Here is a 56,938-nt window from a genome sequence, read left to right on the forward strand (position 1 = left end):
CAGGCCCTCGGCCTTGAGGATGCGGCAGGCCTGGGTACCCGAGTAGTCGAACTCGGCGGCCTGACCGATGACGATCGGGCCGGAGCCGATGACCAGGACGGACTGGATATCGGAGCGCTTAGGCACGCTGGCCCTCCATCAGGGAAACGAAGCGGTCGAACAGGTACGCGGCATCGTGCGGGCCGGCGGCCGCCTCGGGGTGGTACTGGACGCTGAAGGCCGGCTGGTCGAGCAGCTGGAGGCCTTCGACGACCTGGTCGTTCAGACAGACGTGGGAGACCTCGGCACGCCCGTACGGCGTGTCGGAGACCTTGTCGAGCGGGGCGTCGACGGCGAAGCCGTGGTTGTGCGCGGTGACCTCGACCTTGCCGGTCGTACGGTCCTGCACCGGCTGGTTGATACCGCGGTGGCCGTACTTCAGCTTGTACGTGCCGAAGCCGAGCGCGCGGCCCAGGATCTGGTTGCCGAAGCAGATGCCGAAGAGCGGAGTCTTGCGCTCCAGGACCGCCTTCATCACGGCCACCGGGCCGTCGGCGGTGGACGGGTCGCCCGGGCCGTTGGAGAAGAACACGCCGTCCGGGTTGACCGCGTACACGTCCTCGACGGTGGCGGTCGCGGGCAGCACGTGCACCTCGATGCCGCGCTCGGCCATCCGGTGCGGGGTCATGCCCTTGATGCCGAGGTCGACGGCGGCGACGGTGAACTTCTTCTCACCGATCGCGGGGACGACGTACGTCTCCTTGGTGGCGACCTCGGCGAAGAGGTCCGCGCCCTGCATCTCGGGCGCCTGGCGCACCTCGGCGAGCATCGTGCCCTCGTCGGGCAGCGCGTTGCCGGAGAAGATGCCGACGCGCATCGCGCCGCGCTCGCGCAGATGGCGGGTGAGCGCGCGGGTGTCGATGCCGGAGATCCCGACGACGCCCTGGTGGCGCAGCTCCTCGTCGAGCGAGCGCTGGGCGCGCCAGTTGGACGGGACGCGGGCGGGGTCGCGTACGACGTAACCGGCGACCCAGATCCGCTGCGACTCGGGGTCCTCGTCGTTCACGCCGGTGTTGCCGACGTGCGGCGCGGTCATCACGACGACCTGGCGGTGGTACGACGGGTCGGTCAGCGTCTCCTGGTAACCGGTCATACCGGTGGAGAACACGGCCTCGCCGAACGTCACCCCCGTGGCCCCGTAGGCGCGGCCGCGGAACGTGCGGCCGTCCTCCAGGACGAGTACTGCGGGAGCTGCCCTTCTCTGCGAGGCGATTCCCGGCTTGGAGGTCGTCATCGTGCGGCGCCTTCCGTCGTGGTGGTGGGGTGGTTCATGGAGTTGATGGCCTCGATCCAGGCGGCGTGCTCGGACGCCTGGTCGGACCGGAAGCCCGAGTCGATCAGCTTGTCGCCGTGGGCCCAGGTGACGACCAGCAGGCCGCCCTCCGGGAGGACCTTTCCGGCGATCGCCTTCTCGGACCTGGCCTCGCGCAGTGCCTCGGCCGGGATGAAGAAGTCGTCGGCGCCGGGCCGTACGACGTGTACGCCCTCGGCCGACAGGGTGAGCTCGGCCTTGCTGCGGACGCCCAGACCGTGCGCGACGATCCGGTCGAGCCACTGCCCGGCCGTGGTGGAGCCGTGGTAGCGGCCGCTCATGCTCAGTGTCGCCGGGCCGGTCGCCTTGGGCACGGCGGGCAGCTCCGGCAGGTCCGACTGGAGGGTGCCGCGCCACTTCCAGCCCTGGCGCATCAGCCAGTACACGAAGCCCACGAAGATCAGCACGCCGACGACCCAGGCGATCCGGGCCCCCCAGTGCGTCACTTCGGCCGACTTCTGCTCGGCGGCCAGCGTCGCTACGCCGAGATTGAAGAGTGCAGGTGTCATGCCAGCTTCCCGTCCACGACCGTCGCCCTGCCCCGCAGGAAGGTGTGGGTGACGCGCCCCGGCAGCTCACGGCCCTCGTACGGGGTGTTGCGGCTGCGGGAGGCGAAGCCCGCGGGGTTCACGGGACCACGGTATGCCGGATCGACCAGCGTGAGGTTGGCGGGCTCGCCTGCCGAGACGGGGCGGCCGTGGTCCTCGGCGCCGCCGATCCGCGCGGGCTTGACCGACATGCGCTCGGCGACACCCGCCCAGTCGAGGAGACCGGAGTCGACCATGGTGTGCTGCACGACGGAGAGCGCGGTCTCCAGGCCGACCATGCCCATGGCGGCCGCGGCCCACTCGCAGTCCTTGTCCTCGTGCGGGTGCGGGGCGTGGTCGGTGGCGACGATGTCGATCGTGCCGTCGGCCAGCGCCTCGCGCAGCGCCATCACGTCGGCCTCGGTGCGCAGCGGCGGGTTCACCTTGTAGACCGGGTTGTACGAGCGGACCAGCTCGTCGGTGAGGAGCAGGTGGTGCGGGGTGACCTCGGCGGTCACGTCGATGCCGCGCGACTTGGCCCAGCGCACGATCTCGACCGAGCCCGCGGTCGAGAGGTGGCAGATGTGGACGCGGGAGCCGACGTGCTCGGCGAGCAGCACATCGCGCGCGATGATCGACTCCTCGGCGACGGCGGGCCAGCCGCCGAGCCCGAGCTCGGCCGAGACGACGCCCTCGTTCATCTGGGCGCCCTCGGTCAGGCGCGGCTCCTGGGCGTGCTGGGCGACGACGCCGCCGAACGCCTTCACGTACTCCAGGGCGCGGCGCATGATCACCGCGTCGTCGACGCACTTGCCGTCGTCGGAGAAGACGGTGACCCCGGCGGCCGAGTCGTGCATGGCGCCGAGCTCGGCGAGCTGCTTGCCCTCCAGGCCCACGGTGACGGCGCCGATCGGCTGGACGTCGCAGTAGCCGTGCTCGCGTCCGAGCCGCCAGACCTGCTCGACGACACCCGCGGTGTCGGCGACCGGGAAGGTGTTGGCCATGGCGAAGACGGAGGTGAACCCGCCGCGCGCGGCGGCCTGGGTGCCGGTGAGAACCGTCTCGGAGTCCTCGCGGCCCGGCTCGCGCAGGTGGGTGTGCAGGTCTACGAGGCCGGGGAGCAGGATCTGGCCGTCGGCCTCGACGACCGTCGCGTCCCCCGCGTCGATGCCGGTGCCGACCTGGGCGATCGTCTCGCCCTCGATCAGGACGTCCTGGACTTCGCCGCCGAGTACCTTCGCGCCACGGATAAGGATCTTGCTCATGATTACTTGCTCTCCTCGGTACGGGCGTGACTGACGGCGGACTCGTTGCCGCCCAGAAGCAGGTACAGGACGGCCATCCGGGTGTGGACACCGTTGGCGACCTGCTCGATGACGGTGCAGCGGTCGGAGTCGGCGACCTCGGCGGTGATCTCCATGCCGCGGACCATCGGGCCGGGGTGCATCACGATGCCGTGCTCGGGCATCTTGGCCATGCGCTCGCCGTCGAGCCCGTACCGCCGCGAGTACTCGCGCTCGGTCGGGAAGAAGGCGGCGTTCATGCGCTCGCGCTGCACACGAAGCATCATCACCGCGTCGGACTTCGGCAGCACGCTGTCGAGGTCGTAGGAGACGTCGCAGGTCCAGTGGTCGACGCCGACGGGCAGCAGGGTGGGCGGGGCCACCAGGGTGACCTCGGCGCCCAGCGTGTGCAGCAGGTCGACGTTGGAGCGGGCCACCCGGCTGTGCAGCACGTCGCCGACGATCGTGATGCGCTTGCCGGCCAGGTCCTGGCCGAGCCCGGCGTCCCGGCCGACCAGGCGGCGGCGCATGGTGAAGGCGTCCAGCAGGGCCTGGGTGGGGTGCTGGTGGGTGCCGTCGCCCGCGTTGATGACGGCCGCGTCGATCCAGTCGGAGGTGGCGAGCCGGTAGGGCGCGCCGGAGGCTCCGTGGCGGATGACGACGGCGTCCACGCCCATCGCCTCCAGCGTCTGGGCGGTGTCCTTCAGGGACTCGCCCTTGGAGACCGAGGAGCCCTTGGCGGTGAAGTTGATGACGTCCGCGGACAGCCGCTTCTCGGCGGCCTCGAACGAGATCCGGGTGCGGGTCGAGTCCTCGAAGAAGAGGTTGACGACGGTACGGCCGCGCAGGGTGGGGAGCTTCTTTATCGGCCGGTCCGCGACCCGGGCCATCTCTTCGGCGGTGTCGAGGATGAGCACGGCGTCGTCGCGGGTGAGGTCGGCGGCCGAGATGAGGTGACGCTTCATCTGGGTTCTTCTCCAGGTTCGTGGAGGTTTGGGCATGCGGGCGCGCAGAAGTGCCGTACGGGCCGGTGCGACCCGTACTCCGTACGGAAGGTGGCTTACTGCTCGCCGGCCGGAGCGGCCTGCTTGGCACCGAGCAGCACGGCGTCGCGGCCGTCCTCCTCGGCGAGCAGGACCTTGACCGTCTCCCGCAGCGACGTCGGGAGGTTCTTGCCGACGTAGTCGGCGCGGATCGGAAGTTCGCGGTGGCCGCGGTCGACGAGGACCGCGAGCTGCACGGCGCGCGGGCGGCCGATGTCGTTCAGCGCGTCGAGCGCGGCGCGGATGGTGCGGCCGGAGAAGAGCACGTCGTCGACGAGGACGACCAGGCGGCCGTCGACACCGTCACCGGGGATCTCGGTGCGGGCCAGCGCGCGCGGCGGGTGCATGCGCAGGTCGTCCCGGTACATGGTGATGTCGAGGGAGCCCACCGGGATCTTGCCTTCGGTGATCTCTTCGAGCTTGTCGGCCAGCCTGCGGGCCAGGAAGACGCCTCGGGTGGGAATGCCGAGGAGCACCACATCGTCGGCGCCCTTGGCGCGTTCGACGATCTCGTGGGCGATACGGGTCAGTACCCGTGCGATGTCGGGGCCCTCAAGTACGGGGCGCGCCGCATCGGTCTGGTGCGTGTCCATAGGAAACGGACCTCCTTCTCCGCCTCACGGGACGGACCTTAAAGGACGTCGGAATTACTCCGTCCACGGTACCAGGGCATTCCCCGGTCCTCACACGGGGTCGTCACCCGTCTGGGGTGGGGGTATGGACCATTCGGCTTGACGCAGCCAAGTAACGCTGCGTAACCTCACAGTGAGTTACCGCCACGCGGCGGAGCCGAAAAGTGTTCCAGCGTCCGGGGAGCTATATGTCCAGCGAATACGCAAAACAGCTCGGGGCCAAGCTCCGCGCCATCCGCACCCAGCAGGGCCTCTCCCTCCACGGCGTGGAGGAGAAGTCCCAGGGCCGCTGGAAGGCCGTCGTGGTCGGGTCGTACGAGCGCGGCGACCGTGCCGTGACCGTCCAGCGCCTCGCCGAGCTGGCGGACTTCTACGGGGTCCCGGTCCAGGAGCTGCTTCCGGGCACCACGCCCGGCGGCGCGGCCGAGCCGCCGCCGAAGCTCGTCCTCGACCTTGAGCGTCTTGCCCACGTCCCGCCGGAGAAGGCGGGCCCGCTGCAGAGGTACGCGGCGACGATCCAGTCCCAGCGGGGTGACTACAACGGCAAGGTGCTGTCGATCCGTCAGGACGACCTGCGCACCCTGGCGGTCATCTACGACCAGTCGCCCTCGGTTCTCACCGAGCAGCTGATCAGCTGGGGCGTCCTCGACGCGGACGCGCGCCGCGCGGTCGCCCACGAGGACAACTGACACGCTGACGCCTCAGCAGAAACGTGCCGCCGGGCCGGCCCGATCCCCCAGGGAGCGGGCCGGCCCGGCGGCGTTTTCACGCGACCTCACAAGACCCATGCCCGCGCCCGCCTCCGGGTACGGCGAAGGGCCCGCCGTACGCACGTACGGCGGGCCCTTCGCGTGCCGGTCGAGCCGGGGCTCAGGCGTCCCGGCGAAGACTCGGCTTGAGCTCCTTGAAACGGGCCAGCAGCCCGTTCACGAAGGCCGGGGAGTCGTCCGTGGAGAACTCCTTCGCCAGCTGCACCGCCTCGTCGATCACGACGGCGTCCGGCGTCTCGTCCATCCACACCAGCTCGTACGTGCCGAGCCGCAGGATGTTCCGGTCGACGACCGGCATGCGGTCGAGCGTCCAGTCGACGGCGTACGTGGAGATCAGGTCGTCGATCCGCGCCACATGCTGCGCGTACCCCTCGACGAGCTCCATCGTGTACTCGTTGACCGGCGGCTGACGGTCGTCGGACCGCGAGTGGCGCACCCAGTCCGCGAGGACCGTCTGCACGGACTCACCGCGCTGGTCGGCCTCGAAGAGGATCTGGAAGGCGCGCTTGCGCGCCTTGTTCCGGGCAGCCACGGTTAGCTGTTCACCCGGCCGAGGTAGTCGCCGGTGCGGGTGTCGACCTTGATCTTCTCACCGGTGGTGATGAAGAGCGGGACGCCGATCTCGTAACCGGTCTCCAGGGTGGCCGGCTTGGTGCCGCCGGTGGAGCGGTCGCCCTGGACGCCCGGGTCGGTGTGCTGGATGACCAGCTCGACGGCGGCGGGGAGCTCGACGTAGAGCACCTCGCCCTCGTGCTGCGCCACGGAGGCGGTGAAGCCCTCGATCAGGAAGTTGGCGGCGTCACCGACGTTCTTGCGGTCGATGTGCAGCTGGTCGTACGTCTCCATGTCCATGAAGACGAAGTAGTCGCCGTCCATGTAGGAGAACTGCATGTCGCGGCGGTCGATGGTGGCCGTCTCGACCTTCGTACCGGCGTTGAAGGTCTTGTCGACGACCTTGCCGGAGAGCACGTGCTTGAGCTTGGTGCGCACGAAGGCCGGGCCCTTGCCGGGCTTGACGTGCTGGAACTCGACGACGGACCAGAGCTGGCCCCCGTCGAGCTTGAGCACCATGCCGTTCTTGAGGTCGTTCGTGGAAGCCACGGTTGCGGAATCTCCTGGACTGAAGCTGGTGGGACCGAGGGTGCGCGTTCACAGCGGTGCTAGAGCGCGAGCAGTTCCTTGGTCGTAATGGTGAGTAGCTCTGGCCCGCCATCCGCCTCGGGACGGACGACGAGCGTGTCATCGATTCGGACACCACCCCGGCCCGGGAGGTGGACCCCCGGTTCGACGGTGACCGGCACGCAAGCGTCCAGTTTACCCATGGCTCCAGGTGCGAGCTGCGGGTCCTCGTCGATTTCGAGGCCCACGCCGTGTCCGGTGCACGCTCCCAGGCCCTCCGCGTGCCCCGCCGCGTCCAGCACCTGACGTGCCGCGCGGTCCACCGCCCGGTACTCCGCGCCCGGCGCCAGCGCCTCCCGGCCGGCCCGCTGAGCGGCGAAGACGACCTCGTAGAGCTCGATCTGCCAGTCGGCCGGGGTCGTCCCGATGACGAACGTACGGCCGATCTCGCAGCGGTAGCCGCGATAGGTGGCGCCCAGGCACACGGAGAGGAAATCGCCTTCCTCGACGCGGCGGTCCGAGGGGCGGTGGCCGCCCCGGCCGGAGTTCGGGCCGGTGCCGACGGAGGTGGTGAAGGCCGGGCCGTCGGCGCCGTGGTCCACCAAGCGGCGCTCCAGTTCCAGGGCGAGGTGGCGTTCGGTGCGGCCCACCAGGATCGACTCCAGGAGCTCGCCGAGCGCCTGGTCGGTGATCTCGGCGGCGATCCGCAGACAGGCGATCTCCTCCTCGTCCTTGACGAGCCGCCGTTGCTCGACCGCTCCCCCGAGGTCGCCCAGGAGCAGCCGGGGCGCCACCGAGCCGAGCGCGCGGTGGCGGACCACGGTCAGGTCGTGCTCCTCGACGCTCAGCGAGTCCGCGCCGGATGTCTGGGCGAGGTCGGCGGCCGCCACGGCGGGGTCGCCCGAGGGCGTGGGCAGCACGGTGACCCGTAGATGCTCGTCGAGCCGGCCCTCCACGAGGTCGCCGGTGGGCGTGCGGGGGCACAGCAGGACGTCCTCGGCGGGGCCGAGCAGCAGTACGGCGCGGGGTGGGGCGCCGCCCGCGAGATAGCGGACGTTCGCCGAGCGGGAGACCAGCGCGGCGGCGCTCCCGGCGGCCGCGCAGCGGTCGCGTAGCCATGCGCGGCGGGCCGCGTACACCTCTGACATGCGTCGAGCGTATGAGGGGGACGCGTTGTCGGCCGGATCTACGCGTCCGACCGGGGGTCGCCCCGGTGGCCGAGTCGTCCTCAGTGGCCGGACCGGCTTTCGGCTTCGCCGTTGTGTGGTCGCTTTGCTGCGGGCCGTCTTGGGCTGGTCGCGCAGTTCCCCGCGCCCCTGGGTGCGGCCCTTCGGGCCGCGTCCTCACCAGCTCGGCGGGCTCGCAATCGCCCTTGCCAGTACGTCGTCCAGGAGGCGGGCCGTCGTGGGGACGTCGTATTGGGAGTTGTCGATGATGGGGAGGCCCGAGCCGTACCAGCCCGCCATGCGGCCGTGGATGCCGGCGACCTCCTCGTCGCAGAGGCGGCGGTTGCCGGAGCGTTCGGCGTTGCGTTCCAGGACGATGTCCAGGCCCGGCAGGAGGACGACCGGGAGCAGGCCGGGGCCCACGTGGCGTTTCCAGCCGCCGAGGCCGACGACCGGGCGGTCCGGGAAGACCGCGTCGTCGAGGATGCAGGAGATGCCGTTGGCCAGGAAGTTGCGCGCGGCGAAGCCGCAGGTGCGGCGGGCCAGGCGGTACTGCGCCTCGGAGTGGTCGTTCCACCCCGCCTGCGGGTCCGCGAAACCCGAGCAGACCCATTCGCGTACGTCGTCGAGGCTGATGTGCGCGGTGGGGACGCGGCGGTGCTGGGCCCAGTAGCGGGCGACCGTGGTCTTGCCCGCACCCGCCGGGCCTATGAGCAGCACGGCGAGCGTGGTGACCCCGGTGCCGCCGGGCGCCTGCGGCAGCGGGACGGGGCCGCCAGGCGGCAGCGTGACGTGCCCGGTGGTGTCGCGGGAGGGCGGCGCGGGCGCGTGGTGGGGCGCCGGGGCGTGCCAGCCCGGCGCCGGTGGTGGTGCGGACTGCGGTGGGCCCGGGAACGGGGGCGGCGGGGGCGGCTGGGCGCCCTGGACCGGGGGCTGTGGGGCGTCGTGGAGCGTCGGCTGGTGGGCGCCGAGGGCCCAGTCGGCGCCCGGTCCGTGCCCCGGGGCGTGAGGCGGCGGAAGCGGAGCCCCCGCTTCGTGCTGCATCCGGTGCCACTCCGTCTCGTACAGGCGACTGGTGCTGGTCCGGGCGCTCCCCCGCGGCCCGAGGGACCCCCATGGCGTCCCGGTCCAGAACCGTACCTTCCCCGGCCGTCGCAGTGTGAACGGCCGGGGAGCGGCGAAGGTGCCCGCTCAGCCGCCGAGTTCGTCGGCGAGCGCGCGCAGTGCCAGGCGGTACGAGCCGATGCCGAAGCCCGCGACCGTGCCGCTGGCCACGGCCGCCACCACGGAAGTGTGACGGAACTCCTCACGCGTGTACGGGTTCGAGATGTGCACCTCGATGAGCGGGGCGGTGCGCTGGGCGGCCGCGTCCCGCATTCCGTACGAATAGTGGGTGAACGCGCCCGGGTTGAGAACGACCGGAATCTTTCCGTCGGCCGCCTCGTGCAGCCAGCGGATCATGTCGCCCTCGTCGTTGGTCTCGCGGACCTCCACGTCGAAGCCGAGCTCCTTGCCCAGCGACTCGCAGACCTCGACGAGACCGGCGTACGTGGTCGCCCCGTAGACGTCCGGCTCGCGCGAGCCCAGGCGGCCCAGGTTGGGGCCGTTCAGCACGAACACCCGGCGGCTCACGCCGACACCTCCCCGTACGCGGCGAGCAGCACCGCCGGGTCCGGGCCCTCCAGGACCGTCGGCTTGGCGAGACCGTCGAGGACGATGAAGCGCAGCAGGTCGCCCCGCGACTTCTTGTCCAGCTTCATGTTCTCGACCAGCTTGGGCCACTGGTCGCCCCGGTAGGTGAGCGGCAGGCCCACCGACTCCAGGATCGAACGGTGCCGGTCGGCCGTGGCGTCGTCCAGGCGCCCGGCCAGTCGGCCGAGTTCGGCCGCGAAGACCATGCCGACCGAGACGGCCGCGCCGTGGCGCCACTTGTAGCGCTCGTTCTTCTCGATGGCGTGCGCGAGGGTGTGCCCGTAGTTCAGGATCTCGCGCAGCCCCGACTCCTTGAGGTCGCTGGAGACGACGTCGGCCTTCACCTGGATCGCGCGCTCGATGAGCTCGGCCGTGTGCGGGCCCTCGGGAGTGCGGGCGCCCGCCGGGTCGGCCTCGACCAGGTCGAGGATGACCGGGTCGGCGATGAAGCCCGCCTTGATGACCTCGGCCATGCCGGACACGTAGTCGTGGACCGGCAGCGAGTCGAGTGCGGCGAGGTCGCACAGCACGCCGACGGGCGGGTGGAAGGCGCCCACCAGGTTCTTTCCCTCGGCGGTGTTGATGCCGGTCTTGCCGCCGACGGCCGCGTCGACCATGCCGAGCACGGTGGTCGGGACCGAGATCCAGCGCACCCCGCGCAGCCAGGTCGCGGCGACGAAGCCCGCGAGGTCGGTGGTGGCGCCGCCGCCGACGCCGACGACGGCGTCGGTGCGGGTGAACCCGGACTGGCCGAGCGCCTTCCAGCAGTAGGCGGCGACCTCGTAGGTCTTGGCCTCCTCGGCGTTGGGCACCTGGATGGCGATGGCCTCGTAGCCCTGGGCGGCCAGATCCTCGCGGATGGCGTCGCCGGTGCCGGCCAGCGCCTCCGGGTGGATGACGGCGACCTTGCGGGCCTTCGTGCCGATCAGACCGGGGAGTTCGGCGAGGAGGTTGTGGCCGACCAGCACGTCGTACGGGTCCGCCCCGGCGCTGCCGCCGACGTGGATCCGGGTGGGTGCCTGCTCGCTCATGCGGTTTTCAGCTCCAGTGCGTCGAGGACCGCCTGGGCGACCTCTTCGGGGGTGCGGTCGTCGGTCGCGACGACGACCCGGGCGACTTCGGTGTACAGATGGCGCCGTGCGTCCATCAGCTCGCGCCACTGGCGGCGCGGGTTGACCGCGAGGAGCGGGCGGGCGGTGTTGAGACCGACCCGCTTCACCGCCTCCTCGACGTCCATCGACAGATAGACGACCGGCCGTCCGGCGAGCAGCGCGCGCGTGGACGCGTCCAGGATCGCGCCGCCGCCGAGGGCGAGCACGCCCGTGTGCTCGGCGACGGCGGCACGGACCGCCTCCCGCTCCAGCTCACGGAAGTGCGCCTCGCCCTCGTCGACGAAGATGTCGGCGATCTGGCGGCCCTCGGCGGCCACGATGTCGGCGTCGGTGTCCCGGTAGGGCGCGCCGAGCCGCTCGGCGAGCAGCGCGCCCACGGTGGACTTCCCCGAGCCCATCGGGCCGATCAGGACGACCAGCGGACCGGTGCTCACCGGATCTGCAGGTTGTCGAGGTAGGACCGGACGTTGCGACGGGTCTCCGGGACGCTGTCGCCGGCGAACTTCTCCGCGACCGCGTCCGCGAGGACGAGCGCGACCATGGCCTCGGCCACGATGCCCGCGGCCGGGACGGCACACACGTCGGAGCGCTGGTGGTGGGCCTTGGCGGCTTCGCCGGTGGCGACGTCGATGGTGGCCAGCGCGCGCGGCACGGTCGCGATCGGCTTCATCGCGGCCCGTACGCGCAGCAGCTCACCGGTGGTCAGACCGCCCTCGGTGCCACCCGCGCGGCCCGAGGTGCGCTTGACGCCTTCGGCCGTCTGCACGATCTCGTCGTGGGCCTTGGAGCCGGGCACGCGCGCGAGGTCGAAGCCGTCGCCGACCTCGACGCCCTTGATGGCCTGGATGCCCATGAGGGCGGCGGCGAGACGGGCGTCCAGCCTGCGGTCCCAGTGGACGTGCGAGCCGAGGCCGACGGGCACGCCGTAGGCAAGGACCTCGACCACACCGCCGAGGGTGTCGCCGTCCTTGTGGGCCTGGTCGATCTCGGCGACCATCGCCTTCGACGCGTCCGCGTCCAGGCAGCGCACCGGATCGGCGTCCAGCTTCTCCACGTCGGCGGGCGTCGGGTAGACGCCGTACGGCGCCTTCGCGGCGGCCAGCTCGACCACGTGCGAGACGATCTCGATCCCGGCCGTCTCCTTCAGGTAGGAGCGGGCGACCGCGCCGAGCGCCACGCGCGCGGCGGTCTCGCGGGCGCTGGCGCGCTCCAGGATCGGGCGCGCCTCGTCGAAGCCGTACTTCTGCATGCCCGCCAGATCCGCGTGCCCGGGGCGGGGACGCGTCAGCGGGGCGTTGCGGGCGAGGTCCGCGAGGATCTCGGGGTCCACGGGGTCGGCCGACATGACCTGTTCCCACTTGGGCCACTCGGTGTTGCCCACCATGATCGCGATCGGCGAGCCCATGGAGAGGCCGTGGCGGACACCGCCCAGGAACGTGACCTCGTCACGCTCGAACTTCATCCGCGCGCCACGTCCATAGCCCAGGCGCCGCCGGGCCAGGTGGTCGGCCACCATCTCCGTGGTGATCGGCACGCCGGCGGGAAGGCCCTCCAGCGTCGCGACAAGTGCGGGACCGTGGGATTCCCCAGCGGTCAGCCAGCGCAACCTGCTCAACGGTGCTCCTCGTTGCTCGCGCGCGTTCTGGTACTACGGCGCGGCCGGGTGCGCGGCCCTGGCCCGCCACCACTGATCCTCCCACGTCCGCGATGGTGAGCCGGGACCCGGTCCAGCAAGCGGACGGCTTCTTGGTCACGTGCGGGTTGTCTGTGGCTGGTCGCTCCCCCAAGTTCTCGGCTTCGCTCGAACAGGGGGGACCCCCATCGCGGCGGAGCCGCACAACGACACAGTCCCGCGCCCCTAGGGGGTACAGCTCAGCGGGCCTTCAGGGCTCGCTCGCCCGCCTCGCGCATGACGTCCAGCGGGGCCTTCGCCACGCCCGTCATCTGCTCGATCTGGAGGACCGCCTGGTGGACCAGGAGGTCGAGGCCGCCGACGACCGGGGCGCCGCGCTCGGCCCAGGCGGTCGCGAGCGCGGTCGGCCACGGGTCGTACAGGACGTCGAAGAGCGTTCCGGGGCGCTCGGGGACGGCCGCGGCGAGCGCGTCGGTGGTGCCCGCCGGGGTGGTGGCGATCACGAGCGGCGCCTCGAAGGCCCCGGCCGCGTCCGCCCAGTCCGCGATACGGACGTCCGCGCCCAGCCGCTCGCCCCAGCCGCGCATCTCGTCCGCGCGGGCGGCGCTGCGGACGTACGCGGTGACCTCACCCGTACAGATACGGGCGAGGGCGGCGAGCGCCGAGGACGCGGTGGCGCCCGCGCCGAGGACGGCCGCCGAGGGGACCCGCTCGACGCCGCGCTCGCGCAGTGCGGCGAGCATGCCCGGGATGTCGGTGTTGTCGCCGTAGCGGCGCCCGTCGCGGGTGAGGACGACGGTGTTCACCGCCTCCACCGAGGAGGCGGTGTCGCTGATGCCGTCGAGCAGCGGGATGATCGCCCGCTTCAGCGGCATCGTGAGCGAGAGCCCGGCCCAGGAACTGTCGAGCCCGTCGATGAATCCGGGAAGCGCGGCCTCGTCCACCTCGAAACGGTCGTACGACCAGTGGGCGAGGCCGAGTTCCTTGTACGCGGCGCGGTGCAGTACCGGGGAGAGCGAGTGGGCGATGGGCGACCCCAGTACGGCCGCCCGTCGCGCACCGCTCTCCTGGCTCACGGAACTCACTGGCCGGATTTCCCCTGTTCGTACTTCTTGCGGTTCTGGTTCTGCTCTTCGTTGGTGACCGCGAACAGCGTCTCGTCCTCGGTGACCGAGACGAAGTAGTACCACGGGCCCGGCGTCGGGTTGAGCGCCGAGTGCAGCGCGGAATCACCGGGGTTGCCGATGGGACCGGGCGGCAGTCCGTGGATGTAATAGGTGTTGTACGGGTGGTGGAAGTCGCGCAGGTTCTTGACCGCACCCGTGTCCAGGGTCGATTCGGCCTTGGCGTAGTTGACCGTCGAGTCGAAGTCGAGCAGGCCGTAGGTCTCGGTGTTGCCGGGCTTCAGACGGTTGTAGACGACCCGCGCGACCTTGTCGAAGTCGTGCTTGTACTTGCCTTCCGCCTGGACGAGGCTCGCGACCGTGATCACCTGGAGCGGCGACTTCAGGCCGAGCTTGACGGACATGCCCTTCAGATCGACCTTGGAGTACTCGGAGTTGGCCCGCGAGACCATCTTGCGCAGGATGTCCTCGGGCTTGGCGCCCTTGGCGACCGGGTAGCTGGCCGGGTAGAGGAACCCTTCCAGCGGATCCTGGATCTCCTTGTTGTCATTCGCCCAGTCGGGCAGCCCGAGATTCTTCGCCTGCGCCTTCGCGACGTCCTTGGTCGTGCCCGGCTTGAGTTCGAGGCGCTTGTCGATCTGCTCGTAGACCCAGGCGTTCCGCTTGCCTTCGGGAATGATGAAGTTGCTGCGGCTGGTCGGGTTCAGCATGGCCGCGACCGCGTTCGCCGCCGACATTCCCTTGTTGAGCGTGTAGACGCCCGCCTGAATGGTCTTGCCCTTGGGATTGTCGTTCTGTGCGGAGACGAACGCGCCCTGGCTCTTGACCACTCCGGCCTTCGCCAGAATTCCGCCGATTTCGTATCCACCGGCACCCTGGGGGATTTCCACCTGAATCGGGGTGGAACCGGTTCCGACATAGTCGGGGGCCGTGCCGAATTTCTTCTGCCAGAACTGGTAGCCGAAATACCCGGCGCCGCCGACGCCGAGGGAGAAGACGACGACGAGCACCAGACAGGCGCGCCCGCTCTTGCCCTTCTTCTTCCCCTTGCCCTTGCCGCCCTTGCCCCGCCGGGACGAGCGCGGCTCGTCCTCGTCGGCGTCACTGTCGGCGCCGTCGGTGAAGAAAGGATGCGTCTCCTTCTCCGGCTCCGGCTCGGCCTCCGGCTCCTCCGGCGTCCACTCGGGCGCCTGCTCCGGCACCGTCCGGCGCTGGTTCGGCGGCTGCGGCGGCGGATACGCCTCGGGCGTGCCGTAGTAGTCCTGCGTCTCGGCGCCGTAACCGGTGTAGCCGTCCGGCTGCTGCCCGGCGTAGGGCATGGCCGCCTGCTGGCCGGTGTCCCATCCCGCGTTGTACTGAGCCTGCTGTACGTACTGCTCCTGCGGGTAACCCTGCTGGGGCTGCCCGCCGTACTGCTGCTGCGCCTGCTGCTGGTTCTGCTGCGCGTACGGGTCCTGCGGGTGCTGCTGATGCTGGGCCTGCTGCGGGTGTTGCTGCTGGTACTGCGGATGCTGCGGCTGCTGCTGCGCGTACTGCTGATGCGCCTGCTGGTCGCCGTACGGAGCCTGACCGGAGGCAGCCTGCTGCGCTCCCCACCCCTGGTCCCCGTACAGAGGATCCTCGGGATGCCACGGTTCGGAGCCTGCGCCCCGGCCATACTCAGTCATCGGTCCCCTAGAGCCGCGAGGCATCCGGACGGTCCGCCTCTTCCGCTGTGCGGCAGCTGTTCGAATGTCGCCGCATCGCGCGGAACGTTACCGTATCGCGATCAGATAACCACTTCGACGCCCTCGCCGGGCGGTCTGCCTGACACCCGTTCGGCCTCAAGCGCGGTCTGAAGAATGATCACTGCGGCCGCCTGATCGATGACCGACCGGCCCTTCTTCGACTTCACGCCGGAGGCGCGCAGTCCCTGAGTGGCCGTCACCGTCGTCATCCGCTCGTCGACGAGACGGACCGGAATCGGCGCGATGCCCTTCGCCAGTTCCTGGGCGAATTTACGGACCTTGACGGCCGCCGGGCCCTCGCCCCCGCTGAGGGAGCGAGGCAGCCCCACGACCACCTCGATGGGCTCGTACTCCTCGACGAGCAGGCGCAACCGCCGGTGGGCGGCCGGGACGTCACGTCCCGGCACGGTCTCCACCGGCGTGGCGAGCACCCCGTCGGGGTCGCACGAGGCGACCCCGATCCGGGCGTCCCCGACGTCGATCGCGAGACGGCGTCCGCGTCGCATCAGGCCGTCTCGGCGACGAGGCGCTCGACGGCGGCCATGGCGTCGCCCACAGCGTCCGGGTTCTGGCCGCCGCCCTGGGCGACGTCCGGCTTGCCGCCGCCACCGCCACCGAGGGTCTTGGCGGCGGTACGGACCAGGTCACCGGCCTTGAGACCGCGCTCGCGGGCGGCCTCGTTGGTGGCGATGACGGTCAGCGGGCGGCCGTTGGCGGTGGTGAAAAGCGCCACAACCACCGGGCGGTCGCCCTGGATACGGCCGCGCACGTCGAGGACGAGCTTGCGCAGGTCGTCGGCGGAGGTGCCGTCCGGCACCTGACCGATGGCCAGGGCCACGCCCTTCACGTCCTTGGCGCCCTCGGCGAGCCCGCCGGCGGCGGCCAGGACCTTCTCGGCGCGGAACTTCTCGATCTCCTTCTCGGCGTCCTTCAGCTTGCCGAGCATGGTGGAGATCTTCTCGGGCAGCTCCTCGGGGCGGCCCTTGACCAGCTCCTGGAGCTGGGCGACGACCGTGTGCTCCCGGGCGAGGAAGTTGTACGCGTCCACGCCGACCAGGGCCTCGATACGGCGCACACCGGAGCCGATCGAGGACTCGCCGAGCAGCTTCACCAGGCCCAGCTGGGCGGTGTTGTGGACGTGCGTACCGCCGCACAGCTCCTTGGAGAAGTCGCCGATGGTCACGACGCGCACGCGCTCGCCGTACTTCTCGCCGAACTCGGCGATGGCGCCCTGCTTCTTGGCCTCGTCGATCGACATGACCTCGGCCTGGACGTCCAGTTCGCGCGAGAGGACCTCGTTGATCTTCTGCTCGACGTCGGTGAGGACCGTGCCGGGAACGGCGGCGGGCGAGCCGAAGTCGAAGCGGAAGCGGCCCGGCGAGTTCTCCGAACCGGCCTGGGCGGCCGTCGGGCCGAGCGCGTCGCGCAGGGCCTGGTGGGTCAGGTGCGTGGCGGAGTGGGCGCGGGCGATGGCGCGGCGGCGCTTGATGTCGATGACGGCGAGGGCCGAGGCACCGAGCGTCACCTCGCCGACCTGGACGACGCCCTTGTGGACGTGGACGCCCGGGACCGGCTTCTGCACATCGCGGATCTCGATGACCGCGCCCGTGTCGAGCTTGATGCGGCCCTGGTCGGCGAGCTGGCCGCCGCCCTCGGCGTAGAACGGGGTGCGGTCCAGGACGACCTCGACCTCGTCGCCCTCGGAGGCGGCGGGCGAGGGCACACCGTCGACGAGCAGGCCGACGACCGTCGACTCGTTCTCGGTGAGCGTGTAGCCGGTGAAGTCGGTCTCGCCCGAGTTGTCGGCCACCTCGCGGTAGGCGGACAGGTCGGCGTGGCCGGTCTTCTTGGCCTTGGCGTCGGCCTTGGCGCGCTCCCGCTGCTCCTTCATCAGGCGCCGGAAGCCGTCCTCGTCCACGGCGAGGCCCTGCTCGGCGGCCATCTCCAGGGTGAGGTCGATCGGGAAGCCCCAGGTGTCGTGGAGCAGGAACGCCTTCTCGCCGGCCAGGACCGTGCCGCCGGCGGCCTTGGTCTCGGTGACGGCGGTGTCCAGGATGTTGGTGCCGCCCTTGAGGGCCTTGAGGAAGGCGGCCTCTTCGGCGAGCGCGACCGTCTCGATGCGCTTGCGGTCGGTGATGAGCTCCGGGTACTGCTGACCCATCGTGGTGATCACGACGTCGATCAGGTCCTGGACGACCGGGCCGGTGGCGCCCATGAGGCGCATGTTGCGGATGGCGCGGCGCATGATGCGGCGCAGCACATAGCCGCGGCCCTCGTTGCCGGGCGTGACGCCGTCGCCGATGAGCATCGTGGACGTACGGATGTGGTCGGCGACCACACGCAGCGAGACGTCGGTGTGGTGGGCGGCGCCATAGCGGACACCCGTCAGCTCGGTGGCCTTGTCCATGACCACGCGCAGGGTGTCGGTCTCGTACATGTTCTGTACGCCCTGCAGGATCATGGCGAGGCGCTCAAGACCCAGACCGGTGTCGATGTTCTTCGACGGCAGGTCGCCGAGGATCGGGAAGTCCTCCTTGCCGTCGCCCGCACCGCGCTCGTACTGCATGAAGACCAGGTTCCAGATCTCCACGTACCGCTCGTCGTTGACGGCCGGGCCGCCCTCGACGCCGAACTCGGGGCCGCGGTCGTAGTTGATCTCGGAGCAGGGGCCGCACGGTCCCGGGACGCCCATGGACCAGAAGTTGTCCTTCTTGCCCAGGCGCTGGATGCGCTCGGCGGGGACGCCGATCTTGTCGCGCCAGATGGCCTCGGCCTCGTCGTCGTCGAGGTAGACCGTGATCCAGAGCTTCTCCGGCTCCAGGCCGTAACCGCCCTTGTCCTGCGGCGAGGTGAGCAGCTCCCAGGCGTACCGGATGGCACCTTCCTTGAAGTAGTCGCCGAAGGAGAAGTTGCCGCACATCTGGAAGAACGTGCCGTGGCGGGTGGTCTTGCCGACCTCTTCGATGTCCGGGGTACGGACGCACTTCTGCACGCTGGTCAGCGTGGACGCCGGGGGCTTGACCTCACCCAGGAAGTAGGGCTTGAACGGCACCATGCCCGCGGGGACGAGGAGCAGAGTCGGGTCGTCCGCGATGAGCGACGCCGAAGGGACGACGGTGTGCCCGCGCTCCTCGAAGAAGCTCAGCCAGCGGCGGCGGATTTCAGCCGACTCCATCAGTGGTCCTCATTCCGGTTGTACGAGATCGTCTTGTACTGCTGCTTGGGGTGGTCGAGTGCCGCGAGGCGGCGCTGCGCCGGGAGTTCGTGCACGTTGGACGCGTTGAGCCCCAGCGCGTCGTTGAGTTCGGACTCGCGCTGGACCATGCCGGCCTTCACGTCGAGCGCGAAGTCCTTCAGCTTGTGGCCCGCCTCGATCGCCTTGTCGGCGGTGCGCGCGGCCAGGGACTCCGGGGTGAGCTGCTTCAGCTTCCGGTTGACCTTGGTGGTGGCCCACACACCGGCTGCGGCGCCCGCGGTGAACCAGAACGTACGGCGGAACATCGCAGCGTCAGCCCTTTCGCTTGCTCCGCCGCGCGGACGGCAGAGTCCGCCCGACGATCACCGTGCGAGGCGGCTCGGCGGGCCCGGTTTTCCGTCCGATGGCCCGGCGCACCCCGTACCCGAAGGCCGCGACCTTCACCAGCGGGCCGCCGAAGGTCGAGGCGACCGTGGTGGAGAGCGCCGACGCGTTGGAGGTGACCTCCTGGACGTCCGAGGCGATGGCGTCGACCCGGTCCAGCTGGGTCTGCGCCGAGCGCACCGCCGAGGAGGCGTCCGCGAGCAGCGGGACGGCCTGTTCGGTCACGTCCGCCACCAGCTTGGTGGTCGCCTTCAGCGTCTGGGCCAGCCTCACGAGGACTACGGCGAGGAAGGACACCAGGATCGCCCAGAAGACGGCCACCAGGATCCCGGCCACCTCTCCACCGGACACTTCGCACCGCTCCCTGCGCATCGACCGTCGGACAAGAAAAGTTGTCCCCCGACCCTATCGCGCCGAGGGTCTTGCCCCCTACCGCATTAGGGCGTCACGGAAGCGGAGTCTGGCAGGCCGATTGTACGCAGTGCACACCCTTCAGTACTCTGCGTGTCCCATGCGCTCCAATCTGCCGTCGGAGCTGAACGGCTTCGTCGGGCGAGAACGTGAACTGGCCGCCCTGCACGGGCTGCTGGGCGAGGCGCGACTGACCACCGTGGTCGGGGTCGGCGGCGTCGGGAAGACCCGCCTGGCGCTGCGCGCGGCCGCCGCCGTGGCCGCGCAGGAACGCTACTGCGACGGGGTGTGGCTGGCGGACCTGTCCACGGTGACCGACCCGGACCTGCTCGACCACGCGGTCGTCGAGGCCCTGGGACTCACCGACCACACCACCCGCCCGCCGCGCCGCACCCTCCTGGACCACCTCGCCGAGCGCTCGCCGCTGCTCGTCCTGGACGGCTTCGAGCAGCTGGTGGACGCCTGCGCGGAGCTGGTGTGCGAGCTGCTGCGCCGCTCCCCCGGCCTGCGTGTCCTCGCCGCGGGCCGCCTGCCGTTACGCCTCGACGGCGAGCGGCTGCTCGCGCTGGCCCCGATGGACGACGAGGACGCGGTGGCGCTCTTCACCGACCGGGCCCATGGCGTGGCATTCACCGAGGAACGGACGGCCACCGTACGGGAGGTGTGCCGGCGCCTCGACGGGATTCCGCTCGCCCTGGAACTCGCGGCCGGACGGCTCGGCGCGCTCTCCGTCGAGCAGGTGCTGCACCGCCTGGACGACCGCTTCCACCTGCTGACCTGCGGCGGACGTGGAACCGTGGCCCGCCATCAGACGCTGCGCACCACCATCGGCTGGAGCCATGAGCTGTGCACCTCGCCCCAGCGGCTGCTGTGGGCCCGGCTCTCGGTGTTCGCCGGGCAGTTCGACCTGGAGGCCGTCGAGTACATCTGCGTCGGCCCGGACCTGCCGCCCGAGGACGTCCTCGACGTACTCCAGCAGCTCCTCGACCACTCGCTGGTGGTGCGCGAGGACGGCCCGGCGGGCGTGCGCTACCGGATGCTCGACACCGTACGGGAGTACGGCGCCGAGTGGCTGACCGCGACCGGCGACGCCGACCGGCTGCACCGGCGCCACCGCGACTGGTACCTCGGGCTCGCCACCTGGTGCGAGCTCGACTGGTTCAGCCCGCGCCAGGCGGAGGTCGCGGTGCGGGTGGAGGCCGAACTGCCCAATCTGCGGGCCGCGTTGGACTACTCGCTCGACTCGGAGCAGGACATACACCTGGCCCAGTACCTGGCCGGGACGCTCTGGTTCTGCTGGGTCGGCTGCGGGCGGCTCGCCGAGGGGAGGCACTGGCTGGGCCTGGTCCTGGAGGCCGGGGGCGGCGACCACGACGGCGCCCGGCTCAAGGCGCTGTGGGTGCTCGGCTATGTCTCGGTGCTGCGCGGCGACTCGGTGGCGGCGATCGCGGCGCTGCACGAGTGCCGCGAGGACGCCGAGCGCACCGGCGACGCGGTGGCCCGGGCGTACGCGGTGCACCGGACCGGCTGTCTGGCCCTGGTCTGTGACGACATGCCGCGCGCGGAGGAACTGCTGCGCACGGCGCTCGCGCAGTACGAGGAGATCGGCGAGCTCAACAGCAATGTGCTGATGGCGCGGGTGGAGCTCGCGATGGCGGTGGCCTTCCGGGGCCATCTCGACGAGGCCGTCGTGATGTGCGAGCACGTGGTGGAGATCTGCGCGGAGCACGGCGAGCGCTGGGCCCTCGCGTACGCGCTGTACGTCCTCGGGTACGCGGCCTGGCACGCCAAGGATCTCGGCGGGGCGCGGCGGCTGCTGGCGGAGTGCCTGGAGATCGACCACGCCTTCCACGACCTGCTGGGCACGGTCCTGGCGCTCGAACTACTCGCTCTGGTCGCGGTGGACGGGGGTGATCCGGCCCAGGCGGCGGTGATCCAGGGGGCGGCCGAGCGGATCTGGCCGTCGGTGGGGCTGCCGCTGTTCGGCTCGGCGTCCTTCAACGCGGCGCATGTGCTGTGCGAGGAGCGGGCGCGCGAGCGGCTGGGGGACGGCGCGTACGAGACGTTCCGGCAGTGCGGCAGGGGCCTCGATCCGGACGAGGCGGTGGCGCGGGCGCTGACCGGCTCGGGCGGCGAGGAGGCCGTACCGCAGACGCCGGCGCCACCCGAACCGGCTCCGGGAACGCGGAAGCCCGCCGCCTCCCGCTCCGTGCGGAGCGAGGGGACGGCGGGCCGAAGCGCGGAGCGCTGAATACTGCGCCTGGCTCAGCGGGCGTAGTACTCGACGACGAGCTGCTCGTCGCAGATGACCGGGATTTCCTTGCGGTTCGGGTCACGGTCCAGGCGGAAGGCCAGGGCCTTCAGGTTCACCTGGAGGTAGCGCGGGGTCTCGCCCTCGCCGGCGTAGCCACCCTCGCGGGCAACCTGGAAGGGGTGCTTCGCACGGCTGCGCTCGCGGACGGTGATGACGTCGTCCGGACGGACACGGAACGACGGCTTGTCGACCTTGCCACCGTTGACCTCGATGTGGCCGTGGACGACCATCTGGCGGGCCTGGTAGATGGTGCGGGCGATGCCCGAACGCAGGACCAGGGCGTCGAGGCGACGCTCGAGCTCGACGACCAGCGCCTCGCCCGTCTTGCCCTCGGCCTTCTTGGCGCGGTCGTAGGCACGCGCCATCTGACGCTCAGAGATGTCGTACTGGGCGCGCAGACGCTGCTTCTCGAGCAGACGGACCTTGTAGTCCGAGTTCTGCTTGCGGCCACGGCCGTGCTCGCCCGGCGGGTACGGACGGGCCTCGAAGTACTTGACGGCCTTCGGCGTCAGCGCGATGCCGAGCGCACGAGACTTCTTGACCTTGGGACGCGACTGGTTAGGCACGTTCTCCAAACCTCCATGGTTGGGTTAGGTTAGGCTCACCTTACTCAAGGAGATCGTATGTCTCGTCCGGGGAACACCAGTCACATCACGGACAGCACGAAGAAGGCCGAACCCGCAGAAGGGGTCGGCTCCACCGGCCCGCACAAGGGGGCCGGTACCGGTGCGCAGCATGCCACCGGTCACGTGACGGAGGTCCGATCAGATCGTGGTCAGCCGCGTCCCAGCGGACTTGAAATCGCGCGGATGCCGTCAGCAGCCGAGCGCACACGAACTCTCGTACATAGTACCTGCTCGTCGGTGCTGCTCATCACCGGCCTCGACGGCGCCCGCCCGGAGCAGCTGATGCCCAGGCTGCGCAATGTCGGTCCGCACGGCGATCTCTTCCTGCTCTTCCCCGCCGACTCGCCCGCCGTACGGGCCGCCACCCACGCCCACGACGACGAGCTCTCGGCCGTCCTGGCGCTCACCGATGTGGCACCGGTCTCGGTCCCCCACCGCATCCGGGGCCGCGCCTGGATCACCGGCTGGCTCACCCGCGTCCCGGGCCTGGCCCCGCCCGGCAGCATGACGCTCCGCCTGGAGGTCGACGAGGCGTACGTGGACGACCTGTGGGGCGCGATGTCGGTGGCGCCCGAGGCGTTCGCCGCCGCCGAGCCCGATCCGCTGGCCTCCCACGAGACCGAGCTCCTGCAACATCTGCACGCGTCCCACGGGGAACAGGTGCGGTCGCTGTGCGGCCTGGTGGAGCAGGGCCCGGACGGGATGAAGTCGGTCACGCCGCTGGCGCTCGACCGGTTCGGGCTGCGCGTGCGCTTCCAGGACCACGCCGGGCACTGCTTCGACGCGCGCTTCGAGTTCCCGGAGCCGGTGACGGACCTCACGGGGCTGCGGCGCGCGATGCGGCGGCTGTTCGAGGCGGCGGAGGGCTGACGGCGGAGGGGCGGGGCGGGCGGGCGCGGGTCGCCGTCGGCCTTCGCTTACGGCCAGGCGTTGCTCGCGCCCTGGTCGCGGGCCGAGCAGAGCGGCTACTCCGCCCGCCCCAACCGCTCCCTGACCTTCTCTACCACGTCCGCGTACCGCGCCTCCGCCCCGTACCGCGTCGGCTCGTAGTAGCGCTTCTGCGCCACCGCGTCCGGCGCGTACTGCTGGGCCGCGATCGCGCCCGGCACGTCGTGCGGGTACACATACCCCTGGGCGTGGCCGAGCTTGGCCGCGCCCTTGTAGTGGCCGTCGCGCAGATGCGCCGGAACGGGGCCGGCCAGGCCCGCCCGGACGTCCGCCATCGCCGCGAAGATCGCGTTCGTCGCCGCGTTCGACTTCGGCGCGAGAGCCAGCGCGATGGTGGCGTGGCTGAGGGTGAGGGCCGCCTCGGGGAAGCCGATCAGCGCGACCGCCTGGGCGGCGGCGACCGCCGTGGGCAGCGCCGTCGGATCCGCCAGGCCGATGTCCTCGCTGGCCGAGATCATCAGGCGGCGGGCGATGAACCGGGGGTCCTCGCCCGCCTCGATCATCCGCGCCAGATAGTGCAGCGCCGCGTCCACGTCCGAGCCCCGGATGGACTTGATCAGGGCGCTCGCCACGTCGTAGTGCTGGTCGCCGTCCTTGTCGTACTTCACCGCCGCCCGGTCGACCGTCTCCTCGACGGTCTGGAGCGTGACGTCCTTCTCGCCCTTCGCCAGCGCCGAACCGGCCGCCGCCTCCAGGGCGGTGAGCGCGCGGCGGGCGTCGCCGCCCGCGATGCGCAGCAGATGCGCCTCGGCGTCCTCGGGCAGCGTCACCGCGCCGCCGAGCCCGCGCTCCTCGGTGACCGCCCGGCGCAGCAGGCTGCGCAGGTCGTCGTCGGTGAGCGGTTCGAGGGTGAGCAGCAGGGAGCGCGAGAGCAGGGGGGAGATCACCGAGAAGTACGGGTTCTCGGTCGTCGCCGCGATCAAGGTCACCCAGCGGTTCTCCACGGCCGGCAGCAGTGAATCCTGCTGGGCCTTGGAGAAGCGGTGGATCTCGTCGAGGAAGAGGACGGTCTCCTTGCCGAAGCCGCCGATCGCCCGGCGGGCCCCGTCGATGACGGCCCGCACTTCCTTGACGCCTGCGGTGATCGCGGAGAGCTCGACGAAGCGCTTGTTGGTCGCCTTCGACACCACGTACGCGAGTGTCGTCTTGCCGATGCCGGGCGGGCCCCACAGGATCACTGACGAGGGGCCGGCGGGGCCGCCGCTCCCCTCCCCCACCAGGCGCCGCAGCGGCGAGCCGGGCTTGAGCAGATGCTGCTGCCCGACCACCTCGTCGAGGGTGCGCGGGCGCATCCGGACGGCCAGAGGGCTGCCTGCCGGGTCTTTCTCCTGGCGGTCCTCTGCGGCTGCGGTGAACAGGTCGGGCTCCACGTCAAGAACCCTATGCCACGGCACTGACAACGCGGTCAGCGCCGGGAAAACCCCTGGTCATACAGGTTGGCAGGGTCCGACAGAGCCCGTCAGCTCGTCCAGAAGTCCCACCAGCGGGTCAGGATCAGCATCCCGATGATCCCGACGTGCAGCACCGGCAGCACCCAGGTGAACTCGCCGAAGAAGCTCTTCAGCCAGTTCGGCGCGGGCAGGAAGCCGTGGCGGACGTTGAACGACGTGACGTACCAGAACATGAAGATCGTCGCGACCCACGCCAGGCAGCACCACAGGCACAGCGCGTTGATCCGGTACAGCGACTGGAACTGCAGCCAGGAGCAGAATCCGACACCGAAGAGCGTGCCCGCGTTGAAGGTGAGCCAGTACCAGCGCGGGAAGCGGGCCCGGGTGAGCAGGCTGATGCCGACGCAGATCACGATGCCGTACGCCACCAGACCGAGCATCGGGTTGGGGAACCCGAAGGCGGAGGCCTGGTCGCTCTTCATGATGTTGCCGCAGGACACCACCGGGTTGAGGCTGCACCCCGGCGTGAAGTTCGGGTTCTCAAGGAGCTTGAACTTGTCGATCGTGATGACCCAGGCCGCGAGCAGTCCGGCGGCCCCCGTGATCACCAGGAGCCAGGCGAACGCGCGGCTCCCGCCGACGCCACGCTGGCCGTCCGCCCCGTCGGGGCCGGAGGAGACACTGTCCTTGGCTGTCGTCGTCTTGCTCATCACGCCGATCCGTCAGTCGAGTCGTGGGCCTGAAGGGGCCTGGGGGTGGGGCTCATTGTGCCGTACACGCGCACGTGCCCACCGTTCGTTCGACATAAGGGCGTACGCGCAGGAGCGGAGTTGACGGTTCGGGAAACGGGAGACGGGCCGGACAGCCGTAGCCGTCCGGCCCGTCCCTCGCACGGGTCGTTACGCGAGTCGCTCGCGCATCGTGTCCACGACGCCCGCCAGCGGCACGGCCGTCTGGTCGCCGGACTCCATGTCCTTGAGCTGCACGACGCCTTCGGCGAGGTCGCGGTCGCCCGCGACGATCGCGAACCGGGCACCGCTGCGGTTGGCCGACTTCATGGCCGACTTGACGCCCTTGCCGCCGAACGCGAAGTCGGTCGCGATGCCCGCCTTGCGCAGCTCGACCACCACACCGAAGAGGACCCGCCGGGCCTCCTCGCCGAGCGGCACCGCGAACACGCTGGTCGCGGACGGGATGTCGAGCGTGACGCCCTCGGCCTCAAGCGCCAGGACCGTACGGTCGACGCCGAGCGCCCAGCCCACCGACGGCAGCGCGGGGCCGCCGATCATCTCGGAGAGGCCGTCGTAGCGGCCGCCGCCGCCCACCGCGGACTGCGAGCCCAGACCGTCGTGGACGAACTCGAAGGTCGTCCGGGTGTAGTAGTCGAGGCCGCGCACCAGCTTCGGGTCGTCCTCGTACACCACGCCCTGGGCGTTCAGCAGCTCGCGGACCTCCTCGTGGTACGCCTTGCAGCCGTCGCACAGGTAGTCGCGCAGCAGCGGCGCGCCCACCAGCTGCTTCTGGACCGCGTCCCGCTTGTCGTCGAGGACGCGCAGCGGGTTGATCTCGGCGCGGCGCAGGGTGTCCTCGTCGAGGTCGAGGCCGCGCAGGAAGTCCTGGAGCGCGGCCCGGTAGACCGGACGGCACTCCTGGTCGCCCAGCGAGTTCAGCAGGATGCGGAAGTTGCGCAGGCCGAGCGAGCGGTACGCGTCGTTGGCCAGGATGATCAGCTCGGCGTCGAGCGCCGGGTCCTCGGCGCCGATCGCCTCGGCGCCGACCTGCGAGAAGTGCCGGTAGCGGCCCTTCTGCGGGCGCTCGTAGCGGTAGTACGAGCCCGAGTACCAGAGCTTCACCGGCAGGTTGCCCGCCTTGTGCAGATTGGCCTCAAGAGCCGCACGCAGCACGGAAGCGGTGCCCTCGGGGCGCAGGGCGAGCCTGTCGCCGCCCTTGGTCTCGAAGGCGTACATCTCCTTGCTCACGATGTCGGTCGACTCGCCGACACCGCGCGCGAAGAGCTCCACGTTCTCGAAGCCCGGGGTCTCGACATAGCCGTAGCCGGAGTTGCGCAGCGGCGCCGCGATCGCCTCGCGGACCGCCAGGTAGGTCGCGCTGTTCGGCGGCAACAGGTCGTACGTGCCCTTGGGGGCCTGGAAGGTACTCATGGGGAAGCTTCTCGTCACATTCCTCGTCGGGGAGAGGCGATGCCCTCTCCGAGGCCGGCGGCCACCTGCCGCAGATACGGGTTGGTGGCGCGCTCCTGGCCGATGGTGGTCTGGGAGCCGTGGCCGGACAGCACCACGGTCGAGTCGTCGAGCGGCAGGCACACACGGCCCAGCGATTCGAGCAACTCGGCGTGGCTGCCGCCGGGCAGGTCGGTGCGTCCGACGGAGCCGGCGAAGAGCAGGTCGCCCGAGAACAGGATCGGAGGAATGTCCTCCGCCTCGGGCAGCCCGAACGTCACCGACCCCTTGGTATGGCCGGGCGCGTGCGACACGGTGAGCTCCATACCGGCGAGCTGCAGCGTCGCGCCGTCGGACAGCTCCTTGACGTCGTCCGGTTCGCCGATGGTCAGCTCGCCCATGATCTGGGCGCCGAAGGAGCGGCCGAGGGCCTTCTCCGGGTCGCTCATCATGTACCGGTCCGAGGGGTGGATCCACGCGGGCACGTCGTGCGCCCCGCACACCGGGACGACCGAGGCGCAGTGGTCGATGTGGCCATGGGTGAGGACGACGGCGACGGGCTTGAGCCGATGCTTCCGGAGCGCGTCCTCGACTCCCTGGGCCGCCTGGTGGCCCGGGTCGATGATCACGCACTCCTCGCCTGCGGCGGGGGCGACCAGGTAGCAGTTGGTCCCCCAGGCCCCGGCGGGGAACCCGGCAATGAGCACGATCGTCCTCAGTTTCTCGTACGACGGGTGATTGCGGCTGTTCAGAGCCTACCGGCGCTGCTCCCGTCACAGCGAACCCATATACGGTACGGGCACAGTCCGCGCGTACACGCGTCCGTACCCCCTACACCGCACAAGGAGACCACCGGTGGTCAGCAGCGATCAGCGCCGGCGCCAGCTCGCCCGGGAGAAGTTCGAGCGTCAGCAGCAGCGCCGCGAGACGGCCCGCCGCAAGGCCAAGCGCCGCAACACCGTCATCGCGGCCACCCTCGCGGTGGTCGTCGCGGCGGGCGGGGCGGCCTTCGCCACGGGCGCCTTCTCCGGCGACGACAAGAAGTCGGACGCCGCCGCGCCCTCCGACGCCCCGACGCCCTCGGCGAGCAAGGACTCCGCGCCCGAGCCGAAGATGGCGATCGACCAGAAGGCCGCGTACACGATGTCGCTGAAGTCCAGCGCCGGTGACATCGTCTTCACGATGGACGCGGCGAAGACGCCGCACACCGTCAACTCGTTCAAGTCCCTCGCCGACAAGGGCTACTTCACCAACACGAAGTGTCACCGCCTCACCACACAGGGCATTTACGTGCTCCAGTGCGGCGACCCCAAGGGCGACGGCACCGGCGGCCCCGGCTACACGATCCCGGACGAGAACCTGACGGGCCTCGGCAAGGCGGGCGCGGACGGCACGGTCACCTACCCGGCGGGCACGGTCGCCATGGCCAACACCGGCCAGCCGCACACCGGCGGCAGCCAGTTCTTCCTCGTCTACAAGGACAGCAAACTCCCGCCCACCTACACGCCGTTCGGCAAGATCGACGCGGCGGGCCTGAAGGTCGTCGAGGACGTGGCGAAGGCCGGGGTCACGGGCGGCGGCGCGGACGGCGCTCCCAAGACGGCCGTCACCATCGCCAAGGCCACCGTCAACAAGGACTGACCCGCGGAATTCGGCCGCGCTGAGTGCGGACAGCCGGGCGGCGAGTCGCCTAGATTGGCGTTGTGCAGCGCGGTGACAAACGCGTTGTGGAGGGCGGGCGAGGCCCGTCCCGGAAACTGTGGACGATGCCACGAGGGCCGAACCCCTCGCGTCGGCATCATGTGGAGGAGGCGCTGTGAGCAGCGACCCGTGGGGCCGCGTCGACGAGACGGGCACCGTGTATGTGCGTACAGCCGAGGGCGAAGTCGTCGTCGGATCGTGGCAGGCGGGGACTCCCGAGGAGGCCCTGGCCTACTTCGAGCGCAAATACGAGGGCCTGGTTGTCGAGATCGGCCTCCTCGAACGACGGGTGAAGACCACCGACCTGTCGGCGAAGGACGCGCAGACCGCGATCGACCATCTGCGCACGCAGGTGGACGAGCATCACGCGGTCGGTGACCTGGCGGCACTCGGCAAGCGGCTCGACAAGCTCGTCGAGACCGTGGAGTCGCGCCGCGAGGAGCGCAAGGTCCAGAAGGCCAAGCAGACCGACGAGGCCAAGCACGCCAAGGAGGCGCTGGTCGCCGAGGCCGAGGAGCTGGCGCAGAGCGAGCAGTGGCGCTCGGCCGGCGAGCGGCTGCGGGCGCTCGTGGACACCTGGAAGGGCCTGCCCCGGCTCGACCGGAAGTCCGACGACGAGCTGTGGCACCGCTTCTCGCACGCGCGCTCGGCGTTCTCCAAGCGGCGCAAGGCGCACTTCGCGTCGCTGGACGCGCAGCGCGAGGACGCCCGCAAGGTCAAGGAGAAGCTGGTCGTCGAGGCCGAGGCGCTGTCGTCGTCGACGGACTGGGGCACCACGGCCGCCCGCTACCGCGAGCTGATGGCGGACTGGAAGGCGGCGGGCCGCGCCCAGCGCGAGGCCGAGGACGAGCTGTGGAACCGCTTCCGCGGCGCCCAGGACGTCTTCTTCGCCGCGCGCGGCGAGGTCTTCGCGGAGCGTGACGCCGAGCAGACCGAGAACCTGAAGCTCAAGGAGGAGCTGGCCGTCGAGGCCGAGAAGCTCGTCCCGGTGGGCGATCTGAAGGCGGCCCGCGCCACCTTCCGGGGGATCAACGAGCGCTGGGAGGCGATCGGCCACGTACCGCGTGACGCGCGTCCCAAGGTCGAGGGCCGGATGCACGCCGTGGAGCGGGCGCTGCAGGAGGCCGAGGAGTCGGAGTGGCGCCGCACCAACCCGGAGGCACGCGCGCGTGCCGCGGGTCTGACGGGCCAGCTCCAGTCGGCGGTCGACAAGCTGCGCGGCCAGATCGACGCGGCCCGCGCGGCGGGCAACAACGCCAAGGCCGACAAGCTCGCCAAGGAGCTGGAGGGCCGCCAGGCGCTGCTCGACCAGGCGCTGAAGGGCCTGGAGGAGTTCGGCGGCTGACGCCGTCGACTACGACGAGGTGTACGTATGAGGGCCCGGCCGTGATGTCACGGCCGGGCCTTCGGCGTCCGTGAGCTCGTTGACTCATTGACCTCGTTGACCTCGTTACGCGGCCGGGCCCGACCCTCTGCTCCCCCGCTCCAGGGTGTCGAGCGCGTGCCGCAGCACATCGCAGGCCTGGCGGTGGTTTCCGGCCGACTGCAACAGCTCGGCGAGGCGGCGGCAGACCGTGAGGGCCTCGGGGCCGAACCTCTTGTGGGTGAGTTGGAAGGCGCCTTCCAGGACCTCGATCGCCTGGTCGTCGAGGCCCGACTCCGTGAGCAGTTCGGCCAGTTCGAGATGGACGATGACGGCGTCGCCCTCCGCGTCGGGCACCCGGTTCTGCAGGATCATCCGCAGCACCGGCAGCGCGTCCCTGCCGCGCCCCTCCGATCTGAGCAGCCGGGCCAGCTGGAGCCCCGAGGAGACCATCGCGGCCTCGACCTCGGCGTCCATCACGGGCCCCGCAGGGACGCCCGGGTCGGCCTTGGCGCGGTTGCGGACCAGCGGGAGGCGCCCCACGTCGTTCTCCTGGCTGCGCTGCGGGCGCGGCCGGTTCCGGGCGCCGAGCCGGGCGTCGACGGCCCGGTAGAGGGTCTCCAGGTCCAGGGTCTCCGGCGCGTCCGGCAGCCCCTGGCTCAGGACGTGCAGCAGCTCGCCGGTGAACGCGGTGTGCCGCTCCCCGTCGGGGGCGAGCGCCACATGGTCCTTCGGGGAGGCGGTGAGGACGTACGCGCCCTCTATTCCGGCTTGTGCGGCAAGGGCGTTGGGGCTGCTGAGAGTGCGGGCCGCGCGGCCGCTGAAGCAGCAGTCGAGCACGACGACCTTGCGCCGGGCCGGGGAGGCGAGGATCGCGGCGCGCAGATGCCGGTACTCGACGGCGGTGTACCCGGCGCCTTCGCGCGAGCCGGTCAGGGCCACGTACAGGTCGGCGGACTCGGAGTCGCGCAGGCCGTGGCCGCAGTAGTAGACCAGCAGCGTGTCCCGGGCCCGCTCGCCCGCCGCGTACACCGGGTCGAGGAGGGCGGCCGGGGTCTCGGGCTCGGTCACCGTCAGGGTGTGCGCCTCCGGCAGCCCCCAGATCGTGGAGTCCCGCAGGACCGTCGCCAGTTCCGTGAGGTTGGCCTCCACGGCGGGCAGTTGGGGCAGATGCGCATAGCCGGCGGTGCCGATCAGTACGGCGGCCGACGCCGAGGGGTCAGGCAGATCCGCCGTCACCGGACCGCTCCTCATCCGCAAGGAGTGCGGTGATCCGCGCGATGGTGGCCGGGTCGGCCCCGTCGATCTCGATCTCCACCCCGTCCCTGCGGACGACGACGCGCGGGGAGGCGCGGCGGGCGGTGCGCCACTGGTCGACGGCGAGCACCAGTTGGCCCGCCGAGAGCCCGCCGCTGACCACCAGCGAGATGACGTCGAGCAGGGCGCCCATGTGCTCGGGGTCGGCGGGCGCCGAGCCGGCGAGCGTGCCGTGCACGTCTCGGCGCACCTCGTCGTCCGCGTGGAGCCATTTCAGCAGCGAACGCAGCTCCGTCTCGGGGTCGGCGGCGCCGCGCACCCGGATCTCGATCTTCGACACCGGTTCCTCGGTTCCCTTCAGCCATCGGTCGTACGGGTGCGCGGCCCTGCGTTGCGCAGGTGCGGGCCGCGTCATTCGAGCTCGCGTGCTTCGCGTGCGGCGAGCGCGGGGGTCACCACCGCGGACACCTCCGCGAACTTGGCCACCGCCTCGGGGCCCGCGCCGAGCCGGGCCAGGCACACTCCCTGCCAGTACACACAGGCCAGCGTGGTGGGGTGGTCGGGGCCGAAGGAGACGCGGCTGACCTCGGCGACCGTGCTCAGCAGCCCGATGGCCTCCTCCAGCGAGCCGCGCAGCACCAGGTTGACGGCCTCGCGCTGGCGGGCCTCGGCGACGGACGGGGTCATCGCGCGCAGGATCTGGTTCCTGGTGGCGCCGCTGAGGGCCAGCCCCGTGTAGGTGGCGTCGCGCCGCTCGGGGACGGCCGCGGGCTGCGGGGACGCGGGGAGGCCGACCGGCCGGCCGGTGGGCTGATCGGTGGGGTGGTGACCGATCCCGGTGGTCTGGGGCGCGGGTGGCCCGGACAGGCGCTGGGGCCGCTGGAAAGCGACGCTCTGAAGCCGGGGCAGCCCGGCGTTCGGGGCCTGGGCGGCGGCGGGCGGCCCGAAGTCCCGTACGGCCCGTCTGCGCAGGTGTCCGGTGACCGCTTCCTCGACCAGCTCACCGGCGTTGGGCGGGCACCGCAGCCGCTCCAGCGTCTGCGCCGCGGTGGGGCGCTCGGCCGGGTCCTTGGCCATCAGATCGGCGACCAGAACGGCGAGGTCATCCGGTATGCCCGATATGCCCTTCAACGGGGGCGGCGGCTCTTGGAGGACCTTGTAGATGACCTCCACCACTGACTCGCCGCTGTAGGGCTGGACGCCGGAGAGCATCTCGTACACGCAGACGCCGAGGGCGTACAGGTCCGAGTGCGCCCGTGGGGTTTCGCCGACCACGGCCTCGGGCGCCATGTACGACGGCGTGCCCACCATCTCCCCTGTCACGGTCTGCCGGGAGGTGTCGAGCAGGTGGGCGATGCCGAAGTCCTGGAGGACGACCCGGCCGGTCAGGGTCAGATGCACGTTGCCGGGCTTGACGTCCCGGTGCAGGATGCCCGCGTCGTGCACCGCGCCCAGTCCCGCGCACACACCGCCGGCGATGGCCCGTACGAGGGCGTGCGGCAGCCGGGACTCCTCGTTCATGAGGGTGCGCAGGTCCACGCCCTCCAGGAGCTCCATGACGAGGAAGGGCGCCTCGCCGTGGAGGCCCACGTCGTGGACGATGACCGTGTTGGGGTGGGCGATCCGGGCCAGGGCGCGCGCCTCGCGGTCGAAGCGGTCGCGCACCTCGGGACCGGCGAGGTCGGAGCGGATCATCTTCAGGGCCACGCGCCGCCCGAGCGCGGTGTCCATGGCCTCGTACACCTCGCCCATGCCGCCGGAGCCCAGCTGCTTGAGCAGCTCGTACCGCCGGTCGATCACGGTCGGCCCCGCCATGTCACCCCCTGTGCCCGAATCCCCCGATCATCGCTCTCAACTCCCCTGTCGAGCAAGGGAATCCGGCAAGTCGGGGGATCCGGAAGGAAGTTACGGCCTGCGCGCCGAGGTCACCCGGTACACGTCGTACACGCCCTCTACTCCGCGCACGGCCTTCAGGACGTGTCCGAGGTGCTTGGGGTCGCCCATCTCGAAGGTGAAGCGCGAGGTGGCCACCCGGTCGCGGGACGTCTGCACGGCCGCCGACAGGATGTTGACGTGCTGGTCGGACAGGACGCGGGTGACGTCCGACAGGAGCCGGGAGCGGTCGAGCGCCTCGACCTGGATGGCGACCAGGAAGACCGAGGACTGGGTGGGCGCCCACTCGACCTCAAGGATCCGCTCGGGCTGCTGGGAGAGCGAGTCCACGTTGACGCAGTCCGCGCGGTGCACCGAGACGCCGCTGCCGCGTGTCACGAAGCCGATGATCGGGTCGCCGGGGACGGGCGTACAACAGCGGGCCAGCTTGACCCACACGTCCTCGACGCCCTTGACCACCACACCCGGGTCGGCGTTGGCCCGGCGCTTGCTGCGGCCGCGCGAGGGCGGCGCCGACTCGGCGATGTCCTCGTTGGCGGCCTCCTCGCCGCCGAGCGCCTGCACCAGCTTCTGCACGACGCCCTGCGCTGCGACATGGCCCTCGCCGATCGCCGCGTACAGCGACGAGATGTCGGGGTAGCGCATCTCGTGGGCGAGGGTGACCAGGGAGTCGCCGGTGAGGATGCGCTGGATCGGCAGGTTCTGCTTGCGCATGGCGCGCGCGATGGCGTCCTTGCCCTGCTCGATCGCCTCGTCGCGGCGCTCCTTGGAGAACCAGCCGCGGATCTTGTTGCGGGCGCGCGGCGACTTGACGAAGCCCAGCCAGTCCCGCGAGGGCCCGGCGCCGGCCGCCTTGGAGGTGAAGACCTCGACCAGGTCACCGTTGTCCAGGGTGGATTCGAGCGGCACGAGCCGTCCGTTGACCCGTGCGCCTATCGTGCGGTGGCCGACCTCGGTGTGCACCGCGTACGCGAAGTCGACCGGCGTCGCACCCGCCGGGAGCGCTATGACATCGCCCTTGGGGGTGAAGACGAAGACCTCGTTGCGCGACAGGTCGAAGCGCAGGGACTCCAGGAACTCGCTGGGGTCCTCGGTCTCCTTCTGCCAGTCGAGCAACTGGCGCAGCCACGCCATGTCGTTGATGTGGTCGTCCTTGCCGGCCTTCTTCGGTACGTCGGTACGCACCTTGGAGGCACCGGCGACGGCCTCCTGCTTGTACTTCCAGTGCGCGGCGATGCCGTACTCGGCGCGGCGGTGCATGTCGAACGTACGGATCTGGAGCTCGACGGGCTTGCCGTTGGGGCCGATGACCGTCGTGTGCAGCGACTGGTACATGTTGAACTTCGGCATCGCGATGTAGTCCTTGAACCGGCCGGGGACCGGGTTCCATCGCGCGTGCACCGTGCCGAGCGCCGCGTAGCAGTCGCGGACCGTGTCGACCAGGACACGGATGCCCACCAGGTCGTAGATCTCCGCGAAGTCACGGCCTCGGACGATCATCTTCTGGTAGACGCTGTAGTAGTGCTTGGGTCGGCCGGTGACGGTCGCCTTGATGCGGGCGGCGCGCAGGTCGGACTGGACCTCGTCGGTCACTATGGCCAGGTACTCGTCGCGCTTGGGCGCCCGCTCGGCCACCAGCCGTACGATCTCGTCGTACATCTTGGGGTAGAGGATCGCGAAGGCGAGGTCCTCCAGCTCCCACTTGATGGTGTTCATGCCCAGGCGGTGCGCCAGCGGAGCGTAGATCTCCAGCGTCTCGCGGGCCTTCTTCTCCTGCTTCTCCCGCTTGAGGTAGCGCATGGTGCGCATGTTGTGCAGGCGGTCGGCGAGCTTGATGACCAGGACGCGCGGGTCCTTGGCCATGGCGACGACCATCTTGCGCACGGTCTCGGCCTGCGCGGCGTCGCCGAACTGCACCCGGTCCAGCTTGGTGACGCCGTCGACGAGCAGGGCGACCTGGTCGCCGAAGTCACGGCGCAGGGTGTCCAGGCCGTACTCGGTGTCCTCGACGGTGTCGTGCAGCAGCCCCGCCATCAGCGTCGCCGGGTCCATGCCCAGCTCGGCGAGGATCGTGGTGACGGCGAGCGGGTGCGTGATGTACGGGTCGCCGCTCTTGCGCTTCTGGCCGCGGTGCCAGCGCTCGGCGACCTGGTAGGCCTTCTCGACCTGGCGCAGCGTCGCGGTCTCGATCTTCGGGTCGTTGCTGCGCACTATCCGCAGCAGGGGCTCCAGGACCGGGTTGTACGCGGAGGAGCGCTGCCCACCGAGCCGGGCGAGGCGGGCGCGGACCCGGTTGGAGGAGCCGCCCGAGCGCGAGACGGAGCCCGCCGGCGACGTGGGCTTGGGGGCCGGGGCCGGGGCTGCGGCGAGGGGCCGCTGGGCCGACTTCGTGGTGACCGGCTTGGGCTCCACCGCGGGCTGCTGGGGCGCGGCGGGGGCCGCCGTGGCCTGCTCGGCCTGCTGGTCGGGCCGCTCGGCGGAGAGTGGCTGGGCCTCGTCTGGCAAGAGCGCTCCTCGTGCGGATCCGGGTCCCCCGGTCAGGCCCGGAAAGGCCATGGTATCGATCCTGGGCGGCCGGTTCGTGTCGGGCAGCTGTGACTGCCCGTATCTGGGAAACACGAGAGGCGGGTGCCGGATTCCTCCGGCACCCGCCTCTTGGTGTTCGCTGCCCTGGTCAGAGCGTGATGAGAGCCTCCAGCGGGGCCCCGCGCAAGGCGGGTTCCAGCCGGTTCCGCCCGGCCAGGAAGCCCAGCTCCATGAGCACCGCGACGCCGGCCACCTCGGCTCCGGCCCGCCGGATCAGCTCCAGGGAGGCCTCGGCGGTGCCGCCGGTGGCCAGGACGTCGTCGATGACCATGACGCGGTCGCCCGCGGCCAGGTCCTCGGCGTGCACCTCGATCTCCGCGGTGCCGTACTCCAGCTCGTACGCCTGCGAGAGCGTCGCTCCGGGGAGCTTGCCCGCCTTGCGCACGGGGATGAAGCCGATACCGGCGCGGACCGCGACCGGGGCCGCCAGGATGAAGCCGCGCGCCTCCAGGCCGACGATCTTCGTCGCGCCGTGCCGTACGCACAGCTCTGCGAGCGCGTCGGTCAGGGCCGTGAACGCCGCCGGGTCCGCGAGCAGCGGCGTGATGTCCTTGAACAGCACGCCGGGCTTGGGGTAGTCCGGTACGTCACGGATGCGGCTGAGCAGCAGCTCCTGGGTGGAGATCGTCATCGCCGCTTCCCCCGGTTGTTGCGGGAGGGCTGGCGGCGCTGGCCGACGACGGCGCCCGCGGTCTCGGCGTCCTCGGCGTCCTCGTCCGCCTGCTCCACCGCGTCCTGCGGCTCGTCGTCGCTCTCGCCCTTGGCGGCGGCCGCCGCCCGCTTGGCGAGCACCCGCTTCTTGAGGGCCTGCATCTGCGGCTCGCGCTCCTTGAAGTCGGCGACGAGCGGCGTGGCGATGAAGATCGACGAGTACGCACCGGCCGCGAGGCCGACGAACAGCGACAGCGAGATGTCGTTCAGCATGCCGGCGCCCAGGACACCGCCACCGATGAACAGCAGGCCCGCGACCGGCAGCAGCGCGACGACCGTGGTGTTGATGGAACGCACCAGGGTGCCGTTGAGGCTCTTGTTGGCCATCTCGCTGTAGGTGATGCGGGTCTGCTTGGTGATGCCCTTGCCGCCCTCCTTGAGACCGTCGAAGACGACGACGGTGTCGTAGAGGGAGTAGCCGAGGATCGTCAGCAGACCGATCACGGTGCCCGGGGTGACCTCGAAGCCGACCAGCGCGTACACACCGACGGTGATCGTGAGGTCGTGGATCAGCGCGATCAGGGCCGCGAGCGCCATGCGCCACTCGAAGGCGATCGCGAGGTAGATCACCACCAGGACCATGAACACGATCAGACCGGTCCACGCCTTGTTGGCGATCTCGTCGCCCCAGCTGGGGCCGACCAGGTCCGCGTTGATGTCCTCGGCCGGGACCTTGAGGTCCTTGGCGAGCGCGGTCTTGATCTGGTCCGACTTCGCGGTGTCGATGTCGGTGATCTGGATGCGCAGACCCTTGTTGCCGAGCTTCTGGACGATCGCGTCGTGGCCGGAGGCCGACTTCGCGTAGCTCTCCGCCTGGGAGACCGAGACGCTCGTCTTCGGGGTGGTGAAGACGGCACCGCCCTTGAACTCGATGCCCATCACCAGACCCCGCACCGCAAGGCCCAGGATGGCCGTGATGGTGATCAGGATCGAGATTCCGTACCAGATCTTCCGCTTGCCGACGAAGTCGTAGCCGACCTCACCGCGGTAGAGCCGGGCGCCGAGATGACCGAGTCGCGACATCTCACGCCTCCTTCGGGTCGGTGGGGGCGGAGGAGGTGCGGCGCGTGCGGCGCAGCGGCGGCTTGGCGCCGAGCCGCTTGGGGTCCAGACCGGACCACGGGTGGCCGCTCGCGAAGAACTTCTTGCGCGCCAGCAGCGTCATCACCGGCTTGGTGAACAGGAACACCACGACGATGTCGAGCAGGGTCGTCAGACCCAGCGTGAACGCGAAGCCCTGGACCTTGCCGACCGTCACGATGAACAGCACCGCGGCGGCGAGGAACGACACGAAGTCGGAGACCATGATCGTGCGCCGGGCGCGCGGCCAGGCCCGCTCGACGGCCGGACGCAGGGTGCGGCCCTCGCGGATCTCGTCCCTTATGCGTTCGAAGTAGACGATGAACGAGTCGGCGGTGATACCGATGGCGACGATGGCACCACAGACCGCCGGCAGGTTCAGCGCGAAGCCGATGGCCGGGCCGAGCAGCGACATCAGTACGTACGTGAGGATCGCGGAGACCGCGAGGCTCATGATCGCGACGAGCGCGAGGCCGCGGTAGTAGATCACCAGGTAGATGATGACCAGCGCCAGGCCGATGGCACCGGCGATCAGACCGGCGTGCAGCTGGTCGGCGCCGAGCGCGGCGGTCACGGTGGTGACGCTCTGCTCCACGAAGGAGAGCGGGAGCGCGCCGTACGACAGCACGTTGGCCAGGTCGGTCGCCGAGCGCTGGGTGAAGCTGCCGGAGATCTCGGCGCTGCCGCTCAGCGTGGTGCTGACGGAGGGGGCCGAGACGACCTGGCCGTCGAGCGCGATCGCGAACTGGTTCTGCGGCGACTGCTGCTTGGAGAGCTTGCCGGTGATCGTCTGGAACTTCTTCGAGCCCTTGCCCGTGAAGTCCATCTGGACGATCCACATGCCGCGCTGCTGGTCGATGACCGCCTTGGCCTTCTTGACGTCCGTACCGTCGACCTCGGCCGGGCCGAGGATGTACTTGGCGTCACCGGTCTGGCTGCAGGCCACGACCATGTCGGTGGCCTTGGTGCCGAACGCGGCCTTGCTGCGGGACTCCTTGGTGGAGCAGTCCAGGGCCTCGAACTGCTTCTGGATCTTGGCAGCGGCGGCCTGGTCGCTCGCCGACGGGGGCGGCGTAGCGGAGCCCGGAGGCGGGGTCACCGGCGGCGTCGGCGTGGTCTTCGGGTTGGGCTTGGCGTCCGCCTTCAGCGCGTCGGTGACGGCGCGGCCCTGGGGCGTCGACTTCGCGTCCGGGGTGGCCTTCGGCGTCGAGGACGGCTTCTTGTCGCCGTTCTTGTCCGGGCTCTTGCTCCCCGACGGGGTCGGCGAGCCGCTGGGCGCGGGCTGCTTCTGCGCGGTGCCGGCAGCCTCCGTCAGGACGGGCCGGAAGTAGAGCTTGGCGGTGGTGCCGACCTGCTGGCGGGCCTGCTCCGAGTTCGTCCCCTTGGGGATGTTGACGATGATGTTGCTGGAGCCCTGGGTCTGGACCTCGGCCTCGGAGACACCGAGTCCATTGACACGGCGGTTCATGATCGAGACCGCGGTGTCCATGTTGGCCTTGTTGATGGCCTTCTCCTGGCCCGGCTCCGCCTTGGCCTTGAGGGTGATGCTCGTGCCGCCGGCGAGGTCGATGCCGAGGCGCGGAGTGTTGTGGCCGGAGGCGAACATGCCGCCCGCGAGGGCCACCATGGCGATCAGGAACAGGACCAGGGTGCGCCCCGGCCTGCCCTGGGCCCCCGCCGGCCTTCGGCCCTTCTTCGGTGCTGCCACCTTGTCGTTTCTCCCTGTCCAACCGCCCCGCGCTCGGGTGTGCGCCTGGGCGGCCACGAAGTGTTGTGGGGACGTCCCCCGTAGAAGTCGTCAGCTCCGCAGGAGCCGCCCGGCGCGGGTACGCACCGGGCGGTCACCGCGAGTGACTACTTCGCGCCCGACTCGCCGTCCGCCTTGCCGTTCTTGGGCTCGGCGGCGTCGTCCGCCTCGTCCTTCTTGCCCAGGTCGATCTTGGCGTCCTGCGCGGCGTCGGCCGCGTCGGCCGCCTCGTTCGCGCCCTCCGTCAGCGAGGAGGCGTCGTCCGGCACGACGGGGAGATCGGACGACTCGTCCGTGTCGCCGTGCACGATGCGGTTGTACTCCTCGTCGGAGAGCACCGCGCCGATCGCGTTCTTCGCGTAGACGGCGTGGACGCCGGGCGCCACCTCCAGAAGCACCGTGTCGTCGCCGAGCTCCTTCACCGTGGCGTACATGCCGCCGATCGTGCGGACACCGGTGCCGGGCTGCATCTCACTGCGCATGGAGGCTGCCTGCTGCTGCTTCTTCTTCGCCGAGCGGGTCATGAGGAACATGGCCCCGATGAGGACGATGAAGGGGAGAAGGGTCACGAGACTCACGGGACGAACTTCCTTCGCACGACCGCGCAAGGAGTGCGGCCTGATCTGGGGGTGGGTATGCCGCCCGGTAAATGTAAGGGCGGCATCGGCGGAGTCTAAGCGAGTCCGCACAGCTGGAACAACGCCCAGCATCCCACCCGGGTTCCTCCCCGTGCACCCACCCGCGCCGTCACGGCCGGAAGAGCCCCTGTTGTCCGCTTCCCGCGGCCCCGCCCTGCTGCGGCGGTACGAGGCCCAGGTGCTCCCACGCGGCGGGCGTCGCCACCCGCCCGCGCGGGGTCCGGGCGAGCAGCCCCTCCCGTACGAGGAAGGGCTCGGCCACCTCCTCGACGGTCTCGCGCTCCTCCCCCACCGCGACCGCCAGGGTCGACAGGCCCACCGGGCCGCCGCCGAACAGCTTGAGCAGGGCCTGCAGCACCGCCCGGTCGAGGCGGTCCAGGCCCCGGCTGTCCACCTCGTACACCCGAAGGGCTGCCGCCGCGATCTCCTGGGTGATGACGCCGTCGGCCTTGACCTGGGCGTAGTCGCGCACCCGGCGCAGCAGCCGGTTGGCGATACGGGGCGTGCCGCGCGAGCGGCCGGCGATCTCGCCCGCGCCCGCCGGGTCGATCTCGACGTCGAGGAGGCCGGCCGAGCGGTGCACCACCCGCTCCAGCTCGGCGGCCTCGTAGAACTCCATGTGCGCGGTGAAGCCGAAGCGGTCGCGCAGCGGCGGGGGCAGCAGCCCCGCGCGCGTGGTCGCGCCGACCAGCGTGAAGGGGGGCAGCTCCAGCGGGATGGCGGTGGCGCCGGGGCCCTTGCCGACGATCACGTCGACCCGGAAGTCCTCCATCGCCATGTACAGCATTTCCTCGGCCGGGCGCGACATCCGGTGGATCTCGTCGAGGAAGAGGACTTCACCCTCCTGGAGGGAGGAGAGGATCGCGGCGAGGTCGCCCGCGTGCTGGATGGCCGGGCCGCTGGTGATGCGGATGGGGGCGCCCATCTCGGCCGCGATGATCATCGAAAGTGTGGTCTTGCCGAGGCCGGGGGCGCCCGAGAGCAGGACGTGGTCGGCGGTGGCGCCGCGCGCGCGGGCGGCCCGCAGCACCAGGTCCAGCTGTTCGCGGACCTTCTCCTGGCCGATGAACTCGTCGAGGTCCTTGGGGCGCAGGGCGGCCTCGACGGCCTGGTCCTCGCCGTCGGCCACCGGCCCGACCAGCCTCGGGTCGGCGGTCTCGGCTGCGGTCTCGTCCCAGTTCATCAGTGCCGGTCTCTCGTAGGTTCTGTCGTCGGGTCGGTCGGCGCCGGGCCGGTCAGCGGGCCCGGTTGAGGGTCTGCAGCGCGGCCTTCAGGAGCGCTCCGACGTTGGGGCTGGCGGCGGCCTCGGCCTGCGGGGCGACGGCGGCGACCGCCTCGTCGGCCTCGCGGGTCGCGTAGCCGAGGCCGATCAGGGCGGCGTGCAGCTGGTCGCGCCAGCCCTGGGTGACCGGGGCGCCGACGGCCGGGGCGCTGCCGACGGGCGCGCCGAGCCGGTCCTTCAGCTCGATGAGGAGCTTCTGGGCGCCCTTCTTGCCGATGCCGGGCACGGCGGTCAGCGCCTTCTCGTCACCGGAGGCGAACGCCCGGCGCAGCGCGTCCGGGGTGTGCACCGACAGGACCGCCTGGGCGAGCCGGGGGCCCACGCCGTTGGCCGTCTGCAACAGCTCGAAGACCTGCTTCTCGTCGTCGTCCGCGAAGCCGTACAGGGTCAGCGAGTCCTCCCGCACGACCAGGGAGGTGGCCAGCTTGGCGTGCTGGCCGACGCGCAGCGTGGCCAGGGTGTTGGGCGTGCACTGCAGGGCCATGCCGACGCCGCCGACCTCGACCACCGCGGCGTCGGGGGCGAGGGCGGCGACCGGGCCGCTGACGAAGGCGATCATCGGGTGACCTTCTTTACGGAGAGTTGGGCACGGCGGGCCTGCTCGTGCGCCTGTTGCAGGCGGTTGACGGCGGGGGCGCGCCAGATGTGGCAGATGGCGAGGGCGAGCGCGTCGGCCGCGTCGGCCGGTTTCGGCGGGGCGTCCAGCCGCAGCAGCCGGGTGACCATCGCGCCGACCTGTGCCTTGTCGGCGCGGCCGCTGCCGGTGACGGCGGCCTTGACCTCGCTGGGGGTGTGCAGCGCGACGGGGATGCCGCGGCGGGAGGCGCAGAGCATGGCGACGGCGCTCGCCTGCGCGGTGCCCATCACCGTACGTACGTTGTGCTGGCTGAACACCCGCTCCACGGCGACGAATTCGGGGCGGTGCTCATCCAGCCACTGCTCCATGCCCTGCTCGATGGCGACCAGGCGGTGGCCCAACTCGGCATCCGCCGGGGTGCGCACGACGCCGACGCCGAGCATCGTCAGCGGGCGGCCCGCCACGCCCTCGACGACGCCGACACCGCACCGGGTCAGCCCCGGGTCCACGCCAAGTACCCGCACCCCGCCCCCTTCTTCGATTCCTTCGATCCGGTGAATCGCTTGTTTGTGCAGGCTATCGGGTGCCACTGACAACCGGCGCCACCGATAGCGCGACGGGCCGACGGGAGGTGTCCCGTCGGCCCGTCGTGTACCGCTGTCTGACTGCGCGTCAGGCGTCGACCTTCTCCATGACCTCGTCCGAGACGTCGAAGTTGGCGAAGACGTTCTGCACGTCGTCGCTGTCCTCCAGCGCGTCGATCAGCTTGAAGATCTTGCGCGCGCCCTCTTCGTCCAGCTCGACCTGCATGGTCGGGACGAAGTTCGAGTCGGCCGAGTCGTAGTCGATACCGGCCTCCTGGAGCGCGGTGCGGACCGCGACCAGGTCGGTGGCCTCGGAGATGATCTCGAAGGACTCACCGAGGTCGTTGACCTCCTCCGCGCCCGCTTCCAGGACGGCGTCCAGGACGTCGTCCTCGGAGAGCCCGCCCTTGGGCAGGACGATGACGCCCTTGCGGTTGAACAGGTACGAGACCGAACCCGGGTCGGCCATGTTGCCGCCGTTGCGGGTCATCGCGACACGCACGTCCGAGGCGGCACGGTTGCGGTTGTCGGTGAGGCACTCGATGAGCACCGCGACACCGTTGGGACCGTAACCCTCGTACATGATCGTCTCGTAGTCGGCGCCGCCCGCCTCAAGACCGGCACCGCGCTTGAGCGCGGAGTCGATGTTCTTGTTGGGCACCGACTGCTTCTTCGCCTTCTGCACGGCGTCGAAGAGGGTCGGGTTGCCTTCGATGTCGGCGCCGCCGGTGCGGGCCGCGACCTCGATGTTCTTGATCAGCTTCGCGAAGAGTTTGCCGCGCTTGGCGTCGATCACGGCCTTCTTGTGCTTCGTCGTAGCCCATTTAGAGTGGCCGGACATCTGCCTGTCTCCTTCGCGTAACCAATTCTGCGTCGTTCGGCAGAGATCCTACCGGGATCGGCTCAGTGGGCGTCGCGCACCATGTCCACGAACAGACCGTGCATGCGGTGGTCGCCGGTCAGCTCGGGGTGGAACGAGGTCGCGAGCGCGTTGCCCTGGCGCACCGCGACGATGTGGCCGCCGTGCTCGGCAAGAACCTCGGTCTGCGCGCCCACCGACTCGACCCAGGGCGCCCGGATGAAGACACCGTCGACGGGGCCGACACCGGAGACCTCGACGGTCGCCTCGAAGGACTCGTTCTGGCGCCCGAAGGCGTTGCGGCGCACGATCATGTCGATGCCGCCGATCGTCTCCTGGCCCGAGCGCGGGTCGAGGATCTTGTCGGCGAGCATGATCAGGCCGGCGCAGGTGCCGTAGACGGGCATGCCGTCCGCCACGCGCGCGCGAAGCGGCTCCATCAGCCCGAACAGCACCGCGAGCTTGGAGATGGTGGTGGACTCGCCGCCGGGGATGACCAGGCCGTCCACCTCGGCGAGCTCCTCGGGGCGCCGGACCGGCCTGGCCACGGCGTCCGCCGCGGCCAGGGCGATCAGGTGCTCCCGTACGTCGCCCTGGAGGGCCAGGACGCCTATGACGGGTGTGTTGCTCATGTCCTTCGGTACCTGTGCCTTACCAGCCGCGGTTGGCGTAGCGCTCGGCCTCGGGGAGGGTGTCGCAGTTGATGCCGACCATGGCCTCGCCCAGGTTGCGGGACGCGTCCGCGATGATCTTCGGGTCGTCGTAGAAGGTGGTGGCCTTCACGATGGCGGCGGCGCGCTTGGCCGGGTCGCCGGACTTGAAGATGCCGGAGCCGACGAAGACGCCCTCGGCGCCGAGCTGGCGCATCAGCGCGGCGTCGGCCGGGGTGGCCACGCCACCGGCGGAGAACAGGACCACCGGGAGCTTGCCGAGCTCGGCGACCTCCTTGACCAGCTCGTACGGGGCGCGCAGGTCCTTGGCGGCGGCGAACAGCTCGTTGTTGTCGAAGCCGCGCAGCTTGGCGATCTCGTTCTTGATCTGGCGCAGGTGACGGACGGCCTCGACGACGTTGCCGGTGCCGGCCTCGCCCTTGGAGCGGATCATGGCCGCGCCCTCGGCGATACGGCGCAGGGCCTCGCCCAGGTTGGTGGCGCCGCAGACGAAGGGGGTGGTGAACGCCCACTTGTCGGAGTGGTTGACCTCGTCGGCCGGGGTCAGGACCTCGGACTCGTCGATGTAGTCGACACCGAGCGACTGCAGGACCTGGGCCTCGACGAAGTGGCCGATACGGGACTTGGCCATGACGGGGATGGAGACGGCCTCGATGATCTCTTCGATCATGTTGGGGTCGGACATCCGGGCCACGCCGCCGTCCTTGCGGATGTCGGCCGGGACCCGCTCCAGGGCCATGACCGCCACGGCGCCCGCGTCCTCGGCGATCTTCGCCTGCTCGGCGTTGACCACGTCCATGATCACACCGCCCTTGAGCTGCTCGGCCATGCCGCGCTTCACGCGCGCGGTGCCGGTCTCGGGGGTCTGGGCGCTGCTGGAGAGGGTGCTGGACACGGGACCTCGCTGGAGTGAAGGAGGGGGTTCTCTACTGCCCAGAGGGTGTCTTCGCGGACCAGTCCACAGCAAGGGCCAATGTGCAGGCGGTGGATCGTTTTGCCGGGTGTGGGGCTCGTTTCGCTCTTACGGTTACGAGCTTGCGGTTACGAGCCCGGGCGGTCCGCCAGGGCCGTCGGGGGCTCGTCGTCCATCTCGAAGGCCAGCGGGAACGGCGCGTGCCCGGCCAGGCGGAACCAGCGGACCGTGCGGTGCCTGCGCAGGGCGCGGGCCGCGCGTACGGCGTCGTTGTGGAAGCGGCGGGCCATGGGGACGCGGCGTACCGCCTGGGCCAGCTCCTCCGCCGCGTCCACGCCACCGGGGGCCTCGCGGACCGCCTCGACCTGGGCCTGCTCGCCGAACACGGCCCGCAGCGCCTGGCTCAGCTCGCTCTCGGCGACCTCGCGCTGCTCCTCCTCGGCCTGACGGGCCGCGTGCGCAGCCTCGTACAGGACGATCGACGCGGCGGGGTCCAGTACGCCGGAGGTGGCCAGCTCCTGGGTGACCGAGGCGCGGCGCAGCAGCTGTGCGTCCAGGGCGGCGCGGGCGGCGTCGATGCGGGTGTGGAGGCGGTCCAGGCGGCCGGCGGTCCAGCTGAGGTAGAGGCCGATCGCGATGAGGGCGACGGCGGTCCAGATGAGGGTTACGGTCACGGGCGGCAAGGCTAGCCCCCACCCCGCCCCTTCCCTAAACCCTCCGGGGGTGGGTGGGGGTGAGGGTGTGTTTCCCGGGGGCTACGCCCCCGGACCCCTTCGCGGGGCCTGCGGCCCCTGCACCCCGCCACGGGGCTCCGCCACGGACCCCGCGCCCGACTGTTGCCTCCGCTGCGGGCACCCCGAAGTGGCGTCCCGCCCGGACCGCCTCAGTCCCGCGCCAACCCGAACCGCGCCCGCAGCCCCGGGCGCTCGTCCGTCGCCACCGACGCCGCGCCGTCCGTCACCGTCTCGTACACCGCCAGGATGTCCGCGCCCACCGTCGACCAGTCGAAGCGGCGCACGTGGGCGGAGCCGCGCGCGCTGAGTTCGGCCCGGCGGGCCGGGTCGGCCAGCAGGGCCAGGGCCGAGGCGGCCAGCGCGTCCGCGTCCTCGTTGGCGAAGAGTTCGCCCGCGTTGCCCTGGTCCAGGACCTGGGCGAACGCGTCCAGGTCGCTCGCCAGGACCGCCGCCCCCGCCGACAGCGCCTCGACCAGGATGATGCCGAAGCTCTCACCACCGGTGTTGGGCGCCACGTACACGTCGACGCTGCTCAGGAAGCGCGCCTTGTCCTCGTCGCTCACCATGCCGAGGAACTCCACCCGGGAGCGCATCTCCTGCGGGAGGGACGCCACCGCCTCGTGCTCGTCGCCGCGGCCCGCGACCAGCAGACGGGTCCCGGGACGCTCGGCGAGGATCTTGGGCAGCGCCTTCATCAGCACCGGCAGGCCCTTCCTCGGCTCGTCGATGCGGCCGATGAAGCCCAGGGTGTCGCCCTGCCACTCCGGACGCGGCTCGGCCTTGGCGAAGAAGTCGACGTCGACGCCGTTGGGGATCACCACCGCGTCGCCGCCCAGGTGCTCCACCAGCGTGCGCCGCGCGTACTCGCTCACCGCGATCCGCGCGCTGATCTTCTCCAGGGCGGGCTGGAGGATCGGGTAGGCCGCGATCATCGCCCGCGAGCGGGGGTTGGAGGTGTGGAAGGTCGCCACGATCGGGCCCTGGGCCGCCCAGCAGCTCAGCAGGCCCAGCGAGGGCGAGGCCGGCTCATGGATGTGGATGACGTCGAACGTGCCCTCGTGCAGCCACCGCCGCACCCGCGCGGCCGACAGGAAGCCGAAGTTCAGGCGCGCCACCGAGCCGTTGTACGGGACAGGGACCGCCCGGCCCGCCGAGACCACGTACGGCGGCAGCGGCGTCTCGTCGTCGGCGGGGGCGAGCACGGAGACCTCGTGGCCGCGCCGGATCAGATGCTCGGCCAGGTCCCTGATGTGGAACTGGACGCCGCCCGGCACGTCCCAGGAGTACGGGCAGACGATGCCGATCCTCACGACCGGCGCTCCTCAAGGTCGGCGAGCCACAGTCGCTGCAGCATGTGCCAGTCCTCCGGGTGTTCGGCGATACCGGTGGCGAAGGCGTCGGCCAGCGCCTGGGTCATCACGGATGTCTTCTCCGCGCGCGTGCCCGTCTCGGGCACGTCGATCGGCGGGTGCACCCTGCCCTGCATGACGGGCGACTCGTCGTACCAGAGGGTCACCGGCAGCAGCAGCGCACCGGTCTGCTGGGCCAGCAGGGCGGGACCGGCGGGCATCCGCGCGGTGTCCCCGAAGAACTTCACCTCGACGCCGGAGGCCGACAGATCGCGGTCGGCGACCAGGCAGACCAGACCGCCGTCGCGCAGCCGCCTCGCGAGCGTGCCGAAGGCCGAGCCGCCGGTGTGCGGCAGGACCTCCATGCCCAGGCTCTCGCGGTAGGCGACGAACCGGTCGTACAGCGTCTCGGGCTTGAGGCGCTCGGCGACCGTGGTGAACGGCGTCTCCAGCTTGGTGGTCACCCAGGCGCCCGCGAGGTCGTAGTTGCCCATGTGGGGCAGCGCCAGGACCACGCCCTTGTCGGAGGCGAGCGCGTCGGTGAGGTGGTGCAGGCCCTGCGGCTCGAAACCGGTCCTCATCCGGTCCTTGCTCCAGGCCGGCAGCCGGAACGACTCCATCCAGTACCGCATGTAGGAGCGCATACCGGCCTGCGACAGCTCCGCGAGCCGCTCGGGGGTGGCGTCGGGCACCACGCGCGCGAGGTTGGATTCCAGCCGCAGCACGCTCTTGCCGCGCCGCTTCCACACCGTGTCCGCGATCCGCCGGCCCAGGCCCGTGGCCATGGGTTCGGGGAGCTTCTTGACGGAGGTCCAGGCGAGCCCGTAGAGCGAGTCCGTCAGCCGCTCCCTCATGAAGCGGCTCCGCCGGTGCGGGCCGCCTCGGCGTCGGCCTCCGCCGACTCGCGGCGCACCGTCACCACCCGCTGGACCAGCGTGATCAGACTGCCCACGGCCACGATCCACAGCGCGATCGGCAGCAGGATCTGGATGCCCGGGACACCGAACTTGTGCAGCCCGGCCAGACCGGCCGCGACCAGCGAGATCACCAGCCGCTCGGCCCGCTCGATCAGCCCGTTGACGGCGACCGGCAGCCCGATCGACTCACCGCGCGCCTTCGTGTACGAGACCACCTGGCCACTGGCGAGGCAGAAGATCGCGACCGCGCACAGGACGTTGTCGTCGCCGCTGCCCGCGTACCAGAGCGCGAAACCGCCGAAGATCGCACCGTCCGCGACACGGTCCAGCGTCGAGTCGAGGAACGCGCCCCAGCGGCTGGAGATCCCCGCCTGACGGGCCATGTTGCCGTCGACCAGGTCGGAGAAGACGAACAGGGTGATGACGATCGTGCCCCAGAAGAACTCTCCACGGGGGAAGAAGACCAGCGCACCCGCCATCACTCCGGCCGTGCCGAGCAGGGTCACGGCATCCGGGCTCACCCCCCGGCGGAGCAGAAACGCGGCGAACGGCGTGAGGACACGCGTGAAGAATGCACGCGCGTACTTGTTCAGCATGGCCTTCCCGACGGTCGGTGTGGCCGCGCGGCCCTGCTGGCCACCGGCTGGCCCATCGTAGCCAGGCTCACGGAGCTCCACCGCCGCGCACCCTCGCAGGGCCCGCGTTCCCGTACGACGTATGGACGCACAGTGACCGGAGTGGAACGCTGGAAAGACCGCGGGCGACGCGAAGCCGCCCCGGCCGGGGACGTTCGCGGCCGGGGACCGGGGGAGGATCCGCGCGGCCGCGCCCTTTCACCACCTCACCGTGCAAGAAACGGAAGCCATACGGGAGGAACGGCATGGGCGACAAGGCGAGTGCACATCCCGGAGCCGCCGGCAGGGCAGCTACGGCCGACCACCCCTCATCCGTACGGAATGTGGTGCTGGTCGGCCACAGCGGATCCGGGAAGACGACATTGGTGGAAGCGCTCGCGCTGACGGCGGGGGCCGTCAACCGCGCGGGCCGGGTCGAGGACGGCGGGACCGTCTCCGACTACGACGAGATCGAGCACCGCCAGCAGCGGTCGGTCCAGCTCTCGCTGGTCCCCGTCGAATGGGCCGGATGCAAGATCAATATTCTGGACACCCCCGGATACGCCGACTTCGTGGGGGAACTCAGGGCCGGTCTGCGGGCAGCGGACGCGGCCCTCTTCGTCGTCTCCGCCTCCGACGGCGTGGACGGCGCGACCAGAATGGTGTGGGAGGAGTGCGCGGCGGTCGGCATGCCGCGGGCCATCGTGATCACCCATCTGGAGGCGGCTCGCGCGGACTTCTCCGAGATGACCCGGGTGTGCGCCGAGGCGTTCGGCGGCGACGACCCCGACGCCGTACTCCCGCTGTACCTGCCGCTGCACGGACCGGCCGGACCCGACGGACACGCGCCGGTCAGCGGCCTCATCGGGCTCCTCACGCAGCGCGTGTTCGACTACGCCTCCGGTGAACGCAAGGAGGCCGAGCCCGGCCCCGAGCAGCTCCCGCTCGTCGAGGAGGCCCGCAACCGGCTCATCGAGGGCATCATCGCCGAGTCCGAGGACGAGACCCTCATGGACCGCTACCTCGGCGGCGCCGAAATCGACCTGAAAACGCTGATCGACGACCTGGAACGAGCAGTCGCCCGCGGCACCTTCCACCCCGTCCTCGCCGCCGCACCGGCCGCCGAGGGCGCCCGCCAGGGCATCGGCACCGTCGAACTCCTGGAACTGATCACCGGCGGCTTCCCGACCCCGCTGGAGCGCGCCGCACCCGACGTCACCACCCCGCAGGGCGGCGCACGCCCCGCGCCCGTCTGCGCGCCCGAGGGCCCGCTGGTCGCCGAGGTCATCAAGACCTCCTCCGACCCGTACGTGGGCCGCGTCAGCCTCGTACGCGTCTTCTCCGGCACCCTGCGCCCCGACGAGACCGTCCATGTCTCCGGGCACGGAATGACCGACCGGGGCCACGAGGACCACGACGTCGACGAACGCGTCGGCGCGCTCTCCTCCCCCTTCGGCAAACAGCAGCGCACCCTCACACAGTGCGTCGCGGGCGACATCGCGTGCGTGGCCAAACTGGTCCGCGCCGAGACCGGGGACACCCTCTCCGGCAAGGACGACCCTCTGCTCATGGCGCCCTGGGACATGCCCGACCCACTGCTGCCGCTCGCCATCGAGGCCCACAGCAAGGCCGACGAGGACAAGCTCTCCCAAGGGCTCTCCCGGCTCGTCGCCGAGGACCCGACGATGCGCCTGGAACAGAACCCGCACACCCACCAGCTGGTCCTGTGGTGCCTGGGCGAGGCCCACAAGGACGTCGCCCTGGAACGGCTGCGCAGCCGCTACGGCGTCCAGGTCGACGTCGTCGCGCACAAGGTCTCGCTGCGCGAGACGTTCGGCGACACCGCCACCGGACGCGGGCGCCACGTCAAGCAGTCCGGCGGCCACGGCCAGTACGCGATCTGCGAGATCGAGGTGCAGCCGCTGCCGCCCGGCTCCGGCATCGAGTTCGTGGACAAGGTCGTCGGCGGCTCGGTCCCCCGCCAGTTCATCCCCTCCGTCGAGAAGGGCGTACGCGCCCAGGCGGCCAAGGGCGTCGCCGCCGGCTACCCGCTCGTCGACGTACGCATCACCCTGCTCGACGGCAAGGCGCACTCCGTGGACTCCTCGGACGCCGCCTTCCAGACGGCCGGGGCGCTCGCACTGCGCGAAGCGGCCGCCGATGCGCGCATCCACCTCCTGGAGCCGGTCGCCGAGCTCCAGGTGCTGGTCCCCGACGACTACGTCGGGCCGGTCATGAGCGACCTGTCCGGCCGCCGGGGCCGCGTCGTCGGGACCGAGCAGGCCGGGCCCGGACGCACCCTGGTGCGGGCCGAGGTGCCCGAGATCGAGATCGGCCGGTACGCGGTCGACCTGCGCTCCGTCTCGCACGGCACCGGACGCTTCGACCGCACGTACGCCCGGCACGAACCCATGCCGCCACAGCTGGCCGACAAAATCCGCGAAACATCCGAAAAGACAGCATAGAGAAGGCAATTGACGGACCGTCGGAACTGCCGCACCGCCCAACTTCCTTACGGCGGGCGGCATTCCGACGTCCCCTGACGCGCGGGGACCGACCCCGATACGCTGAGGTCCCAGCTCAGCAGGTGTGCGGGGAACGGCAGTCGGGAAGAGGCCGCAGAGCGACAAAGTGCGGCGATGGGGGCGGCAGTGGCGGACGAACCATTCGACTTCTCACCCGGGGCCCAGGTCCCGCTGCAGGGCTCGGCGGGCCAGACGGCCGCGACCCAGGCCCTGGCCTCGGCGGCGTACCGGGACAGCCCCGTCGCCGACATACTCAAAGCCAACAACGAATGGCACGAGTCGGCCGTCACCAAACCCCGGCTCTCGCTCTTCGAACCCAACCTCGGCGAGGCCTTCTCCCGGGCCGTACAGTCCCGCATGCTCGGCGCCACCCGCAAAGCACTCATCCAGTCCTTCGGCACCGAACCCCAGACCGTCGTCGAGCACTGCCTCGCCGCGATCCGCATCCGCAAGGAACGCGACACCAAACTCACCCTCATCACCGGCGCCTTCGGCGTGCTCTTCCTGCCCGGACTGCTGCTCTGGCTCGGCGTGTTCCAACTGCGCCGCACCCTCGCCGGCGCCAAGGACCGCCGCGTCGGCGCGCTCGGCAACCTGCTCCTCATCGCGTTCGCCGTCCTCGGCGTGATCTTCCTGGTCAAACTGCCCTTCGGCGGGATCCTCGCGATCTATCTGCGCGCGATGCTGGTCATGCCCGTGCTCGGCTGGTTCTGGGCCAAGTGGATCTGCGAATCCACCGCCAAGGACCTGCGCGACCGCTGGGGCGGCCTGCTCTCCGGCGGCGGCGTCGGCGCCAAGATCCCCGAAGCCGTGCCCAAGAACCCGCACGAGACCGCCGCCGAACAGCTCCGCCAGAACCTCGCCAAACTCACCGCCGAACAGCAGAGCAACGCCGTCTTCTACGCCGGCCCCAAGGGCATACTCGGCATGGGCACCCGCTGGGGCAGCTGGCAGCTCGCCGAAGAACTCGTCCCCAAGGACCCCGGCAAGGAGATCCACGGCTTCCGCAGCTGGGACGTCATACGGTCCATCCAGGACCGCCTGCGCCTCCTTGAGCGCGGCCCCCTGCACACCGGCGGCTTCCCCAAACCCTCCGTCAACAACTGGATCGTCTCCCCCGTCGGCGAGAACGCCAAGGACGTCTCCCGGCCCACCGGCCAGGACGTCGACAACTTCCAGGTCCGCCAGCACGAAGTCCAGCGGATCTGCAACGAGCAGCAGTTCGGCAGCGGCAACCGCCACTACCTCGGCGTCCAGTTCACCCTCTGGGACGGCCAGCTGGTCATCACCATGATGATCACCGTGACCGTGCTCCACGAGACCCTGCGCATCGAGGTCACCGGACACGCCCTCGGCCCGGTCCACTCCCTCTTCACCACCAAGCCCTCCCCCAAGACCAAGCAGGTCGACAAGACCTTCAAGTTCTGGGAGAAGCGGACCGTCCAGCTCCCGCTGGTCGAGCCGCGCGAAGTCGTCCGCCTCGCCGCCCGCGCCCCGCTGACCTGGTACCCGCCGCTCCTGGACTACCTCGGCGGCAAACTCGTCCTGCCCGAGCCCTTCGGCCTGCGGCACGCCTGGGCCGACAAGCCCTGGCGCCACCGCTTCATGGCCGACGACGCCATGCGCGCGGCCACACCCGTACTGCGCGTGGTGCACGCGGCCGCGATGAAGGTCCTCGAAGAGAACGGCGTGGACACCGCGCGCTTCACCAACCGCGCGGTGATGCTGAGCGGCGCGGTACAGGACCCGGCACCGCGCAAGGCCGACTGGTACGACGCGTAACGGCTACGCCTGGTCCGACGCCTGACCCGTCCGGGGCCAGGCGTCAGCCAGCATCTTGCGGGTGTCGCCCAGGAGTTGGGGCAGGATCTTGGTGTGCCCGACGACGGGCATGAAGTTGGTGTCGCCACCCCAGCGGGGCACGATGTGCTGGTGCAGATGGGCGGCGATACCCGCGCCGGCGACCGTTCCCTGGTTCATGCCGATGTTGAAACCGTGCGCCCCGGAAGCCGTCCGCAGCGCCTTCATGGCGTGCTTGGTGAGCTCCGCCAGCTCGATGGTCTCGGCGGCGTCCAGATCGGTGTAGTCGGCAACGTGCCGGTAGGGCACGACCATCATGTGGCCGCCGTTGTAGGGGTACAAATTCAGCACCGCGTACACGTACTGCCCTCGGGCGACGATGAGCCCGTCCTCGTCGGACTTGGCCGGGATCGAGCAGAAGGGACAGCCGTCGCCGGCGTCCGGGCCGGTCGGCTTGTTCTCACCCTGGATGTACGCCATCCGGTGGGGCGTCCACAGGCGCTGGAACGCGTCCTGGACACCGACCCCGATCTGCTGTTCCGGCTCACTCGTCATGTTGTGCAGCATATGACTTCACGCTGGAGGGACGACAAAGGCCCCCGGGAAACCCGGGGGCCCTGACGCCCCGCTCACGCGGGGAACACCTCACACCTGTACGCGGCGCTCCACCACGTCGACGAGCTTGGCGATCGCCTCGTCGCGCGCGATGCCGTTCTCCTGCGACCCGTCGCGGTAGCGGAAGGAGACGGTGCCCGCAGCCATGTCCTCGTCACCGACGATGATCATGAACGGAACCTTCTGCTTCTGCTGGTTGCGGATTTTCTTCTGCATCCGGTCCGAGGACGCGTCCACCTCGACCCGCAGGCCCTTCTTCTTCGCCTCGGCGGCGAACTCCTGGAGGTACGGGATGTGGGCGTCGCCGATCGGGATGCCGACCGCCTGGACCGGGGCCAGCCACGCCGGGAACGCGCCCGCGTAGTGCTCAAGGAGCACCGCGAAGAACCGCTCGATGCTCCCGAAGAGCGCACGGTGGATCATGACCGGACGCTGCTTGGTGCCGTCGGGGCCGGTGTACTCCAGGTCGAAACGCTCCGGCAGGTTGAAGTCGAGCTGGACGGTCGACATCTGCCAGGTACGGCCGATGGCGTCGCGCGCCTGGACGGAGATCTTCGGGCCGTAGAAGGCCGCGCCACCCGGGTCCGCGACCAGTTCGAGCCCCTGCTTCTCGGCCACCTCGCGCAGCGTCGCGGTGGCCTCCTCCCAGATCTCGTCGGAGCCGACGAACTTCTCCGGGTCTTTGGTGGAGAGCTCCAGGTAGAAGTCGTTCAGACCGTAGTCGCGCAGCAGGTTCAGGACGAAGGTGAGCGTCTTGTCGAGCTCCTCCGCCATCTGCTCCTTGGTGCAGTAGATGTGCGCGTCGTCCTGGGTGAAGCCACGGGCACGGGTCAGACCGTGCACGACGCCCGACTTCTCGTACCGGTACACGGTGCCGAACTCGAACAGCCGCAGGGGCAGCTCACGGTAGGACCGGCCCCGCGCGTCGAAGATCAGGTTGTGCATCGGGCAGTTCATGGGCTTGAGGTAGTAGTCCACGCCCTCGTCGAGCTGCATGGGCGGGTACATACCGTCGGCGTACCAGTCCAGGTGGCCCGACTGCTCGAAAAGCTTCCCCTTGGTCGCGTGCGGGGTGTAGACGAACTCGTAGCCCTCCTCCTCGTGGCGGCGGCGCGAGTAGTCCTCCATGACCCGGCGGATGATGCCGCCCTTGGGGTGGAACACCGCGAGGCCCGAACCGATCTGCTCCGGGATGGAGAACAGGTCAAGCTCGTTGCCCAGCTTGCGGTGGTCCCGCTTCTCCGCCTCGGCGAGGAAGTCCAGGTGCGCCTTCAGCTCGTCCTTCGACGGCCATGCGGTGCCGTAGATGCGCTGGAGCATCGGGTTCCGCTCGCTGCCCCGCCAGTACGCGGCCGCGTTGCGCATCAGCTTGAACGCCGGGATGTTCCGGGTGGTCGGCAGGTGGGGACCGCGGCAGAGGTCCTTCCAGCACAGGTCACCGGTCTTGGCGTCCAGGTTGTCGTAGATGGTCAGCTCGCCGCCTCCCACCTCGACGTCCGCGCCGTCGTCGCTCGAAGCCGAGCCCTTGAGCCCGATGAGCTCCAGCTTGTACGGCTCGTCCGCGAGCTCCACGCGCGCGGCCTCGTCGGTGACCACTCGGCGGGAGAACTTCTGCCCCCGCTTCTGGATCTCCTGCATCTTCTTCTCGATGGCCTTCAGGTCCTCCGGGGTGAAGGGCCGGGCCACGTCGAAGTCGTAGTAGAAGCCGTCCCGCACCGGCGGGCCGATGCCCAGCTTGGCCTCCGGGAAGAGCTCCTGGACGGCCTGGGCCATGACGTGCGCGGTGGAGTGGCGCAGGATGTTGAGGCCGTCCTCGGAGGAGATCTCGACGGGCTCGACCTCCTCGCCGTCCTTCACCTCGTACGCGAGGTCCTTCAGCTCACCGGCCACGCGGGCCGCGACGATGGTGCGCTCACCGGCGAAGAGCTCGGCCGCCGTAGTGCCCGTCGTCACCACGCGCTCTTCCCGCTCGGAATCGCGTTGGATGATCACACGGACGTCTGACACCGGTCTCTCCTACCTGAAGGGGTACGCACGCTCGTACTGCGGACGCGGTACGAATCCTACCGAGCCGCCGGGGTCGCCCGCGAAACGGTTTCCCGGGCCGGGGGAACGGTGGCGTCCCCCTTCAGTCCTCCCCCGCGCACGCCTCCTCGAAGAAGTCCAGGTTCTCCTGGAGCGACTTCATCAGGCGGTCCCGTTCGGCGTCGTCCACCTGGACCGGGACCACACCGGTCGCCCCGGCCAGGCGCCGGAAGCCGCCCCGACTCTCCAGGCGCCCCACCACCCGCACCGGCAGCCCGACGAGGTGGGCGTGGCCCGCGATGCGGTAGGCCTCCTCGTCGAGCTCCACGCGTACGTACGGGATCTCGGCGCCCGCGAGGACCCGCAGCCGGACCGTGCCGGGTCCCCGGGGTCCGGAGCGGCGCAGCCGGACCACGGCGCCGGTGACGCGTACCGGCACGGCGGGCTCGTCGCTGAGGTAGCGCGCTCCGGCCTCGCGCAGGGCGGGCAGGTCGCCGGGGGAGAACTCCACGGGTTCGGGGCGCGGCGGGCAGCCTGCCGGGACGCCTGCCGCCGGTGCCCATTCCAGGGCGACGCGGACTCCTTCCGAGCCCTGGACCAGGGAGATCACCGCTTCGGTGAGTTCGCGGCTGGCTCCGGCGCCGACGGCGGTGTCGAAGGCTTCCATGCCGCCGGTGGTGCGCAGGTAGTCGACGGCTTCGCGGACCGCGTGCAGCGCTTCGTAGAGCCGGACGACGGCCGCGCGGCCGGTCTCCACGGGCACGAACGCGGTGAGCCGCCCGCCGGGTGCGGGGTCGACGAGGACGCCGGTGAGGGTGGCGAGGGCCTGGCTGCGGTGGCGGGCGCCGTAGTACCCGGCGCGGCCGCGTGCGGCGAGGGCGCCCGCGAGGAGCATGCGGTGGGCGGCGCCGCGCAGCTGTTCCTGTTCGGTCCAGGCCAAGGCGCCGGAGGGGCCGAGCGGGGTGTCGCGCCACCAGCGGATCTCGTCGCTGGGGACGGCGAGTGAGACGAGTACTTCGCGGGCGGAGGGCGCGCCGGAGCGGGCGAGGGCGGTGAGCGCTTCGCCGAGCAGGTCTTCGCTGTCGGGGTAGCCGCGGCTCTCGGGCACGAGGAGGCTGGTGCCGGATCCGCCGCCGGGCGGGGTCCAGCGCGCGTACCGTCCGGCCGCGCCGCCGCGCCGCTGCCAGCCGTGCCGGTGGAGCAGTACGCCGAGCACGGCCGGGTCGACTTGGGCCGGCACCGGCTCGACGGCGTCGGGTCCGCCGAACTCCCCGCTGGACAGACGCATCAGGGCCTCCCTCCCACCCCGACCCGGGTCATGATCTCGCAGAGCGCGTGATCGTCGAAGATCCGCGAGGTCGGTATCCGCACGTTGGTCCTGCGCCGGCCGGTCACGGGGTGGCCGGCCAGATTGGTCCAGTAGCAGCAGTGCCGTAGCGCGAGCCGGTCGTGGCCCGCGCGCAGCCACTCGTCCCGGCTTCTCGGGACGAGCATCACGACCAGGATCTTGTGCACCGAGACGGGTGTGCGGGCCAGCTTCACCAGGTGTTCGTTGTCGAGGGTGAAGGAGAAGGCCCCGCCCGGGGGGTGCGGCGGTATCTGGTACGTGCACTTGAGCTGCACCTTGATCGTGACTTCGTCGTCGACCGTGTGGCCGGGAGCGCTGTGGCTCACGTGCCAGTCGATTCCGTTGTCCGGAAAGGGCTGCGAGAGCGAGCAGCCCGCGGCGGCCGCCACCGCGTGGAGATAGCCGACCTGGAGGGTCTCCATGCAGGCCGTGGTGGCGAGTGAGCCGCGCGGCGGCGCGATCCGCTCGGGCAGCAGACTGCCCTCCGGCAGGGCCGGATCGGGCTGCGCGAGCGCCATGG

The 56,938-nt window shown here is 70.7% G+C and carries 53 protein-coding genes; 7 read left to right on the top strand and 46 right to left on the bottom strand.

The window, feature by feature from the left end:
• Positions 1-118 precede the first annotated feature (118 nt).
• The 5 genes from carA to pyrR form a co-directional block, all read right to left on the bottom strand.
• Positions 119-1,273, bottom strand: a complete 1,155-nt coding sequence (gene carA / locus BG418_RS00005) for a glutamine-hydrolyzing carbamoyl-phosphate synthase small subunit (protein ID WP_188271509.1) — start codon at positions 1,271-1,273, stop codon at positions 119-121.
• The gene (locus BG418_RS00010) at positions 1,270-1,860 is read right to left on the bottom strand and encodes a hypothetical protein (RefSeq protein ID WP_188271510.1); all 591 of its coding nucleotides are present in this window, start codon (positions 1,858-1,860) and stop codon (positions 1,270-1,272) included. The genes carA and BG418_RS00010 overlap by 4 nt, the downstream gene beginning before the upstream one ends.
• Positions 1,857-3,143, bottom strand: a complete 1,287-nt coding sequence (locus tag BG418_RS00015; protein ID WP_188271511.1) for a dihydroorotase — start codon at positions 3,141-3,143, stop codon at positions 1,857-1,859. Before BG418_RS00015 ends, BG418_RS00010 begins: the two co-directional genes overlap by 4 nt.
• 2 nt (positions 3,144-3,145) lie before the next feature.
• On the bottom strand, positions 3,146-4,126 hold the full coding sequence (locus BG418_RS00020) for an aspartate carbamoyltransferase catalytic subunit (protein WP_188271512.1): 981 nt from the start codon (positions 4,124-4,126) through the stop codon (positions 3,146-3,148).
• 95 nt (positions 4,127-4,221) lie between these two features.
• Positions 4,222-4,797 (bottom strand): bifunctional pyr operon transcriptional regulator/uracil phosphoribosyltransferase PyrR, encoded by a 576-nt coding sequence (pyrR, locus tag BG418_RS00025; protein WP_188271513.1) that lies wholly within the window; start codon positions 4,795-4,797, stop codon positions 4,222-4,224.
• A 227-nt stretch (positions 4,798-5,024) separates the two neighbouring features.
• Here pyrR and bldD point away from each other — a divergent pair, with 227 nt between their 5' ends.
• On the top strand, positions 5,025-5,525 hold the full coding sequence (gene bldD / locus BG418_RS00030; protein WP_067155757.1) for a transcriptional regulator BldD: 501 nt from the start codon (positions 5,025-5,027) through the stop codon (positions 5,523-5,525).
• Between the two features lie 181 nt (positions 5,526-5,706).
• On the opposite strand, the gene nusB is transcribed toward bldD, so the two are convergent.
• The 14 genes from nusB to BG418_RS00100 all read right to left on the bottom strand — a co-directional run bounded on the left by nusB (position 5,707) and on the right by BG418_RS00100 (position 19,110).
• Positions 5,707-6,138 carry a transcription antitermination factor NusB gene (gene nusB, locus BG418_RS00035; protein WP_188271514.1) on the bottom strand — a complete coding sequence of 144 codons (432 nt, stop codon included), beginning with the start codon at positions 6,136-6,138 and terminating at the stop codon, positions 5,707-5,709.
• Between the two features lie 2 nt (positions 6,139-6,140).
• Positions 6,141-6,707: an elongation factor P gene (gene efp, locus BG418_RS00040; RefSeq protein ID WP_188271515.1), complete on the bottom strand. Its 567-nt coding sequence runs from the start codon at positions 6,705-6,707 to the stop codon at positions 6,141-6,143.
• 59 nt (positions 6,708-6,766) lie between these two features.
• Positions 6,767-7,873: an aminopeptidase P family protein gene (locus BG418_RS00045; RefSeq protein ID WP_188271516.1), complete on the bottom strand. Its 1,107-nt coding sequence runs from the start codon at positions 7,871-7,873 to the stop codon at positions 6,767-6,769.
• A 195-nt stretch (positions 7,874-8,068) separates the two neighbouring features.
• Positions 8,069-8,935: a Pro-rich N-terminal domain-containing protein gene (locus BG418_RS00050; RefSeq protein WP_188271517.1), complete on the bottom strand. Its 867-nt coding sequence runs from the start codon at positions 8,933-8,935 to the stop codon at positions 8,069-8,071.
• 147 nt (positions 8,936-9,082) lie between these two features.
• Positions 9,083-9,523, bottom strand: coding sequence for a type II 3-dehydroquinate dehydratase (gene aroQ, locus BG418_RS00055; RefSeq protein ID WP_188271518.1), 441 nt, complete (start codon positions 9,521-9,523; stop codon positions 9,083-9,085).
• Positions 9,520-10,614, bottom strand: coding sequence for a 3-dehydroquinate synthase (aroB, locus tag BG418_RS00060; protein WP_188271519.1), 1,095 nt, complete (start codon positions 10,612-10,614; stop codon positions 9,520-9,522). The genes aroQ and aroB overlap by 4 nt, the downstream gene beginning before the upstream one ends.
• A complete protein-coding gene (locus BG418_RS00065) occupies positions 10,611-11,129 on the bottom strand; it encodes a shikimate kinase (protein ID WP_188271520.1) in 519 nt (172 codons plus the stop codon). Before BG418_RS00065 ends, aroB begins: the two co-directional genes overlap by 4 nt.
• Positions 11,126-12,310 carry a chorismate synthase gene (gene aroC, locus BG418_RS00070; RefSeq protein WP_188271521.1) on the bottom strand — a complete coding sequence of 395 codons (1,185 nt, stop codon included), beginning with the start codon at positions 12,308-12,310 and terminating at the stop codon, positions 11,126-11,128. The genes BG418_RS00065 and aroC overlap by 4 nt, the downstream gene beginning before the upstream one ends.
• 257 nt (positions 12,311-12,567) lie before the next feature.
• The gene (locus tag BG418_RS00075; protein WP_188271679.1) at positions 12,568-13,404 is read right to left on the bottom strand and encodes a shikimate dehydrogenase; all 837 of its coding nucleotides are present in this window, start codon (positions 13,402-13,404) and stop codon (positions 12,568-12,570) included.
• 5 nt (positions 13,405-13,409) lie between these two features.
• Positions 13,410-15,119 (bottom strand): endolytic transglycosylase MltG, encoded by a 1,710-nt coding sequence (gene mltG, locus BG418_RS00080; protein ID WP_188271522.1) that lies wholly within the window; start codon positions 15,117-15,119, stop codon positions 13,410-13,412.
• 101 nt (positions 15,120-15,220) lie between these two features.
• Positions 15,221-15,685 (bottom strand): Holliday junction resolvase RuvX, encoded by a 465-nt coding sequence (ruvX, locus tag BG418_RS00085; RefSeq protein ID WP_188271523.1) that lies wholly within the window; start codon positions 15,683-15,685, stop codon positions 15,221-15,223.
• The gene (alaS, locus tag BG418_RS00090) at positions 15,685-18,354 is read right to left on the bottom strand and encodes an alanine--tRNA ligase (protein WP_188271524.1); all 2,670 of its coding nucleotides are present in this window, start codon (positions 18,352-18,354) and stop codon (positions 15,685-15,687) included. The genes ruvX and alaS overlap by 1 nt, the downstream gene beginning before the upstream one ends.
• Positions 18,354-18,680, bottom strand: coding sequence for a DUF6167 family protein (locus tag BG418_RS00095; protein ID WP_188271525.1), 327 nt, complete (start codon positions 18,678-18,680; stop codon positions 18,354-18,356). Before BG418_RS00095 ends, alaS begins: the two co-directional genes overlap by 1 nt.
• A 7-nt stretch (positions 18,681-18,687) precedes the next feature.
• Entirely contained in the window at positions 18,688-19,110 is a 423-nt protein-coding gene (locus BG418_RS00100; RefSeq protein ID WP_188271526.1) for a DUF948 domain-containing protein, read from the bottom strand.
• 160 nt (positions 19,111-19,270) lie between these two features.
• Between BG418_RS00100 and BG418_RS00105 the strand changes: the two genes are divergently transcribed.
• A complete protein-coding gene (locus BG418_RS00105; protein ID WP_188271527.1) occupies positions 19,271-21,421 on the top strand; it encodes an AAA family ATPase in 2,151 nt (716 codons plus the stop codon).
• A 14-nt stretch (positions 21,422-21,435) separates the two neighbouring features.
• Here the strand turns inward: BG418_RS00105 and rpsD are convergent, their stop codons facing one another.
• Positions 21,436-22,050, bottom strand: coding sequence for a 30S ribosomal protein S4 (rpsD, locus tag BG418_RS00110; RefSeq protein WP_188271528.1), 615 nt, complete (start codon positions 22,048-22,050; stop codon positions 21,436-21,438).
• A gap of 243 nt (positions 22,051-22,293) precedes the next feature.
• On the opposite strand from rpsD, the gene BG418_RS00115 reads away from it, so the two are divergent.
• Positions 22,294-22,980: a DUF2470 domain-containing protein gene (locus tag BG418_RS00115; protein ID WP_188271680.1), complete on the top strand. Its 687-nt coding sequence runs from the start codon at positions 22,294-22,296 to the stop codon at positions 22,978-22,980.
• A 95-nt stretch (positions 22,981-23,075) separates the two neighbouring features.
• On the opposite strand, the gene BG418_RS00120 is transcribed toward BG418_RS00115, so the two are convergent.
• The 4 genes from BG418_RS00120 to BG418_RS00135 all read right to left on the bottom strand — a co-directional run bounded on the left by BG418_RS00120 (position 23,076) and on the right by BG418_RS00135 (position 27,336).
• Positions 23,076-24,428 carry a replication-associated recombination protein A gene (locus tag BG418_RS00120; RefSeq protein WP_188271529.1) on the bottom strand — a complete coding sequence of 451 codons (1,353 nt, stop codon included), beginning with the start codon at positions 24,426-24,428 and terminating at the stop codon, positions 23,076-23,078.
• An 89-nt stretch (positions 24,429-24,517) separates the two neighbouring features.
• On the bottom strand, positions 24,518-25,159 hold the full coding sequence (locus BG418_RS00125; RefSeq protein WP_188271530.1) for a vitamin K epoxide reductase family protein: 642 nt from the start codon (positions 25,157-25,159) through the stop codon (positions 24,518-24,520).
• 189 nt (positions 25,160-25,348) lie between these two features.
• Positions 25,349-26,611, bottom strand: coding sequence for a histidine--tRNA ligase (gene hisS / locus BG418_RS00130; RefSeq protein ID WP_188271531.1), 1,263 nt, complete (start codon positions 26,609-26,611; stop codon positions 25,349-25,351).
• A 14-nt stretch (positions 26,612-26,625) separates the two neighbouring features.
• On the bottom strand, positions 26,626-27,336 hold the full coding sequence (locus tag BG418_RS00135) for an MBL fold metallo-hydrolase (RefSeq protein WP_188271532.1): 711 nt from the start codon (positions 27,334-27,336) through the stop codon (positions 26,626-26,628).
• 148 nt (positions 27,337-27,484) lie between these two features.
• On the opposite strand from BG418_RS00135, the gene BG418_RS00140 reads away from it, so the two are divergent.
• Positions 27,485-28,270: a peptidylprolyl isomerase gene (locus tag BG418_RS00140; RefSeq protein WP_188271533.1), complete on the top strand. Its 786-nt coding sequence runs from the start codon at positions 27,485-27,487 to the stop codon at positions 28,268-28,270.
• Between the two features lie 175 nt (positions 28,271-28,445).
• The gene (locus BG418_RS00145) at positions 28,446-29,675 is read left to right on the top strand and encodes a DUF349 domain-containing protein (RefSeq protein ID WP_188271534.1); all 1,230 of its coding nucleotides are present in this window, start codon (positions 28,446-28,448) and stop codon (positions 29,673-29,675) included.
• 105 nt (positions 29,676-29,780) lie between these two features.
• Here the strand turns inward: BG418_RS00145 and BG418_RS00150 are convergent, their stop codons facing one another.
• The 18 genes from BG418_RS00150 to pgsA form a co-directional block, all read right to left on the bottom strand.
• A complete protein-coding gene (locus tag BG418_RS00150) occupies positions 29,781-30,932 on the bottom strand; it encodes a caspase, EACC1-associated type (RefSeq protein ID WP_188271535.1) in 1,152 nt (383 codons plus the stop codon).
• Positions 30,913-31,290, bottom strand: a complete 378-nt coding sequence (locus BG418_RS00155; protein WP_188271536.1) for an effector-associated constant component EACC1 — start codon at positions 31,288-31,290, stop codon at positions 30,913-30,915. The genes BG418_RS00150 and BG418_RS00155 overlap by 20 nt, the downstream gene beginning before the upstream one ends.
• Before the next feature lie 71 nt (positions 31,291-31,361).
• Entirely contained in the window at positions 31,362-32,765 is a 1,404-nt protein-coding gene (locus BG418_RS00160; protein WP_188271537.1) for a serine/threonine-protein kinase, read from the bottom strand.
• Between the two features lie 90 nt (positions 32,766-32,855).
• Positions 32,856-35,348, bottom strand: coding sequence for a bifunctional (p)ppGpp synthetase/guanosine-3',5'-bis(diphosphate) 3'-pyrophosphohydrolase (locus tag BG418_RS00165; RefSeq protein ID WP_188271538.1), 2,493 nt, complete (start codon positions 35,346-35,348; stop codon positions 32,856-32,858).
• Positions 35,349-35,517: 169 nt separating this feature from the next.
• On the bottom strand, positions 35,518-36,060 hold the full coding sequence (locus BG418_RS00170) for an adenine phosphoribosyltransferase (RefSeq protein WP_188271539.1): 543 nt from the start codon (positions 36,058-36,060) through the stop codon (positions 35,518-35,520).
• Entirely contained in the window at positions 36,057-37,163 is a 1,107-nt protein-coding gene (gene secF, locus BG418_RS00175; RefSeq protein WP_188271540.1) for a protein translocase subunit SecF, read from the bottom strand. The genes BG418_RS00170 and secF overlap by 4 nt, the downstream gene beginning before the upstream one ends.
• A gap of 1 nt (position 37,164) precedes the next feature.
• On the bottom strand, positions 37,165-38,928 hold the full coding sequence (gene secD / locus BG418_RS00180; RefSeq protein WP_188271541.1) for a protein translocase subunit SecD: 1,764 nt from the start codon (positions 38,926-38,928) through the stop codon (positions 37,165-37,167).
• A 146-nt stretch (positions 38,929-39,074) separates the two neighbouring features.
• Positions 39,075-39,545, bottom strand: coding sequence for a preprotein translocase subunit YajC (gene yajC / locus BG418_RS00185; RefSeq protein WP_188271542.1), 471 nt, complete (start codon positions 39,543-39,545; stop codon positions 39,075-39,077).
• Between the two features lie 169 nt (positions 39,546-39,714).
• A complete protein-coding gene (ruvB, locus tag BG418_RS00190) occupies positions 39,715-40,788 on the bottom strand; it encodes a Holliday junction branch migration DNA helicase RuvB (protein ID WP_188271543.1) in 1,074 nt (357 codons plus the stop codon).
• A gap of 52 nt (positions 40,789-40,840) precedes the next feature.
• Positions 40,841-41,446: a Holliday junction branch migration protein RuvA gene (gene ruvA / locus BG418_RS00195; protein ID WP_188271544.1), complete on the bottom strand. Its 606-nt coding sequence runs from the start codon at positions 41,444-41,446 to the stop codon at positions 40,841-40,843.
• Positions 41,443-41,988: a crossover junction endodeoxyribonuclease RuvC gene (ruvC, locus tag BG418_RS00200; RefSeq protein ID WP_067155850.1), complete on the bottom strand. Its 546-nt coding sequence runs from the start codon at positions 41,986-41,988 to the stop codon at positions 41,443-41,445. Before ruvC ends, ruvA begins: the two co-directional genes overlap by 4 nt.
• Before the next feature lie 148 nt (positions 41,989-42,136).
• Positions 42,137-42,889 (bottom strand): YebC/PmpR family DNA-binding transcriptional regulator, encoded by a 753-nt coding sequence (locus BG418_RS00205; protein WP_188271545.1) that lies wholly within the window; start codon positions 42,887-42,889, stop codon positions 42,137-42,139.
• A gap of 62 nt (positions 42,890-42,951) precedes the next feature.
• Positions 42,952-43,539, bottom strand: a complete 588-nt coding sequence (pdxT, locus tag BG418_RS00210; protein WP_188271546.1) for a pyridoxal 5'-phosphate synthase glutaminase subunit PdxT — start codon at positions 43,537-43,539, stop codon at positions 42,952-42,954.
• Between the two features lie 19 nt (positions 43,540-43,558).
• On the bottom strand, positions 43,559-44,473 hold the full coding sequence (pdxS, locus tag BG418_RS00215) for a pyridoxal 5'-phosphate synthase lyase subunit PdxS (RefSeq protein ID WP_188271547.1): 915 nt from the start codon (positions 44,471-44,473) through the stop codon (positions 43,559-43,561).
• A gap of 146 nt (positions 44,474-44,619) precedes the next feature.
• A complete protein-coding gene (locus BG418_RS00220; RefSeq protein WP_188271548.1) occupies positions 44,620-45,165 on the bottom strand; it encodes a hypothetical protein in 546 nt (181 codons plus the stop codon).
• A 209-nt stretch (positions 45,166-45,374) separates the two neighbouring features.
• Complete coding sequence (locus BG418_RS00225; protein ID WP_188271549.1) at positions 45,375-46,535, bottom strand: glycosyltransferase family 4 protein; 1,161 nt, start codon at positions 46,533-46,535, stop codon at positions 45,375-45,377.
• Entirely contained in the window at positions 46,532-47,428 is an 897-nt protein-coding gene (locus tag BG418_RS00230) for a phosphatidylinositol mannoside acyltransferase (RefSeq protein WP_188271550.1), read from the bottom strand. The genes BG418_RS00225 and BG418_RS00230 overlap by 4 nt, the downstream gene beginning before the upstream one ends.
• On the bottom strand, positions 47,425-48,087 hold the full coding sequence (gene pgsA, locus BG418_RS00235) for a phosphatidylinositol phosphate synthase (RefSeq protein ID WP_188271551.1): 663 nt from the start codon (positions 48,085-48,087) through the stop codon (positions 47,425-47,427). The genes BG418_RS00230 and pgsA overlap by 4 nt, the downstream gene beginning before the upstream one ends.
• Before the next feature lie 284 nt (positions 48,088-48,371).
• On the opposite strand from pgsA, the gene BG418_RS00240 reads away from it, so the two are divergent.
• Both BG418_RS00240 and BG418_RS00245 read left to right on the top strand, forming a co-directional pair.
• On the top strand, positions 48,372-50,570 hold the full coding sequence (locus tag BG418_RS00240; protein ID WP_188271552.1) for an elongation factor G-like protein EF-G2: 2,199 nt from the start codon (positions 48,372-48,374) through the stop codon (positions 50,568-50,570).
• Between the two features lie 186 nt (positions 50,571-50,756).
• Positions 50,757-52,412 carry a hypothetical protein gene (locus BG418_RS00245; protein ID WP_188271553.1) on the top strand — a complete coding sequence of 552 codons (1,656 nt, stop codon included), beginning with the start codon at positions 50,757-50,759 and terminating at the stop codon, positions 52,410-52,412.
• Between the two features lie 3 nt (positions 52,413-52,415).
• On the opposite strand, the gene BG418_RS00250 is transcribed toward BG418_RS00245, so the two are convergent.
• The 4 genes from BG418_RS00250 to BG418_RS00265 form a co-directional block, all read right to left on the bottom strand.
• The gene (locus tag BG418_RS00250) at positions 52,416-52,997 is read right to left on the bottom strand and encodes an HIT domain-containing protein (RefSeq protein ID WP_188271554.1); all 582 of its coding nucleotides are present in this window, start codon (positions 52,995-52,997) and stop codon (positions 52,416-52,418) included.
• Between the two features lie 78 nt (positions 52,998-53,075).
• Entirely contained in the window at positions 53,076-55,052 is a 1,977-nt protein-coding gene (gene thrS / locus BG418_RS00255; protein ID WP_188271555.1) for a threonine--tRNA ligase, read from the bottom strand.
• 121 nt (positions 55,053-55,173) lie between these two features.
• Positions 55,174-56,358 carry a hypothetical protein gene (locus tag BG418_RS00260; RefSeq protein ID WP_188271556.1) on the bottom strand — a complete coding sequence of 395 codons (1,185 nt, stop codon included), beginning with the start codon at positions 56,356-56,358 and terminating at the stop codon, positions 55,174-55,176.
• Positions 56,358-56,936 (bottom strand): DUF4365 domain-containing protein, encoded by a 579-nt coding sequence (locus BG418_RS00265; protein ID WP_188271557.1) that lies wholly within the window; start codon positions 56,934-56,936, stop codon positions 56,358-56,360. Before BG418_RS00265 ends, BG418_RS00260 begins: the two co-directional genes overlap by 1 nt.
• Positions 56,937-56,938: the final 2 nt, after the last annotated feature.

It is taken from the genome of Streptomyces sp. CBMA152 (assembly GCF_014596475.1).
Classification (GTDB): domain Bacteria; phylum Actinomycetota; class Actinomycetes; order Streptomycetales; family Streptomycetaceae; genus Streptomyces.

What these genes read in the sequence shown, in the direction of transcription:
- carA (WP_188271509.1), bottom strand. Translation starts at nt 1,273, where the DNA reads ATGACGACCTCCAAGCCGGGAATCGCCTCGCAGAGAAGGGCAGCTCCC.
- BG418_RS00010 (WP_188271510.1), bottom strand. Translation starts at nt 1,860, where the DNA reads ATGACACCTGCACTCTTCAATCTCGGCGTAGCGACGCTGGCCGCCGAG.
- BG418_RS00015 (WP_188271511.1), bottom strand. Translation starts at nt 3,143, where the DNA reads ATGAGCAAGATCCTTATCCGTGGCGCGAAGGTACTCGGCGGCGAAGTC.
- BG418_RS00020 (WP_188271512.1), bottom strand. Translation starts at nt 4,126, where the DNA reads ATGAAGCGTCACCTCATCTCGGCCGCCGACCTCACCCGCGACGACGCC.
- pyrR (WP_188271513.1), bottom strand. Translation starts at nt 4,797, where the DNA reads ATGGACACGCACCAGACCGATGCGGCGCGCCCCGTACTTGAGGGCCCC.
- bldD (WP_067155757.1), top strand. Translation starts at nt 5,025, where the DNA reads ATGTCCAGCGAATACGCAAAACAGCTCGGGGCCAAGCTCCGCGCCATC.
- BG418_RS00045 (WP_188271516.1), bottom strand. Translation starts at nt 7,873, where the DNA reads ATGTCAGAGGTGTACGCGGCCCGCCGCGCATGGCTACGCGACCGCTGC.
- BG418_RS00050 (WP_188271517.1), bottom strand. Translation starts at nt 8,935, where the DNA reads ATGCAGCACGAAGCGGGGGCTCCGCTTCCGCCGCCTCACGCCCCGGGG.
- aroB (WP_188271519.1), bottom strand. Translation starts at nt 10,614, where the DNA reads ATGAGCGAGCAGGCACCCACCCGGATCCACGTCGGCGGCAGCGCCGGG.
- mltG (WP_188271522.1), bottom strand. Translation starts at nt 15,119, where the DNA reads ATGACTGAGTATGGCCGGGGCGCAGGCTCCGAACCGTGGCATCCCGAG.
- ruvX (WP_188271523.1), bottom strand. Translation starts at nt 15,685, where the DNA reads ATGCGACGCGGACGCCGTCTCGCGATCGACGTCGGGGACGCCCGGATC.
- alaS (WP_188271524.1), bottom strand. Translation starts at nt 18,354, where the DNA reads ATGGAGTCGGCTGAAATCCGCCGCCGCTGGCTGAGCTTCTTCGAGGAG.
- BG418_RS00095 (WP_188271525.1), bottom strand. Translation starts at nt 18,680, where the DNA reads ATGTTCCGCCGTACGTTCTGGTTCACCGCGGGCGCCGCAGCCGGTGTG.
- BG418_RS00105 (WP_188271527.1), top strand. Translation starts at nt 19,271, where the DNA reads ATGCGCTCCAATCTGCCGTCGGAGCTGAACGGCTTCGTCGGGCGAGAA.
- BG418_RS00115 (WP_188271680.1), top strand. Translation starts at nt 22,294, where the DNA reads ATGCCGTCAGCAGCCGAGCGCACACGAACTCTCGTACATAGTACCTGC.
- BG418_RS00125 (WP_188271530.1), bottom strand. Translation starts at nt 25,159, where the DNA reads ATGAGCAAGACGACGACAGCCAAGGACAGTGTCTCCTCCGGCCCCGAC.
- hisS (WP_188271531.1), bottom strand. Translation starts at nt 26,611, where the DNA reads ATGAGTACCTTCCAGGCCCCCAAGGGCACGTACGACCTGTTGCCGCCG.
- BG418_RS00160 (WP_188271537.1), bottom strand. Translation starts at nt 32,765, where the DNA reads ATGGCGGGGCCGACCGTGATCGACCGGCGGTACGAGCTGCTCAAGCAG.
- BG418_RS00170 (WP_188271539.1), bottom strand. Translation starts at nt 36,060, where the DNA reads ATGACGATCTCCACCCAGGAGCTGCTGCTCAGCCGCATCCGTGACGTA.
- secF (WP_188271540.1), bottom strand. Translation starts at nt 37,163, where the DNA reads ATGTCGCGACTCGGTCATCTCGGCGCCCGGCTCTACCGCGGTGAGGTC.
- ruvB (WP_188271543.1), bottom strand. Translation starts at nt 40,788, where the DNA reads ATGAACTGGGACGAGACCGCAGCCGAGACCGCCGACCCGAGGCTGGTC.
- ruvA (WP_188271544.1), bottom strand. Translation starts at nt 41,446, where the DNA reads ATGATCGCCTTCGTCAGCGGCCCGGTCGCCGCCCTCGCCCCCGACGCC.
- BG418_RS00205 (WP_188271545.1), bottom strand. Translation starts at nt 42,889, where the DNA reads ATGTCCGGCCACTCTAAATGGGCTACGACGAAGCACAAGAAGGCCGTG.
- pdxT (WP_188271546.1), bottom strand. Translation starts at nt 43,539, where the DNA reads ATGAGCAACACACCCGTCATAGGCGTCCTGGCCCTCCAGGGCGACGTA.
- BG418_RS00230 (WP_188271550.1), bottom strand. Translation starts at nt 47,428, where the DNA reads ATGAGGGAGCGGCTGACGGACTCGCTCTACGGGCTCGCCTGGACCTCC.
- pgsA (WP_188271551.1), bottom strand. Translation starts at nt 48,087, where the DNA reads ATGCTGAACAAGTACGCGCGTGCATTCTTCACGCGTGTCCTCACGCCG.
- BG418_RS00240 (WP_188271552.1), top strand. Translation starts at nt 48,372, where the DNA reads ATGGGCGACAAGGCGAGTGCACATCCCGGAGCCGCCGGCAGGGCAGCT.
- BG418_RS00250 (WP_188271554.1), bottom strand. Translation starts at nt 52,997, where the DNA reads ATGCTGCACAACATGACGAGTGAGCCGGAACAGCAGATCGGGGTCGGT.
- BG418_RS00260 (WP_188271556.1), bottom strand. Translation starts at nt 56,358, where the DNA reads ATGCGTCTGTCCAGCGGGGAGTTCGGCGGACCCGACGCCGTCGAGCCG.
- BG418_RS00265 (WP_188271557.1), bottom strand. Translation starts at nt 56,936, where the DNA reads ATGGCGCTCGCGCAGCCCGATCCGGCCCTGCCGGAGGGCAGTCTGCTG.